Origin of the sequence: Flavobacterium sp. LMO8, assembly GCF_009495755.1 — a bacterium.
In the GTDB taxonomy this organism is placed as follows: domain Bacteria; phylum Bacteroidota; class Bacteroidia; order Flavobacteriales; family Flavobacteriaceae; genus Flavobacterium.
This window is the reverse complement of the sequence record NZ_WIBJ01000015.1, coordinates 57672-115342: the sequence shown is the minus strand read 5'-3', so window position 1 is coordinate 115342 and position 57671 is coordinate 57672. Positions and strand designations below refer to the sequence as shown.

Genomic DNA, 57671 nt, shown 5'->3' with positions numbered 1-57671 from the left:
AAAAAAGCTTCTGGATATTGGTTTTATTCAGCTTTTTTCAATTTTAAAACACAAATGGATACTGGTTTAGATCCTGCAACTCAAACTGTGAAAATTTCGCATTTCTTTTCACCTGCATTTTTTCAATTTGGACCAGGTATGTTGTGGAAAAAAAGCGATAATTTAAAAGTGAATATTGCTCCAGCGACTTCAAAATTAATTATGGTACACGAACATTTTACAGAATTTGGTTCATCATTTGGTGTTGAACAAGGTGATACTTCAAGATACGAATTAGGAGCTGCTGTAAATGGTTACTATAAATTCAATATCATGGAAAATGTTTCTGTTGAGAACATATTGAATTTATACTCTAATTATTTAGAAGATCCTCAAAATGTTGATATTGATTACCAATTGAATATTGTGATGAAAATCAATAAATACCTTTCTACAAACTTTGCGTTTCAAACGATTTATGACGATAACGCTTTTAGAGGTTTTCAAACGAAACAAATTATTGGTTTAGGTGTGAATTATGGTTTCTAATCTAAAATAGCTTAAATAAAGCAAAAAGACCTCAATTGAGGTCTTTTTTTATTCGTTTTCAACGGCATCTTTATAATCTGGGTATAAAAATTTGTTGTATGGAAATCGTGTAATGTGAATTTCTCTGACTGCTTCATATACTTTTTCTCTGAATTCTTCAAAGTTAGCTTTTTCAGTTGCCGAAATAAATAAAGTATTGTTTTCACCTAATTTACTCATCCAAGTTTGTTTCCAATCTTCTAAAGTATAATGTTTGGTTGTTTTTTCAACACTTAAATCGTTTTCATCAAAATAAACGGATTTATAAGCATCAATTTTATTGAAAACCATGATGTTTGGTTTATCAGCGCTTTTTATGTCTAATAAAATTTTATTTACAGAAGCAATATGATCTTCAAACTCAGGATGAGAAATATCAACCACATGAAGTAACAAATCAGCCTCTCTAACTTCATCTAAGGTGCTTTTAAACGACTCAACTAATTGTGTTGGCAGTTTTCTAATAAAACCAACCGTATCACTTAAAAGAAAAGGTAAATTCTTAATAACGGTTTTACGAACAGTAGTGTCAAGTGTAGCAAATAGTTTATTTTCTACAAATACATCGCTTTTTCCAACCGCGTTCATCAAAGTTGATTTTCCTACATTCGTATAACCTACTAAAGCTACACGAACCATAGCGCCACGATTACTTCGTTGGGTTGCCATTTGTTTGTCAATTACTTTGATTTTATCTTTCAGTAACGATATTCTATCGCGTACAATACGACGGTCGGTTTCAATTTCAGTTTCACCAGGACCGCGCATTCCAATTCCTCCTTTTTGACGCTCTAAGTGTGTCCACATTCCGGTTAAGCGAGGTAATAAATATTGACATTGTGCTAATTCTACTTGTGTTCTTGCATAAGAAGTTTCAGCACGTTGTGCAAAGATATCTAAGATAAGATTGGTTCGGTCTAATACTTTACAATCTAATTCTTTGGTAATATTTTTGGATTGTGACGGCGTTAATTCGTCATCAAAGATTACAGTTGTGATATTGTTGTCTTTGATGTAATATTTAATTTCTTCTAATTTACCCGTTCCAACAAATGTTTTTGGATTAGGCTTATCCATTTTTTGGGAAAAACGTTTTACAACGGTTCCTCCAGCAGTGAAAGTAAGAAACTCCAATTCGTCAAGATATTCGTTTAGTTTCTCTTCACTTTGGTTTTGGGTTACAATTCCTACTACAATTGATTTTTCAAAGTCAATAACTTCTTTCTCTAACATAATCGTTCTTTAATGTTTACAAATGTACAAAATAGCGGGTATAAAAAAAGCGACTCTTAAATGAGTCGCTTTTGATTTTAAAGAAATTGTAATTAGTTGATTACAATATCGTCAATTTGCATTGTTGTTGTAGCTCCACCAGAACCATTTCCAACATACTCAAAAACGAAGAATCCATTACCAGTTACACCAACAGGGATATTATAAGTACCACTATTTGTAAAGTTTGTAGCATATCCAGATGTAGTACCAGAAGCAATTGTGAAACTTGAGGTTATATCTACCAATGTTGCTGTAGTAATTTGCGAACCTGGAACATAATCTGTGGTATAATAAACTTTTAAAACATTTCCATTATTAAAACCATCTTTAGTTTTAAAAGAAAGACCATTTGCGGCTGTCATATCAACAGGTACAATAAATAAAGATCTATTAGCTTCAGGAGTTCCACCAAATGAAGACATTTGAATGTAAGTATTTCCACTGAAGGTTTTTCTTTGCCAATATCTACTTCCTACAGCTGCATCATTGATGTATTTTGGAAATACTTGTTGATTAGTTGTTGTATATGATGTGAAAGGCTCGTTTAAAGTTGCATCGTATACAATTGCCGAACCTCCGATTGGTGGATATAAATCAATATCTAACCTTGAATCTGTTAAATTTACATCATTTAAAGTTCTAATCATGAATTGATAATCACTATTGTATTTAGTCATTACTCCTCTAATTTTTCCATTAAATGAAGGAACTGCATTTGAAGCAAATGTTGCATACTCACTTACTCTAACAATAACTTTGTTTCCAAATTCATCTGTAATTTCATGATTAGTTGCACCACCAAAACTATTTAAAGAAGCATCATAGTAAGTTTTTCCTAAAGAAGCATCAGTAAATTGTACTGCATCAAATTCGATTAACATATTTAAATATTGATCGTTTTTAGCAGCAGATATCGTTAAATTTTTTACAATATCATTTTCGTTAACATCTTCACAAGATCTTAAAATCACATCTTTATATTCTACGCCTGAAATTCTTCCAACACCACCTTCATAAGATGATCCAATAACTGTTGAACCATGTTGTTTATTGAAATATCTATTACTATCTAATTTGATAGTAACTTTTCTTCCAGGTTCAAATTCGGTATACAAGTTATAATTATCAACAGGCATACTAAAACCTTTTAACCCATCTAATGACATCAATGAGATAGATTTGTAGAAGTTCCCACCTTCATCACTTGAAGTAACATAAGCTTCAATGTAGTCAGTTAAAGTTTCGTCAGTTGTATATTGAACTGTTGTAGCAGTTGCAATATCAGTTATTTCGAAAACTTCTTTCGTTGTTGCAATGGTTACACATTCTTTTGATAAATCAGGTGTGCCATAATCATCGCCATTTACACAACTTGTTAAAGTTGCTAAAATTGCTGTTGTTAATACTAATTTTAAATTTTTCATAGCTATTAATTTTTAGTGATCTTAACATTGTCTAGTTGCAAAGTGGTGGTTACACCTGCTTTGCTTCCTGTGTACTTGAATGCAATTCTTACATTATCACTTTCATAAGAACTGATGTCAATATTTCCACTACTAACAAAAACATCATCAGTAGAAGGTGTTGCAAATGTTAGTTGTGTCCATGTTGCAGTAGCGATTCCAGCAGTTGTACCATCATAATCTGTTGAAATAAAAGCTGTTAATGGATATCCGTTTGCAAACCTTGTTTTTGTAGAAAAAGAGAAAACTTCTCCTGTTGTTCCAGTTAAATCAATTACCGGAGTTATCAACCAAGCTACATCATTTGTTCCTGTTGCAGAATAAAATGAAGAAAATTCAGCATAGATATTGTCATCAAAAGTTCTTGCATGCCACAAGCGAGATGATGTAGGTGTTGATGTTGATGCATTATGGTTTACCCATCCTTCTAAAGCGATAGGCACTTCAACAGAACCACTTCCTGTAGTAGAAGTTTCAAAACCTTCATTAAAGGCATAACTAAAAACGGTAGGAATTGCGTAATCATCGTCACCTACACAACTTGTTAAAACACTTGCACTAAGCGCTAACAAGAACATTGTTTTTAAAAATTTTATTTTCATAGTATATTTTTTTAGAAGTTAATGTAGAAGTTAACAAAGAATGTTCTTCCGTATCCATAAAAATATTTTGAACCAAAAGAAGGAGTGTTATTTGCCTGATCCGCTTGTAAATCTGGGAAAGTTGCCTTTCTTGATTGCTCAAAACCACCAGTTTTATAAGTAACATCAAAAACGTTATTTACAGAGGCAAAGAAACCCACTGTATTACGATTTGCTTTGCTTATTCTCCAAGATTTTCCTCCTGTTAAGTTTACTAATGTAAAGTTATCAAATTTTTCTTGTTCTAAAATATCTTTAACAGTTTCTGGTGTTGCTCCACTATAGTTGTCGCCTGTAGAACCATCAATACTAAAATTGTCTGTTCTTAAAATACTTGCAACGTCGATGTAACTGTCTGCTAAATAATTTACATTAGCTCCAATCCACCAAAAATGAGGATCTCTATATTCTAAACCAAATGACGCTGCCTTTTGTGGCATACCTGGTTGGTGATAATTTTTAATATAAGCAGTTCCAAAATCAGTTAATGAACTATTTCCCGCAGCAGCTAATGCATCATCGTTAGTTTTTAACTTCGCGTTGTCTGAATAAATGTACTGACCATAAGAAGCGGCAGCAGTAGCTTTAATGGTTGAAGTAATTTGGTATTCTAAACCAAGTTCTGCACCCATATTTTGTTTTTCAATTCCTGTTACGATTTCACTTACAAAAGTATCTTCGTCACCACCTGTATCACTTCCAATTCCTTCCCCGTAGAAGAAAGAAATTTCTGTTGCATCTTGAATTTTAGAGTAGAAACCTGTTAAACGAGCTTTGAATTTTGGTGCTCTTAAGATATAACTTGCATCAGCACTTGTAATGCTTTCACTTTGTAAATCTGGAGTAATTACATTGTTCATTCTAGCGTTAGAGAAAGAGTTTCTCAAACTTGGCGCTTTTGTTTGGTATAAACCATTGAAATCTAAATAATTTCTTCCGTTTAATTTGTATGTTAAACCTCCTTTGAATCCGAAGTTTTCAAAAGTGATGCTTTGTCCTTTTCCAAAAGAATTATCAGCGTAAATACCATTTCTGTAAATACCTTCTCTTTGATATTCTGTTCTAGAAAAAGATTGTGCTAAATAAAAGTCAGCTTTGTCATAAGTAAATTTGAATTGTGTAAAACCATCAAATGTTAAAGCGTGTAATAAATAGTTGTATCCGTAAGAATCACCTTCAACAACTTGTCTGTTAGGGTTGTTCAAGTCAGATTGTGAAGAATTTCCTGTGTAAAAAGGATCAATATCTAAGAAATATTGTCCACCCATTAAATCAACTAAGTTTTGGTAATTTTGAGAGCGTAACTTTCTGAAATTTGCACCAGCAGTTAAGCTAAGATTTTCAGATATACTTGAATTCAAAATAGTATTAGCACTTAACTGGTTGTCATCTGTTCTGTCTTGATATAAAACATAAACACTTCTTCCAGCAAAAGCACTATTTTGATTTGCAACATACATAGCGTTCCAATCAATTTGTGAATTGTTTCTAAACTGATTTCCAATTCCAATCAATTGCTCTTGAGTATAACCACCTAAATTACTAAAATAGCTTGGTAAGTTTTTATAGTAAGTTGGATCAGGATTATTTCCTAATTGAAAATCTAATCTTGAGTTACCAATAGAACCTGTTTGAAAAGCAACATTAGTATTTAAAGATGTTTTTTCTGTTATTCTCCAGTAATGAGAAAGCATTACAATTGGTTCTTCAACATCTTTATCTCTAGAGTTACGTTTTTTTCCATCTTGCCATCCCCAATATGAATTGTATTCAGTACCCATTAAATCGTTAACTTCTTTTGTGTTTGGGGAATTTTTACCTCTACTGTTTTGAGCGTAAATAGCAGTTAAGTTTAAGCTATGCTTATCGTTAATTCTTTTTTCTACACTTGCAAATAATGAATTTGCAGCATAGTCAGTACCTTCAAAATAACCTTCATCTGCCCATCTTCTTGATGCAGAAACCACAAATGCCCATCCGTCTTTGTTCATTCCAGAGGCGTGAGTTCCCATCATTCTCCAACTATAGTTAGTGTTTGTTCCCGACATCGAAATTCTTGAACCTGGACGGTAGAATGAAGCTCTAGTGTTGATTTCTTGAGTTCCTAATGCACTACCAAACGTGTAGTCAGAAGGAGCAGAACCCATTGTAAATTCTTGATTTCTTGTTGCATCATTTAAACCACCCCAGTTACTCCATTGCGGTCTTCCATCATACAATTTATTCATAGAAATACCATTAATCATGGTAACTCCATATTCATTATCTAAACCTCTAATTCTAAAACGAGCTAATCCCCAGTTAAACGCAGCAGCTTGTTGGTAAGTATCTCTTGTTGCTTGTAATAAGCCCGAAGTACTTTCTGATCCACTGTTGTCGTCACCTAAGTCATTTTCTGTAATAGTTACTAAACTTAATTGTTGCTCAGAAGTAATGTCTTCTTCTAAAACAACTACGCCTAAATCTAATGGTTCCCCATTGTTTGGCTCTAATACGAATGTCTGTTGGTTGTATCCTGTAGACTTAACTACCAATACTTGTTCGCCAGCAGGAAGTGATTGAAACACAAAATTTCCGTCAAAATCAGTCAAGGCAGATTGATTCGTGCTTTGAATTGTTGCAACTACATTTTGTAATGGTTTTTGACTTTTAGCATCGATAACCTTACCTTTTAAGGCTGGATTTTGCTGTGCAAAAACAAAAACAGCTTGCAGCACTAGTAAAGTGCTTAATACAAGTTTTTTCATAAAGAATATTATAATTAATACTTATTTAACGTTAAGTAGTTTAAAACTTAACAGCCTGCAAATGTATAACTTTTAATAATATTATTTACCTTTGGCACCCAATTTGTAATAAACTTGATATTAATATAACATTTAATTTATGAAAATTAAACACCTTTTGGCTGTATTTACCGTGATTTTGTCTATCAATAGCGCTTTTTCTCAGGATAAAAAATTTAAGGTGCATACGGTTGCATTTTACAATTTTGAAAATTTGTTTGACACAATTAATGACCCAGACACTTATGATGAAGAATATACGCCTGTAAATGGTTGGACAAAAAAAAACTATCACAAGAAATTAGATAATTTAAGTAGAGTGCTTATTGAATTAGGAACTAGCGAAAGTCAAAAAAATTCTCCTGTGATTATTGGTGCTTGTGAAATTGAAAACAGAAGAGTATTAGAAGACTTAGTAAAACATCCTACTTTAATAAATAAAGGATATAAGGTAGTTCACTTTGATTCACCAGACAAACGTGGAATTGATGTTGGATTTTTATATCAAGAAAAACATTTTCAACCTACAAGTTATATAAATGTTCCTCTTTATGTTTATGAAACAGAATCTAAGGATACTAAAAAAAGTAAAGAGGAATCGGAAGAAACAGAAGAAAATGTAAACTACGATAAAAAAACAAAAAGAATTTACACTCGTGACCAACTTTTAGTTACTGGTTTATTAGATGGGGAAGAAATCAATGTAATTGTAAACCACTGGCCTTCTCGTTCTGGTGGCGAAAAAAGAAGTAGCCCTTACCGTGAAGCAGCTGGTAGATTAAACAGAAAAATCATGGATTCTATCATCAAAATCAACCCAAATGCTAAGTTTATTACTATGGGAGATTTAAATGACGGAGCTTACAACAAAAGTGTTAAGCAAGGAATTGGTGCTAAACTGAAGAAAACAGAACTAAAAGAACCAAGAGATGTCTATAATCCGTTTGAGCAAATGGCTAAAGACGGACATTCTTCTTTGTTTTACAGAGATTCAGGAGATATTTTCGACCAAATTATGGTAAGCCAACAATTAGTTCCGGCTGACAACAACGATTATGGTTCATTCAAATATTGGAAGGCAGGTATTTATAATAAACCTTTCTTAATCCAAAAAACTGGACAATATAAAGGGTACCCATTAAGAAATCAAAATGGAGTTCCTGGATTCTCGGATCACTTTCCAGTTTACATTTATTTAGTAAAAGAAGTGAAGTAATTCCAATGGTAATAATTTAATAAGGTTAGTTTGCAATAAAATGTAGCTAACCTTTTTCTTTTTCTGTAACTTTACGTTTTAAAATTAAAAAAGATGGCAATAGGAAAACCGTTTAATTTACAAAAATGGGTTGAGGACAATAAAGAGTTATTAAAACCACCTGTTAGTAATAAGAATTTATATGTAGAATCAGACGATTACATTGTAATGATTGTGGGTGGACCCAATGCACGAAAAGACTACCACTACAATGAAACCGAAGAATTATTCTATCAGTTAGAAGGTGAAATCACAGTTTACATTCAAGAAGATGGCGAAAAGAAAGCTATGAAACTTTCAGCAGGCGACATGTATTTACATCCTGCTAAAGTGCCGCATTCTCCAGCTAGAACCGCTAGTTCTGTCGGATTGGTGATTGAAAGAAAACGCGCAGGAAAAGGATTTAACGATGGTTTACTTTGGTTTTGCGATAATTGCAATCATAAATTACACGAAGTTTATTTCGAATTACAGGACATTGAAAAAGACTTTCTACCGCATTTTAGTACGTTCTACAATTCGGAAGAAAAAAGAACGTGTAAAAAATGTGGTACTGTAATGGAAACCAATCCTAAGTTTACAAAAAAGTAACACAGAGTCACGCAATGGTTTTCACAAAGTTTCACAAAAAATAATCCGTGAGAATTTGTGAAATCTGTGACTAAAAATAACATTAAGATTGAACTCTTGTGTTCCTTGTGGTTAAAAAATATATTTTCTATCTTTGTAAAAATTTAACAAAAACCGAATAAAAAGTTATAAAAATGATATCTGAAGCAGCAATTCAATTTGGTATGCAAGAAGCTTTGCAACAATTAGGCATTAAAGAAATTAACGAAGGAACTTCAACAGGTTCTAAGTGGTTTTCTAACGGAAAAATTATCGAATCATATTCACCTGCAACAGGAGATTTGATTGGAAAAGTAAAATCTTCAACAAAAGAAGATTACGAAACAACTATGAGTGCTGCAGAAGAAGCTTTCAAAACATGGCGTTTGGTTCCGGCTCCAAAAAGAGGGGAAATCGTACGTCAAATGGGAGAAGAATTGCGTAAACATAAAGAAGCATTAGGGAAATTAGTGTCTTTTGAAATGGGTAAATCATATCAAGAAGGTCTTGGAGAAGTTCAGGAAATGATTGACATCTGTGATTTCGCAGTAGGTTTATCTCGTCAATTACACGGATTAACAATGCACTCTGAGCGTCCAATGCACAGAATGTATGAGCAATGGCATCCATTTGGAATTGTTGGAATCATTTCGGCTTTCAACTTCCCAGTAGCGGTTTGGTCTTGGAACACAATGTTAGCTTGGATTTGTGGCGATGTTTGTATTTGGAAACCAAGTTCAAAAACGCCTTTATGTGGTGTAGCATGTCAAAACATCATTCAAACGGTATTAGAAAGAAACAATTTACCAGAAGGAATCAGCTGTTTAGTGGTTGGTAACGAGTCTGGTGATTTAATCAATAACGACAAACGTATTCCATTAGTATCGTTTACAGGTTCTACAAGAATTGGTCGTCACGTATCAAAAACAGTGGCTGAGCGTTTTGGAAACACTATCTTAGAATTAGGTGGAAACAACGCGATTATCGTTTCTAAAGAAGCAGATTTATCAATGGTATTGGTAGGAGCAGTTTTCGGAGCGGTAGGAACAGCAGGTCAACGTTGTACGTCAACTCGTAGATTAATTGTTCACGAAAGTGTTTACGACAAAACCTTAGACGTTTTAGCAAAAGCGTATGCGCAGTTAAAAATTGGAAATCCATTAGATGCTAACAATCACGTGGGACCACTTATCGATAAAGGTGCGGTGCAAGATTACTTAAACGCTATCGAAAAAGCAAAAGTTGAAGGCGGAAGAGTAATTGTAGAAGGTGGTGTTTTAGAAGGAAAAGGATACGAAAGTGGTTGTTATGTAAAACCATGTATTATTGAAGCGAAGAACGAGTTCGAAATCGTGCAACACGAAACATTCGCACCTGTTTTATACGTTATGAAATACAGCACAATTGAAGAAGCGATTGCGATGCAAAATGCAGTTCCTCAAGGATTATCTTCTTCTATCTTTACCAACAACATGCGAGAAATGGAATTATTCCTTTCGGCTGCAGGTTCTGATTGTGGTATTGCTAACGTAAACATTGGAACTTCAGGTGCTGAAATTGGCGGTGCTTTTGGTGGTGAAAAAGAAACCGGTGGTGGCCGTGAATCAGGTTCTGATGCATGGAAAGCTTACATGAGAAGACAAACCAACACCATTAACTACGGAACAGCATTACCATTAGCTCAAGGTATTAAGTTTGATTTTTAATTAAGTGATTAGTGAAAAGTAATTAGTGATTAGTTGCTTTTTGGATATAGAAAACCCTGCAATTGCAGGGTTTTCTGTTGGTGTTGAGTTAATTTATTCTTGTGTATTCAATGAGAATTTCATCATTATCTAACAAACTTAAGCTACCGTTTTTTCCAAGCTTATAAATCCAACCAAATGGTTCTCCTTCAATTTGGTAAAATTTAAATTCGTCTTTTTTAGAAATTAAATTAATTTTCTGTAAAATCCCGTAATTAGTTCTTCTATACCATTTTCCGTCTGACATTTTTACAAATTCAAAAAAACCTTCCTCTTTTTTATCCTTAAATGGTTGATACTGCCATTTATATATTGATTTTCTCAATTTTAATGAATGAGTTGTTTTAAAATTATTGTGAGATTCTATTAATTTGAGAACTAAATCTTCGTTTGAATAAGTACTTTGCAATTTATAAATAAGTCTATCATAAATTTTATCTTGATCCAACAATGAATATCCGTAATATATTAAACTTATGCTTTCTAGAGGATATGCAGGATAGTTTTTCATTATTTGATTAATTACAACTTTATATTTTTCAATAATTGGCCAAAAAAGCTTTGCTGAATTTGAATTATTACAATGAGCCATATTCATAACAGGTGCAATTTTATATAATTTGAAAGTGTGTTCATTTTGATACTCAAACATTAAAATTGTTCTTATCATTAAACTTGTTGAGATAGAATCCTTTTTTATTAACTCTTTTTCATTCAATAAAACATTTTGATCAATATCTAAAAGTTTATCCCAATAAATACTTACCTCATCAATAGATTTTAAACTTGATATTTCATTCCTATAGGACTCAACGGGTATTTGTGAAAAACATATTTGTGTAAAGAATAATAAGTATAAGTAAAATGTTTTTTTCATAAATTTTTTCATAAATGTAAGATTTTATTATAAAACCAAAAACCCCACAAATCAAATTTGCAGGGTTTTATATTGTCATTCTGTCAAGCTGAACTTGTTTCAGCTTCTCTTTTTAGATTCTGACCCGAGCTTGCGAACTGACGAAGTAAACGAGTTCAGAATGACAAAAAGGTTACTTCGTTTTCTTCACGTATTGTGTTAAAATGTAGATATTTTGGTTTTCAACTCTACCTTCAATAAGGTTTGCGTCGTCCCAAACTAATTTAATGTTATGTACGGCAGCGCCACGTTTTGCAGTAAAAGTAGCACCTTTTACATCTAAATCTTTAATCAATACAACCGAGTCACCATCTAATAAGGTTACTCCGTTACTGTCTTTATGTACAATTTTGTTTTCGTCTTCTTCTGCGCCTTCGCCTGTTGCTTTTGCCCATTCTAACGCTTCTTCATCCAGATACATCATCTCTAATAAATCGGTATTTTTTAAACGCGCTAACATACGCCAAGATAAAATTTGAACCGGTAAATGCTCACTCCACATGCTATCTGATAAACCTCTCCAATCGTTTTCATTCATGGTTTCTGGGTTTTCAATTTGGTCTTTTAAATGTTTCGCAACTAAAACCGAATGTTCTAAGCTTTCTGCAGTGTGAGGTGGCAACGTGTACACAACTAAATCATGTTCGGCACCACTAATTTCGCAAACTGAACCACTGCGGTCTTTCAGTTTTTTTTCTATTACACTCATTTTGAATGGATTTTACGTAAATAAATAATTTGGAGCAAAGTTATAAATTGTAATAAGATAACATAAAAAAAAGCAATTAATTTCTACCTTTTTCATTTGGGTATAAATCAGGTAAGGCATCACTTTGCCAAAATTCTTTGGTGTCCACATCCATAATAGATAATTTCCCTTTAAAGGCGGCTCCAGTATCCACATTCCACACACAAGCTCTATTTACAGGAACAGATTCATCAATTTTGGTAACAGGAGTATGACCGATATAGATTTCATTGTAAATTTTTAATCTATTTGGATAAGTAATGGCATCTTTTGAAAGTTGATTATCCAATGCTAAAGCGGTTTCCCAAAGTGTTCTGTCCCAATAGAATAAAGGCTTAAAAAATTCGTGCTCTACACCTTTCATATTGGTAAAACCAGCATGAATAAACAATCGATTTTCATCATCTAAATAATAATCTTGTAATGACTTTAAAAATTGTATGTGTTTTTCCTTAGTTGAAGCTTCAATTTTTTGATAGGATAAAACAGTTGCTTCGCCACCATGTGTAAACCATAATTTTTCATCAATATTTTCGGTATTACCTAATAACCAATCTAATAGAAGTTCGTCGTGATTACCTCGAATGAAATAGCATTTTTGCTTTTTTTGCAATTCGATTAAAAAATCCAAAACATTAGGAGATTCACTCCAGCCGTCTACATAATCCCCTAAAAAGATTAAAATATCTTTATCAGTAACGTTGGCTCTTTTTAAAACTTGTTGAACTGCTTTTAAACCTCCGTGTATATCTCCAATAACTAATTTTCTACTCATTCTTTTTGTCGTATTTCATTTTTCTTAAAATTCGCATTACTTCTTTAAAAGACACGTAAATTAAAGGATTTTCAAGTGATTTTAAATAAGGTTTTGAATCAATTAATTTTTGTTTTGCTTCATCAAAACTATTCAAATAACAAATCATCATAATGTGAGGTAAATTCTCCAAATCTCTCTTTTCAGATTCATTCAAAGGTAATCCTTTTTGAAGTTTTCCTAATAGTATCAAATTAGAATTGTAAATGTGATACAGCATTTTCCGATTGTATTGAGGCGGTTCGAACAATATTTCTGAGTTCATTTTATAATAACCATTATCAAAAAAGGTAAGAGTAACCTTTTCAAATGGGTAATAACTGGTTTTATCATTCAATCCTAAAGAAATATATTCTGTTATTGAAAAAGTGTTTTCGTCAAATTCAATACTAACTTCATCAAGCGCCGAATAGAAAAGTTTTACTTGTTCGTTTATTAGCTCAATATCAACTCTTGAATAATAGACTTTATCTCTAATTTTTTTCTTATTTCCCGCCCAGCAAACTACAAATAATTCTTTAAAAACATGATAACCAGATGCTATATCTTTATGCCTATTGTTGATGAAATCCAAAACACTTTCTAATGTATGTGCAATGCTATTTCGAGAACTGTTTTCAATACTAATTACGGTTTCTATGTTTTGTTTTGAATAGGGTATTTTTTCAGTGGTTGGAGTTGTATTACTCCCTTTGCGAACAAAAGTACTTTTGGCTTCAATCGTATGAATTCCTTTTTTAAAATAGGAGTTTTTTGACTTTGGTTTTATGGTGACTAAGCCTACTACTTTGTCTTTTGGAAGATTGGGAAAAGGTACATTCTCGTACTGAATTTTAGGTGGATTTTCCAAAAAAGCATTCACTAAATTTTGAATCCTACTATCATCAAAAAAGTCATCGCCTACAATTTCATTCGATTCGTCTTCAACTCCAACAATGATATAAGAATTATTGCTCGGATTAGAATTTGAAAGCGCACAAATGTGTTTTAAAAATTTTGCTTTTCCTTCTTTAGTATGTAAATTCAACTGGCGCTTCTTATCATAAAAACTGTTCTCATCGTGGTGAGATAAAATGTTTTTGATAAGAAGACGCTTGTTTATCATTTTTTAACTGAATATTCTGAATACTATTAACTGAACACTGAATACTCGTTTAAGGCACTTTATTTCCCATACTTTCTGACCAAATAGCGAACCAATCTTGTTTTTCTAATTGCAACGAACACGCTTTCGATAATTGTTGAATTCTTGCCACATTTACAGTTCCGGCAACAGGTAAAATATTCGCAGGATGTTGTAAAATCCAAGCTAATAAAATTAAGTCAGCACCCACATGATACTTATCTACTAATTTAGAAAAGAGTAATTTTAAACGTTGTGTTTGTTCGGTATTTTCTCTAAAAACAACCCCTAACGGATTCCAAGCCATTGGTGTAATTTTATGCAATTGCATATAATCTAAACTTCCATCTAACATGGCTTCATGGTTGGTTGCAGAAAACTGAATTTGGTTAAACGAGACTTCTGTTTTTTGACGTAATAATTCGGTTTGTGAAGATGTAAAGTTAGAAACCCCAAAAGAAAGAATTTTTCCTGCTGCTTTTAATTTTTCAACCGCCTCAGCAACTTCATCAGCTTGCATTAATGGGCTTGGTCTATGCAGTAAAAAAACATCTAAATAATCGGTTTGTAAATTTTTCAGTGAATTTTCTGCCGACCAAATGATGTATTCCTTAGAATAATCGTAATGTTTAATTACATTTTCAGGTCTATTTTCAGAAACATATTGAATACCGCATTTAGTTATCAATTGAATATTTTTTCGGTCTATTTTACTTGTAGCTAAAGCTTTTCCAAAAGCTGCTTCAGTGGTATAACCCCCATATAAATCGGCATGATCAAAAGTAGTTATTCCGTTTTCTAAAAAGAGATGAATTAAATGATTCATTTCGTTTGCATTCAGGTTTTTATCCCAAACACCCCAATTCATAACTCCTGCAATAATAGGTGATAATTTTACTGACATATTGTATCTGATTTCTAAATTTTTCTTAAAATTATAAAATTGAATCATAAAACACTCACAAAACCTACTTTTTTTATTGTTTTTTAACGCAATGTTAACAACTAAAATCTAAAAAAAATTACAATTTGCAGCGTTAAAATATGTTGTTAGTTTCACAGACCCAAATTAAAACCAAAATGGAAGAAAATACATCGACTTTAGACATTAGAGCTATTAATGAAAAGATAGAAAGAGAAAGTGCTTTTATTGATCTACTTACCATGGAAATGAACAAGGTAATTGTAGGACAAAAGCAAATGGTAGAACGATTACTAATTGGATTACTAGGACAAGGACATATTTTATTAGAAGGTGTTCCTGGATTAGCAAAAACCTTAGCAATTAACACGCTATCACAAGCCGTTCATGGTTCTTTTAGTAGAATTCAGTTTACGCCCGATTTATTGCCTGCCGATGTGGTGGGAACCATGATTTATAACATCAAACAAAACGATTTTACGATTCGTAAAGGCCCTATTTTTGCCAACTTCGTATTAGCGGATGAAATTAACCGTGCTCCTGCAAAAGTGCAATCGGCCTTGTTAGAAGCCATGCAGGAAAAGCAAGTTACAATTGGAGACGAAACGTTTAAATTAGATAAACCATTCTTAGTAATGGCAACTCAAAATCCGGTTGATCAAGAAGGAACCTATCCGTTACCAGAAGCACAAGTAGACCGTTTCATGTTGAAAGTGGTTATTGATTATCCTAAAATGGAAGACGAGCGTTTGGTTATCCGTCAAAATTTAAAAGGTGCATTCGAAAAAGTGAATGAGGTGGTTTCGTTAGATCAAATTCTAAAAGCGCAACAAGCCGTTCGAGAAGTGTACATGGACGAAAAAATCGAAAAATACATTTTAGATATTATTTTTGCTACTCGTTATCCTGAAAAATACAAATTAGAAAGTTTAAAAGGCTTAATTAGTTTTGGGGCTTCGCCTCGTGGAAGTATCAACTTAGCTACTGCTGCTAAATGTTATGCTTTCATCAAACGTAGAGGTTATGTAATTCCAGAAGATGTTCGTGCCGTAGTGTACGATGTATTACGTCACAGAATAGGAATTACCTATGAAGCCGAAGCTGAAAATGTAACTACAGAAGACATTATTAGCAAAATCGTTAACGAAATTGAAGTGCCTTAATTTAGTTATCAGTGTTCAGTCTCAGTTTTCAGATACTACTGCTTTAATACTGCGACTGTCAACTGCGACTGCCAACTAATAAAAAATGGATACTAAAGAAATTCTAAAAAAAGTTCGAAAAATTGAAATCAAAACCCGAAGATTGAGTGATCATATCTTTTCGGGAGAATATCATACGTCTTTTAAAGGACGCGGGATGACGTTTTCAGAAGTGCGCCAATACCAATACGGTGATGACGTTAGAGCTATCGATTGGAATGTAACGGCACGCTACAACGAACCTTTCGTAAAAGTATTTGAAGAAGAACGCGAATTAACCATGATGTTAATGGTGGATATTTCGGGTTCGGAGAGTTTTGGTACAAAAAATCAGTTAAAACGCGATATGGTTACTGAAATCGCAGCCACATTAGCGTTTTCGGCTACTCAAAATAATGACAAAATTGGATTGCTTTTGTTTTCCGATCAAATCGAATTATTTATTCCGCCTAAAAAAGGAAAATCACACGTTTTACGAATCATTCGCGAGTTAATCGAATTCGAATCGAAAAGCAAAAAAACCGATTTATCGCAAGCTTTGAAATATTTATCAAGCGTTTTGAAAAAGAAAGCCATTGTGTTTTTAATTTCCGATTTCATGGTGAAAGATTATGAGCACACGCTAAAAATCGCTTCAAAACGACATGATGTAACTGGAATTCGAGTTTTTGACCAACGCGAAGAAAATATTCCAAATATCGGAGTTGTAAATATGATTGATGCTGAAACAGGAGAAACACTTTTGGTTGATACTACTTCTAAAAAAGTGCGAATGGATTACGAAAAATACTATCGTGAAAACATAAATTATTTCAAAGATATTTTTTCAAAATGTGGAGCTGGAACAATTAGTTCAAGAGTGGATGAAAGCTATGTAACCAAATTATTAGGTTATTTTAAAGCGCGTAATTAAGAAAAATGAAAAAGAAAATTTACTTATATATTGCTTTGCTGTTCGGGTTTTTGGGTTTTGCCCAACAAATCTCTACTTCTATTGATTCTAACCAAATTAAAATTGGATCGCAATTCAATTTAACCATCAAAGCAAAAGTAAACGCAAAAGATAAAGTGGTTTTTCCTGCTGGAAAGTTTTTTGGTGCGTTGGAAATATTAGAATCGTATCCAATAGACACAGTAAAAAACGATAACCAATACGAATTAATCAAAAAATACGGGTTAACCCAATTTGATTCGGGTCGCTATGTGATTCCGAAATTATTAGTAAAAATCAATCAAAAAGAATTTCGTACCGATTCGCTTTCGATTTTGGTAAACGATGTAAAAGTTGACACGACCAAACAACAAATGTACGATATCAAAGACATCATCGCTACCGAAGAAAAACCGATGAGCGAATGGTGGAAGCTATTAATTTTATTGGTGTTGATTATCGCTTCTGGTTTTGCCTCATATTTCATTATCAAAAGATTACAAAAAGAGAAAGAGCAAAAAGAAGAATTTTTCGCTTCCCCAATTGAAAAAGCAATTGCCTATCTTCAAAACTTAGATAAAAAACAATTGGTGCAACGCGGTGATGTCAAAGAATATTATTCTGAAATGACCGATATTACCAGAACGTACATCGAGGAATCGGTTCATATTCCAGCAATGGAAAGTACTTCGAGCGAGTTAATAGAATCACTAAAAAAAGCGATTAAAGACAAGAAAATGTTTGTAAATCGTGAAGATTTGGAAAAATTCAGTCGCGTTTTAGAAAATTCGGATTTAGTAAAATTCGCTAAATCGCAACCTATGTTGTTTGAAATTGAAACTGATAAAAAAATCATTGATAAGTTTTTGTTAATCATCGATAAAGCCTTACCAAGAACCGAAGACCAAGCGGCAATCCTTTTTGCAGAAGAAGTTCGCAAGAAAGAAATGCAAAAGCAAAAGTTCAAACGTTTGGTGATGTCAATTGGAATCTCGATGTTTTTATTGGTAGCTTCAGTTGTAATTTTCGCTTACACAGTTGGATTCGATTTCATCAAAGACAATTACATTGGACATTCTACCGAAGAATTGTTAGAGAAAGAATGGATAACGTCAGAATATGGAGAACCTGCTATTATTATTTCAACACCAAGAATTTTAAAACGGAATAGCGACGATAAAATTCAAAACAATCTTCCCGAAAACGTAAAATCGAACAGCCGATTTATGTATGGAAGTATTATTGATAATTTCTCTATCGTCTTAATTACAACCGCTTTTAAAGATACTACTCGATTGGATTTAGATTTAGCTCTTGAAGTTGATTTAAAAGAATTAGAAAAATTTGGAGCTAAAAATATTATCGTAAAAACTAGCGAATTCGAAAACGTAAAAGGACTTTCTGGCAAAAAAGCTTATGGAACATTTACCGCTTTTGACCCAGTGAGAGAAGAAGATGTGAAAATGGAATACGAAATCATGGTATTGTCTCAGCCTGGAGGCGCTCAAGAGTTTTTCTTAATTTATAAAGAAGAAGACGAACACGCGAAACAGATTATAGAGAAAATTCAGAATTCAATCGAACTAAGAAAAGCCAAGAAATAATGGGAAAAGTAACCTTTTTAAATCCGGAATTCTTATGGTTGTTTTTGGTTTTACCACTAGCAATAGGTTGGCTATTTTATAAAAGAAACCAACTTTCAGCAACGGTAAAAATGAGTTCGTTGGAACCTTTCAAACAAAATAGAACTTTCTTGGCTAAAGCAAAACCATTTTTATACGTGTTGCGAATTTTAGCATTAAGTTCAATAATCATCGCATTAGCAAGACCAAGAAGCGTAGACGTAACTTCAAAATCGAAAACAACAAAAGGAATCGATATTGTAATGGCAATCGACGTTTCGAGTAGTATGTTGGCTAATGATTTAAAACCAAATCGTCTAGAAGCATTGAAAAAAGTAGCTTCAACGTTTGTGCAAGATAGAATTAACGACAGAATTGGTTTAGTAGTTTATGCTGGTGAAAGTTATACGAGAACTCCTGTAACTTCGGATAAAACTATCATTTTACAATCGCTAAAAACCATCGAATATGATGATTCTATTATTGCCGATGGAACTGGAATTGGCGTTGGTTTAGCTACGGCTATTAACCGAATCAAAGACAGCAAAGCTAAAAGTAGAATTATCATTTTATTGACAGATGGTGTGAATAATTCTGGAACCATTGATCCTAGAACCGCTTCTGAAATTGCAAAAGAATACGGAATTAAAGTATATACCATCGGAATTGGAACAAACGGACAAGCCATGTTTCCTGTAGCAAAAGATGCTAATGGAAAATTAGTTTTCAGAATGATGCCAGTAGAAATTGATGAAAAACTGATGAAAGAAATTGCAAAAGCAACCGATGCAAAATATTTTAGAGCTACATCAAATAAGAAATTACAAGCCATTTACGACGAAATTAATAAGTTAGAAACTACAGAAATTCAAGAGAAAAAATTCTACAATTACGATGAGAAATACAAACCTTTCGTTTTAATTGCTTTTATGTTGTTAGGTGTTGAGGTATTATTGAGAAATTCAGTTTTTAGAGGAATCGTTTAGAAAAAGAAAAAATGTTTGAATTAGAAAGTCCAATATATTTTTATTTGTTAGCACTATTACCAGTAATAGTAGCACTTTTTCTATTCAATTTGTTTTGGAAAAGAAAAAGACAAGCCGTTTTTGCCGATTTGGAATTATTCAATCAATTAGCTCCAGAAAAATCAAGGTTTAAACCAGTTTTAAAATTAGGAGTTTTGTTGTTGGCATTGGCTTGTATTATTATTGCTTTGGTAAATCCAAAAATGGGAACCAAAATGGAAACCGTAAAACGTCAAGGAATTGATATTGTGTTTGCGGTCGACATTTCAAAAAGTATGCTAGCCGAAGACGTAGCACCAAACCGATTAGAAAAAACCAAGCAAATCGTTTCGCAAATCATCAACCAATTAGGAAGCGACCGTGTGGGAATTGTAGGTTATGCCGGAAGTGCATATCCAGTGCTACCAATGACAACCGATTATAGCATTGCTAAAATGTATTTGCAAAGCATGAATACCAATATGGTTTCTTCGCAAGGAACTGCTTTTAATGATGCCATTCAATTAGCGGTTGATTTCTTTGATGTGAAAGATACTAGCAAGTTAATTATCCTGATTTCTGATGGTGAAGACCATGGCGAAGGCGCAGAAGATGCTATTGAAATGGCTAAAGAAAAAGGCGTTCGTATTTTGACTATTGGAGTGGGAACTGTAAAAGGCGGTCCAATTCCATTACGAGATGATAAAGGAACCATAGCTTCTTATAAAAAAGACCAGGAAGGACAAACGGTTACAACAAAATTATATCCTGAAGTTTTAAAAAATATTGCTGATAAAACCAAGTCGAAATATATTGTTGGCACGTCAACAAAAGAAGTAGTTGAAGAACTTAAAAAATCATTAGATAAAATAGAAAAATCAGAATTTGAATCGCAACAAATAGCTGATTTTGAATCACAATATCAATGGTTTTTAGCGTTAGGTTTTTTGTTATTATTGGTAGATATTTTCCTTTTGGAGAAAAAAACAGAATGGGTGCAAAAGTTGAACTTATTTAATGAAAAGAAACATGCGTAAGATAGTTTACATATTAATATTGTTGAATTCCTTCGTGGTTTTCAGTCAAGAAAAAGATAAAAATCTATACAACGGAAATCAATCGTTTACCGAAAAGAAATACGTGGATGCCGAAGCCGATTATCGGGTAACGGAATCGAAAAAATCGCCAAAAAAAGCCGTTGCAGGATATAATTTAGGAAATAGTATTTATAGACAAAACCAACAAGGCGAGGCGCAAATTAAATATATTCAAGCATTAGAAGTTGCTAAAACTAAAGAAGAAAAACACCGAATTTATCATAATTTGGGGAATACGTTTATGTTGGATAAAAATTATAAAGCTGCGGAAGAAGCCTATAAAAACGCACTTCGAAACAATTCAAAGGATGAAGAAACGCGTTATAATTATGCTTTAGCCAAAAGAAAAAACAAAGATAATCCACCTCCAAAAGATGACAAAAAAGATAACAAAGGAGGCGGAGGTCAAGATAATAAGCCACAACCCGAAAATAACAAAAAAGATAAAGGAGACGAGAAAAAAGACCAAGATAAAAACAAAGGCGAAGACAAAAAAGAAGACAAAGGCGACGGAGATAAAAAAGAAGACAAAAACGAAAATCCAAAACCAAGCGGCGCCGACAAACAACGCATCGACAATATTTTAGATGCAGTGAATAATGCGGAGAAGAAAGTGCAGGACAAAGTGAATGCGAAGAAAGTAAAAGCGCGTCCGGTTTCAAATGAAAAAGATTGGTAACAAATGAAAAAGATACTTTTAGTTTTATTCTTGTCGTTTTTTTATAATTCTGTTTCCGCTCAAGTAAAATTTGAAGCGCAAACAGAAAGAAGTTCTTATGGTTTAAATGAGCGAATTCAATTGGTTTTTTCCATCAATAACGAAGGGGATAATTTTGTACCACCAAAGTTTCCTGGTTTTAAAGCTGAAGGTCCATTTATTAATAAGGGAAATCAAACTTCGATTACGATTGTAAATGGCAAGGTTACCCAAAAAAGAGAAATTTCAACCCAAGTTATTTATTATTTAACGCCAACAAAAAAAGGAACTTTTACTATTGGTTCTGCAAGTATCGAATACAACGAAACAAAATATAAATCGGCGCCAATAAAAATCACGATTACTGATCCTATCCAAATGCCAACCTATCCCGGTCAGCAACCGACAAATGTAAATTATGGAGAAGGAATTCATTTGGTAGCCGAAATGTCAACCAAAAATCCGTATGTGAATGAACCTGTTACCGTAATTTATAAATTGTATTTTGAACCTCGTTCAACGGTTGGAAATTTCAGAAATTTCAAAGCGCCAAAATACAATGATTTTTGGAGTCAATATATCGACATGAAGCAACTAAAAGCTGAACGTGGAAAATATAATGGCAAAGATTACAGCATGGTAGTTTTACGAAAGGTGATATTATATCCATTAGAAGCTGGTGCAAAAACGATTGAACCTTTTAAATTAGAGTTGGATGCCGAAGTGCCAACAGGTCGTCGCGATTGGTTTGGAGAATATGAAATGCGCGTCATTGAAAAATCACTTTCAACAGGAACGCAAACCATAAATGTAAAATCACTTCCTGAAAATGGAAAACCAGCAAGTTTTACTGGTGCAGTTGGAAATTTCGATTTTGAAGTAAAACCTTCAAAAACTTCTTTAAAAGCAGGTGAATCTTTAGATTTAGAAGTAAGTGTTTCAGGAAAAGGAAATTTAAAATTATTTACATTACCAAAACCAATAGTTCCAAGCGCTTTGGAAATGTACGAACCAGCGCACACCGAAAATGTACAAACACCAGTTACAGGAATGACCGGAAAAATTTCGGATAAATACACAATAATTCCTCAATTTAAAGGAAAATATACGATTAAACCAATGGAGTTTTCGTACTACGATTTGGCAAGTAAATCATACAAAACCATCACTTCAAAAGAAATCACTATTGATGTAGCAGAAGGTGATGCAACGTTTGTAGCCAATACTCCAAGTACGAATAAACAAGCCATTCAGAAAAAAGAAGTATTCCAATTCAATAAGTTGAAAACAGAATTTGTATCTGCTTCTAGAGAAGATTTCTTAGGTTCAGGATTGTTTTATAGTTTGTTATTTGCACCATTATTATTGATTCCGATTGTGATGATTGCCAGAAAACAAAAAGAAGCAAAAGATGCCGATGTTGTTGGAAACAGAAGAAAACAAAACAACCGATTAGTGAAGAAATATTTGTCCGAAGCTAAAAAACAAATGGGAGACAAAGTTCCGTTTTATATGGCAATGGAAAAAGCCTTACACAATTTCTTAAAAGCTAAATTACATATCGAAACGGTTGAAATGAGCAAAGACAACATCATTGAATTGTTACAACAAAGAAATGCTTCAGAAATCAGTATTTCTCAATTTATGGAATTAATGAACGATTGCGAATTTGCAAGATATGCACCAGCAACAGATATCGCAATGACTAATGATTTTGAACGAGCTGTGGAACGAATTTCAGAACTTGAAAAACAATTGAAATAATGAAAAATAAGATTATACTATTCCTTTTGTTTTTAGTTTCATTTGCCAATGCAAGCGAATCAATCGATGCTACGTTCAAAAAAGCAAACGATTTATATAACAAAGGAAATTACGAACAAGCGGTTCAATCTTTCGAAAGCATTGTAAACCAAGGCAACGAATCGGCTGATTTGTATTTTAATATTGCCAATTGCTATTACAAATTAGGAAAAGTAGCGCCATCCATTTACAATTATGAAAAAGCATTGCTTTTAAACCCAGATGATGAAGCGATTCAAACCAACTTGTCTTTTGCACAAAAAACAGCAATAGACGATATTAAAACCCTTCCTGAAGTCGGTTTTAAGAAAATGGTAAAAGAATTTACAAGCACATTTCATTACGATACATGGGCTTGGATTGCCGTTTTTATCGCTTTCCTGAGTTTGCTTTCGTTTTTGGGGTATTATTTTGGAAATACAGTGTTTCTAAAACGCACTTTTTTCAGTTTGTTTCTTTTGTTTTTAATCGGAATTGGCGTAACTGTTTTCTCCGCTTTTTTACAGAAAAAATTTGATACAAATTACAATCCAGCCATAGTTTTTGCAGAAGCAACCACTTTAAAAGCCGAACCGAAAAACAGTTCGGAAGATGTAGTAACGCTTCACGAAGGAACAAAAGTTTTCGTTTTAGAAGAATTAGGCAACTGGAAACAAGTAGAACTAACCGACAAAACCAAAGCTTGGATTGACAAAGAAGCGATTAAGGAAGTGAAAAAATAATTTCATCATGTCAAAAAAAGTCACTTTTATAATTTTATTAATCATAGCGTCAATTTCTGTTGGGTTTTATCAATTAGGTAAGCCTTTAACTGAAGATGAAAGATTTGTAAGTTATATTGTGAATCCAAAAAAGCAGAACTTAGATTTTTTTTGGAAAAATGAAAGAGGTGAGCATTTTAAAAATGCTGAAAATTTAATTTCTTGGCTCAAAAGTAAAAACAAAAAACTCCTGTTTTCAACTAATGGCGGAATGTATAAAAAAGACAATTCACCTCAAGGGCTATTTATCGAGAATAAAATCGTTAAATCAGAAATTGATGCTTCAAATGGAAATGGCAATTTTTATTTAAAGCCTAATGGTGTTTTCTATCTTACAACCGAAAAGAACCCAATAATTTGCAAAACAGAAGATTTTGTAAATAATGGAAAGATAAAATATGCAACTCAATCGGGACCAATGTTGGTAATTAATGGCGAAATTCATACTGCATTTAAAAAGAATTCAACCAATTTGAACATTCGTAATGGTGTTGGAATTTTACCAAACAATCAAATCGTATTTGCTATTTCAAAAAAAGAAATAAATTTTTATGATTTTGCCGAATATTTTAAAAATCTTGGTTGTAAAAATGCCTTATACTTAGATGGATTTGTGTCAAGAACCTATCTTCCAGAAAAGAATTGGAAACAAATCGATGGGAATTTTGGTGTAATAATCGGAGTTACAGAATAATCATTACTCCTCACTCGCAACTTCCGACTTCAAACTGTCATACCAACCTTCAATCGTAGGATAAATCGCTTTTGAAATATTCTGAATTGGATTATAAAAAATCGAATTCTCTTGTGTTTCTTTCGAAAGCAACATGTTATTGATGTTGATTTTCTCAAAAATAAAAAGCACGACACTCAACGCTAAAATCGTTTTCAAGAGGCTAAAAATCACACCTGCCAATTTATTAATCCAACCTAGAAAAGCAAAATCAGCTAACTTGGTTACAATTTTTGCACTCAAGTGTATGCCAATCACTACCAACAAAAAAGTGATGATAAAAGCGGTAATTTCAATATATTTCGGATTCCAACTTGGGACAATTCCGGTAAAAATCGCACCTACTAAACTCGAAAATTTAATCGCTAAGTAAATTCCTAAAATCAAAGCCACAAACGAAGCAACTTCTACAAAAAGCCCGTTTTTCAAGCCTTTATAAACCGCAAAACCCAATAAAACCGCAAAAACAATATCAATAAAACTCATTTGAAAGAAAATAGATGAAAGAATAAAGAACAAAGACGATAGATTGCTTAAAAAACAAAACCATCGATTATCTTTGCAAAACTAATATAGAAAGTTGGGAATAGTCTTTTTTCTTTTCTCTTTTTTCTTTCATCTATAAAAAATGTCAAGAGACGAACAATTAAAACAGCGTTGGGAAAGCGTTGTCAATATATTATCAGAAAAATTTTCAGGCGGAGAAGACCTTGATTTAGAAGGAATTATTTACTTAATCGGTGTACAAGAATTAGGAAAAATTCATGCTACTTTCAAAAAAGATGAAAAAGTAAACCTGATGCACATCGCTATTTGTCGTTTGTTAGAGCCTTATGGTTACTACGAATTTGAGTATTTTGATAACGAAGGTTGGCCGCATTACAAAGTAAAAGAAGAATTACCACCATTAAAAGCAGGTGAACAAGCCGTGCTAATGAAAGAAGCGATTGTGAGTTACTTTTTAGAGAAAGAATTGATTGATTAAAACTAATTACTAATCACTTTTCACTAATCACTAAAAATAACTAAATTTGCACCTTTATACAACGAGCGATGACAGAAACGATTAAAGCCCATATTGAAGAAGTAAAATCTTTTCAAACCGATAACAAAGAACAATTAGAAGCCTTCCGAATCAAGTATTTGGGAAGCAAAGGTTTGTTGAAAGACTTTTTTGCTGAATTCAAAAATGTTCCAAACGAACAAAAGAAAGAATTTGGTCAAGTAATCAACGAATTGAAAACTTCGGCAGAAGAAAAGGTAAAAACCATTCAAGACGCTTTAGAAAATAAAGAAGAAGCAAAAGGAATTTACGGCGATACAACGCGTCCGGGAGAAGCGATGAACATCGGTTCGCGCCACCCAATTTCTATTGTAAAAAACCAAATGATTGATATTTTTTCAACCATTGGTTTCAACGTGTCCGAAGGTCCAGAAATCGAAGACGATTGGCACAATTTTACCGCATTAAACTTACCAGAATACCATCCAGCAAGAGATATGCAGGATACGTTTTTCATTCAAACCAATCCTGATGTTTTGTTGAGAACACACACTTCATCGGTACAAGTGCGTTATATGGAAAATAACAAACCGCCTATTCGTACGATTTCACCGGGAAGAGTGTTTCGTAACGAGGCTGTTTCTTCGCGTTCGCACTGTATTTTCCATCAAGTGGAAGGTTTATATATTGACAAAGACGTTTCGTTTGCCGATTTAAAACAGACGTTGTTGTATTTCACCAAAGAAATGTTCGGAAAATCGAAAATTCGTTTGCGTCCGTCCTATTTTCCATTTACAGAACCAAGTGCTGAAATCGATATTTATTGGGGCTTAAAAACTGAAACTGATTATAGAATTACCAAAGGAACGGGTTGGTTAGAAATTGGTGGTTGTGGAATGGTAGATCCAAACGTATTGAAAAACTGCGGTATCAATCCAGACGAACACACCGGTTTTGCTTTCGGAATGGGAGTTGAACGTATTGCGATGTTATTATACCAAATTGGCGATATCCGTATGTTTTATGAAAACGATGTAAGATTTTTGGAACAATTCAAATCGAGTATTTAATACAAAGTCTTAATTCTTAATACTTTTATCTTAATACTATTTCAATGAAAAAAGACATTATCATCCCAAAAGTAGCAAACGTTCACATTGTAGCTTTTCAAGAATGGAACGACGATTTTATGGAGAATTCTTGGTACGCTTATTTAATAAACGACACCGATGATTTGCTAGAAATGGCTATGGTAGTTTCACGCGCTTATGGTTTAATCAATGGTGAAGAACGCAAAACAGGAACATTCCGTCATGCATTTGCTAAAGTAGAACCAAGAACCGCCGTTAAAGTTGAATTGTTAGAAAATAACGTGTTGCAATTGAATAACGAATTCATGCTGTCGTATTTTGCAAACGGACAATTATACGATAAAACCTTCGTATTTCGAGTAAACACCATCAACGAAAAAGCCACTGCCGACTTACCAATCATCAACAAAAGAGGCGTTTTCGCAAATTAGATTTTTGTAAATTATAATATTTAAACCACGAATGCACTGATTTTGTACTCGTGGTTTTTTATTTTTCAATAAATTTATTTCCCAAAAAATCATAATTCTATCTCATTTTAAATAGTAAGATTGCTTTCCTTAATTTTTTTCCTCAATTTTATACTTTGAAAAAAAATTAAAATGAAGAAAATCCTTTTTTCCGTATTATTTGTAACCGCTTTTGGTTTTGCACAAGATTACGCCAAACATGTTAATCCATTTATTGGAACTGGTGGACATGGACACACTTTTCCAGGTGCTACTTTGCCTTACGGAATGGTGCAATTGTCCCCAGATACACGAATCGATGGCAGTTGGGATGGCTGTGGAGGTTATCATTATTCTGACAATTTGATTTACGGATTTTCGCACACGCATTTGAATGGAACCGGTGTTTCGGATTATGGCGATATCATGTTGATGCCAACTATGGGAAAACATACAATTAGTAGTAAAGATTATTCTTCTACTTTTTCACACTCTAACGAAAAAGCTTCCGCAGGGTTTTATTCCGTCAAATTAGACAAACATAATATCGATGTGCGTTTAACTGCATCAACTCGAGTTGGTTTTCATGAATATACGTTTAATCAAAGTGGACAAGGCAATATTATCTTAGACTTGAATCATCGCGATAAGTTATTGGAAGGAAGAATTCGAGTTGTAGACAATAAAACCATTGAAGTATTACGAAGAAGTGAAGCTTGGGCAAGAGATCAATATGTGTATGCCCGAATTGAGTTTAATGTAGCGTTTACTGATATATATTTTACTAGAAAATCTAATCAAGATAAAAAAGGGGATGATATTGAATTAAGCGCAGCTACTTTTACTAAACAAGTCAAAAAAGGTGAAAAAATTCTTGTAAAAGTATCGCTTTCGCCAACAAGTTACGAAGGTGCCAAACTAAACAGTTCCGAAATCAAACATTGGGATTTTAATAAAGCGCACAAAGCCGCGATTGCACTTTGGAACAAAGAATTATCAAAAATTGAAGTCACTTCTAATGATAAAGACAAGTTAGCGATTTTTTACACGGCGTTATATCACACCATGATGCAACCAAATATTGCACAAGATTTAGACGGAAAATACCGCGGTAGAGACAACCAAATTCATGTTGCAGAAGGATTTGATTATTATACGGTATTCTCGCTTTGGGATACTTTTAGAGGCGCACATCCGTTGTATACTTTGATTGATAAAAAACGAACTGCCGATTACATTAACACCTTCATCAAACAATACGAACAAGGTGGTAGATTACCGGTTTGGGAATTAGCATCTAATGAAACCGATTGTATGATTGGCTATCATTCGGTTTCTGTAATTGCCGATGCGATGGTAAAAGGCATTACAGGTTTTGATTACGAAAAAGCCTTTGAAGCGAGTAAAGCTTCAGCCATGCGTGATGTTTTAGGTTTGGATGCTTATAAGAAAAACGGTTTTATTTCGATAGATGACGAACACGAAAGTGTTTCCAAAACCTTAGAATATGCTTATGACGATTGGTGTATTGCTCAAATGGCGCAAATTTTAAACAAGCAAGAAGATTACCAATATTTCATGAAACGTTCTCAAAATTGGAAAAACATTTTTGATTGGGAAACGGGTTTCATGCGTCCAAAGAAAAACGGCGGTTGGGATAAACCTTTTGATCCAAGAGAAGTCAACAATAATTTCACTGAAGGTAATTCTTGGCAATATTCGTTTTTCGTACCACAGGATGTTTACGGCATGATTCAAGCGTATGGCGGACCTGAAAAATTTGAAGCCAAGTTAGACGAAATGTTCAACAGCGAAAGCAAAACTACAGGAAGAGAACAAGTCGATGTTACAGGTTTAATTGGGCAATATGCACACGGAAACGAACCAAGTCACCACATGGCGTATTTGTACAATTATGTGGGGAAACCAGAAAAAACAAATGAAAAAGTCAAGTATATTTTAGATAATTTTTACACCAATACGCCAGATGGTTTAATTGGAAACGAAGATTGCGGTCAAATGAGCGCTTGGTATGTGTTGAGTGTTTTAGGAGAATATCCAGTTTGTCCTGGAAGTATTATTAATCATTATGAAAACGATTTATATTTTGATAAAATAGTATTAAATCTTGAAGGTTTTGAAAAGGTTGAAATTTCAGAAGAACAAAGAATAATCGACAAACAAAAAGCGATTCAACAAGAGAAAGAAATCGTATCTTCTGAAGAAATTAATTGGGATTTAGTTTATGTTGTTGAAGATATTATTGAAGTTCCTGTAATTGAAGCGAAAACTAAATCATTTAAGGATAAATTATTAATTAGCTTCAATTCTTATCCAAATTACAGAGGTGAAAAAATTAAATATCGAATAATTGATAGTTCTAAAACAGACGTTTTTAATGAGTATAAAAAACCTTTTTATATTAATTCAAGTTGTAAAATCGAATTTTATAAAGAAGTAATTTTTAAAAACAATCTTTCTAAAAGCAACACCATTTCTGCAACCTTTTTCAAAAAACCAAACAATTACAGCATCAACATCAAATCAGTTTACAATCCGCAATATCATGCCGGTGGTCCAGAAGGGTTGTTAGACGGTATTTTAGGGACTGAAAATTGGAGAAAAGGCGATTGGCAAGGCTACCAAAGTCAGGATTTTGAAGCGGTTGTCGATTTACAAGAAGTGAAAAACATCAATGAAATTTCAGCGCGTTTTTTACAAGACCAACGTTCGTGGATTTTAATGCCAATGAAAGTCGATTATTATATTTCGGATGATAATGTGAATTTTACGTATTTCGGTTCGGTAAACAATACATTAGATCCAAAATTAGAGGAAAACACGATTTTAAATTTCACTTCTAATGAAACCAAAGCAAAAAAAGCACGTTACGTAAAAGTAATCGCCAAAAACTTTGGTAAACTACCCGATTGGCATCAAGGCGCTGGTGGTGATGCGTTTATTTTTGTCGATGAGATTACAATTAAATAGAAAATAAAAAGATGCTTTTGTCATGCTGAACTTGTTTCAGCATCTTTTTTATATTAAGTATGGAGAATCTGAAACGAGTTCAGATTGACAGAAATTAATTCTTTCTAAATAAAATTAATCCTTATCAGGAAATAACAAAGAAGCGATTACAGACAATAAAAGCGCACAACCTACCACCATTAAAGAAAATGATGTTTCAATATGATAAAAAGGCGCTACAATCATTTTTATTCCTATAAAAGCCAATATAAAAGCCAATCCGTATTTCAATTTGCTGAACATGTACATAAAGTTCGCCAACAAGAAATACAACGAACGCAATCCTAAAATAGCAAAAATATTAGAGGTGTATAAAATAAATGGATCATCTGGTGCGATTGCAAAAATGGCCGGAATACTGTCTACCGCAAATAATAAATCGGTAAGTTCTACAATTGCTACAACAACAAACAAAGGCGTTGCCATTTTAATTCCGTTCTGAATGGTGAAAAATTTATCACCATCAAAATTCGGACTTACTTTAAAAAAGCGGTGTACTAATTTGGAACCCGCACTTTTGCTAAAATCTGTATTTCCGTCATCTTCTTCACTGCTAAAACCCGATTTTATTCCGGCAACAATTAGAATAATTCCGAAAATAAATAACAAATAGTTGATTTTAACGACTTGTCCAAAAAGCTCCATTTCAGGTAAATAGGTGTAATTTAGCAACCAAACACCTGTAAAAATAAAAATGGCTCTAAATACCAAAGCACCAATTACACCCCAAAACAATACTTTGTGTTGGGCTTCTTTAGCCACATTGAAATAGCCAAAAACCAATATAAAAACAAATAAATTATCAACAGAAAGCGCCTTTTCAATCCAATAAGCGCCTTGAAATTGCATGAATTTCTCGGCTCCCATGTAGTGATAAATAATTCCACTGAATCCCATGGAAAGTGAAATCCAAATTATGGACCAAATAGTCGCCTCACGATTAGAAACCACATGACTTTTTTTATTTAAAACCCCTAAATCAAGAATTAGCATTGCTAAAATTACGATAGTAAAAGCAGCAATAATTCCTGGGTGATTTATTAAGTTGTCCATTGTTTTATCCTAATATTCTAATAATGTGACGAGTAAAATGAATTAGTTATAAAAAAAATGTAAACAAATAAAAAGCAATTGTTTACATTTTTAAGCAACCTAAAAAGGTAATTTAATTTAATTTATCTGTTAAAGCTTTAAAAACAGTTTTAGCGTCTTTATTTTCGTATAATATTTTATAAACAGCATCAATAATTGGTGTATCGGCACCATATTCTTGGTTTAATTTATAAGCACTTTTTACTGCATAATATCCTTCTGCAATCATACTCATTTCCATTTGAGCCGATTTTACGGTATAGCCTTTTCCAATCATGTTTCCAAACATTCTATTTCTAGAAAAAACCGAATATCCAGTTACTAATAAATCGCCTAAATAAGCCGAATTATTAATATTTCGCTTCATTTTGTGCACTTTTCGAATGAATTTCTTCATTTCGCGAATTCCATTACTCATTAAAACCGCTTGGAAGTTATCACCATAGCCTAACCCATGCGCAATTCCTGCTGCAATAGCATAAATATTTTTTAAAACAGCTGCATATTCGGTTCCGATGATATCATCCGTAGTTTTTGCTTTGATATAGTGTGAGCTTAGATTTTTAGCCACATATTTGGCTTTTTTTCTATCGCTACATGCAATTGTAAGATACGACAAACGTTCCATAGCAACTTCTTCCGCGTGACAAGGCCCTGTAATTACGCCAATATTTTCAAACGGAATATCGTATTTGGTATGAAAATGTTCACCAACAATTAAGCTCGATTCTGGAACAATTCCTTTAATCGCAGAGAAAATGATTTTTCCTTCTAAACTTTCGGTTAAACTTTCTAATTCTTTGCTTAAAAAAGCAGAAGGAACCACAAAAATCACATAATCAGCATAAGCAACGGCTTCGTTGATATCGTTTGTAAGTTTTAATTTATTGGTGTCAAACGCAACCGAACTTAAATAATTTGGGTTGTGTTTTTGATGTTTCAAATGCTCAATAGCATAAGTACTTCGCATATACCAAGCGATTTCGTCTTGATTTTCACAAAGCATTTTTGCAATTGCAGTTGCCCAACTTCCTCCTCCAATGACTGCAAATTTCGGCTTCTTTTCCATTATGTGTTTCTATTTAGAAAATCAAAAATAATCATTTTAAAAGGATTTACAAAAAACGTTTGCGTGAAACGGGTTTTAAACACATAGTCACACAAATTTTTAAGAATCATTGCCAAAAAATATGATTAATTTTAACGCAAAGTTCTCAGAGTTTCACGCAAAGTTTGGTAAGCTTTAACAAGAAGCTTCGCTTTGAAAAGCAAAAAATATGTGTTTATTCTTAGTAACTCATTTCTACGATTGCTTTTACCTTTTCGATGGTGATATTTTGTTTTTCTCCTAACACTTTCCAACCTCTTTCTTCAAATCGATTGGCGATGAAATCAGCCGTTTTTTCGAAATTTTCTGTGTTTTCCGATAATTTGGTTTTCATGCCCATTTTATGGAAGAATTTAACTGTTTTTTCAATCGCTTTTTCTGCAATTTCTTCAGTTGAATTGCCTTGAATGTTCCAAACACGTTGGCCGTATTGTGCTAGTTTTTCTTTTTTTGTGTCGAACATGACACGATATAAATTTGGACCAATGATTGCCAATGTTCTCGCATGGTCAATTTCGTATAAAGCGGTTAATTCGTGACCAATCATATGCGTTGCCCAATCTGATGGAACACCTTTTTGAATCAAGCCATTCAATGCCATTGTTGCACTCCAAACAAAGTTGGAAGCCAATTTATAATCGCTCGGATTTTCCACTACATCTGGACCAATTTCAATTAACGTTTGTAAAATACTTTCTGAAATTCGGTCTTGTAGCAAAGCATCGTGTGTATAGGTCAAATATTGTTCCATTACGTGCGTGAACGCATCCACAACTCCGTTTTGCAATTGTCTTTTTGGTAACGAAGTTATGACTGTTGGATCTACAATGGAGAATACTGGAAACAAAGCGCTTCCGCCTAAAGTTAATTTCTCTTGCGTAGCTTCAATTGTAACCACAGCACCTGAATTCATCTCAGAACCTGTAGCAGGTAAGGTTAAAACTGTTCCAAAAGGAATTACTTTAGAAACATCTTTGAATAAAATACGTTTTTTCAAAATATCCGCTGCATCGCCTTCAAAATTAACGGCAGCAGAAATAAATTTCACACCATCAATCACGCTTCCGCCACCAACAGCTAAGATAAAACCAATTTTTTCAGCACGAATAATTTCAACCGCTTTCATTAAAGTTTCAAAACGAGGATTTGGTTCGATGCCACCAAATTCCACAACATCGTGATTGGGTAAAGCTGCTTTTACTTGGTCGTAAACGCTATTTTTAAAGATACTTCCACCACCATAAGCGATAAGAATTTTAGTATTTGAAGGAACTAAATCAGTTAGTTTTTCAATTTGTCCTTTTCCAAAGACATAGTTTACAGGATTGTATAATTCGAAGTTTAGCATAATAGTTGTCTTGCTGAATTTAGTTCAGCATCTTGACAAAGTTACACAATGCGATTGGAAACGAATGGTAAAGGAATGTTAAGATAGTTTGCTTTCTTTTTTCATTTTTTCTATAAAAAACAAATAATCAGTCGTGTTTTTATATTTCTTGTCTACAAGATTTAGATATTGTTTTTTGAAAATGATAAGTTCATTAGTAATTATAAAAAACAGATCTTTTTTAATTGCTTCGAGTTGTTCAGATGAATACAATTGAAAATATGTTATAATTAATTTACCATTATGGTAAAAAGAAATACTATTTTTTAAACCTTGTGATAAAAAGGCGCCATTTGATTTTCCAGTTTTGCTGCCATATTTATCTGAAAATTCTATTTTGAAATCATTGATTTGATTATATTCAAAGAGTTGATGATTGATTTTTATTCCATCTTTTTGAAAAGAAATTTCTCCTTCGAGTTTTCCATTTAATTTTTCATATTCACCAAATCTCATAATAACTGAGATTAGAAATAATCCCAAACAGACATAAATAATATTTTTTAGAATGCTTTCAAATGTGTTTTCAATATTATTTTCTGCGTTTGATAAAATAAGTAAAAGTATTAATGCAAATGATATTGAAATCAATTGTAGTTGTTCAGAATTATCCCATCTTTTATAAAATGGTAAAGATTTATCTTTGATATAAATTTTAGCTTTAAAATTCATTACTTCTTATAAAACATATTATGCTCCATATATTCCCAAACTTTATTCGGTAACATCGGAACCACATTTTTACCCTTTTTAATGCTTTCTCGGATGAAAGTTGAGGATAATTCTATTACAGGCGCGCCCACTCGATGAATTTTTGCATGATTCACAAATTGCTCGTCAATTTCACCAGAATTTAGTCGTGGATAGACATAAATATTATGGTTTTGCAAAATAACTTCGTAGTTTTTCCATTTGTGAAGCGAGTTCAAATTGTCTTCGCCCATAATCAAAGAAAATTCGTGTTTTGGAAACTTTTCTTGTAAATGCACTAAGGTATTTACGGTATAATTCGGTTGCGGTAATTTGAATTCAATATCCGAAGGTTGGATTTTTGGGTAATCTTCCGTTGCTAAATGCACCATGTGTAAACGATGGTAATCATCTAACAACGTACTTTTCTGCTTGTGCGGATTGTGAGGCGTAACCACCATCCAAATTTGATCCAAATCAGAATGCTCTGCCATGTGATTAGCAATAATTAAATGCCCAATGTGAATGGGATTAAACGTTCCGAAATACAGACCTATTTTCATTTTTGTTACACAGAGTTTCACGAAGTTTTACACAGAGTTTCACGAAGTTTTTTGTACTACTTGGTGCAAAACTTAGTGAGACTTTGTGTTATACTTTTTATTTACTAATAAAATCCTTTACCAATTTGTATGCGTCTTCTTTTGCCACATCTAAATCATAATTTTTGATGATGGTGTCAAACTGTGGAGCTGTTGCTAATTCTACCGATGCTTTTGCAATACGCATGTTGATTTTGTCTTCGCTTTCTGTAGAACGTTGTTTTAGGCGACGTTTTAATTCGTCGACACTTGGTGGTTTTACAAAAACAGCTAAAGTTTCATTCGGAAATTTGCTTTTAATACGCAATCCGCCCGCAACATCAATATCAAAAATTACGTGCTTTCCTAAAGCCCAAATTCGTTCTACTTCGGCTTTCAAAGTGCCGTAGAAATTATCGGTATATACTTCTTCCCATTCCACGAAATCTTCCGCTTTAATATGCTTTTTGAATTCGTCCCAAGAAATAAAATAATAATCTTTTCCATGTACTTCTTCACCACGTGGTTCACGCGTTGTACACGAAATCGAAAATTCTAAATTCAAATCGGGTTGGGCTAATAAATGTCTTACTATAGTGGTTTTTCCAGAACCTGATGGCGCAGAGAATACTAATAATTTTCCGTTGTTCATTGTGTTGTTATTTTCAAGTGATAAGTAATTAGTGATAAGTGAAAAGCTTATTTAAGTGATTTAGAAAAAGCATTTATCATTTTAGATTCTTCAATAATAAGTTCTAAAATTTCATTATATAATTCAAAATCAACAACAAATCCTAATTCTTTTGCTATGATTAATTGAGTTTCTAATTCACATAAAGAACCTCTTGAAATATCAATAAAATGGCTAAAAGATTTGTCGGTATTTCTTCCATAACCTTCTGCTATGTTAGAAGGAATTGAAATGGAAGCTCTTTTAATTTGACTTGTTAGAGCGTATAATTCTTCCGATGGAAATGCTTTAGTTAATTGATAAACTTTTACCACTATAACTATACCTTTTTTCCAAATTAATAAATCTTTACATGAACTTATACTACTCATTTTTTGGCTTTTTACTATTCACTTGTCACTTTTCACTAAAATTAAAGAACATTCAAAACTTGCTCCTTAATCTTTTCCAATTCATCTTTCATCATCACTACCAATTTTTGCATTTCGGTATGATTCGATTTCGAACCCATGGTGTTGATTTCTCTTCCCATTTCTTGTGTGATGAAACCTAATTTTCTTCCGTTGGCTTCCGTTCCATTTAAAGTTTCTAAGAAATAGTTCAAATGGTTACCCAATCGCACTTTTTCTTCGGTAATATCGTATTTTTCTAGATAAAAAATCAATTCTTGTTCAAAACGATTTTCATCAACATTTACTTTTAATTCATCTAAAGCAGTACGTAAACGAGTTTTCACTGTTTCAACGCGTTCAGCATCGTAAGAAACAGCTTCGTTCATTAAATTATTGATGTTGGCAATGCGCAATTGGAATTCTTTTTCCAACGAAGCACCTTCATCTTTTCTGAAATTAGCGATGTTATCCAACGCTTCATCAATCACGGTTTGGATTTGTTTCCATTCGTTTTCATCGATTTCGTCGCGCTCTGTTTTTAAAGCATCGGGCATACGAACAGCCATTTTCATTAATTCCGTTTCATCTGCAGTTGGAATAACGGCTTTCATTTGGTTGATATACCCTTTTATAATTGGCACATTGATTTTTGAAGTCGTTTCTTCGCCAGTTACTTCTACATAAAGTGAAAAATCAACTTTTCCACGCTCTAAACGTTGCGAAATTTGATTGCGTAAGCCCAATTCCATTTCACGAAAAACGGATGGCATACGAGTATTTAAGTCTAAACCTTTACTGTTTAGCGATTTGATTTCTACGGTAATTTTTTTGGTTGGTAATTGCAAAGAAGCTTTCCCAAAACCCGTCATGGAGTGTATCATACGTTATAAAAATGTCTTCAAAGATAAGAAAAAGTGTTCAGTGTTCAGTTTTTAGTGTTCAGTTTTGAAATTCTAATTAGGAAGTAGATTTTTTTTGGGTAACCAGATAAACTCCGACAAATATCAACACCGCTGAAATTAATTTTACTAAACTCAAATCGTCTTTTCCTAAACTTACGGCGAAAATAGTCGCAAAAAGTGGTTGTAAATAGATGAAAACGGCTACGGTTGTTGGTTTTAGTTCGCGCATGGAAACTAAATTTAGCAAATAGGTTAAGAAAGTTGAAAACACCACTACAAAACCAATTTTCCAGATAATATCCGTTGGTAAATTAGCAAAATCTACCGCTTGAAATTCGCCCCAACCAAAAGGTAAGACCATCAAGAAACCAAAAGTATATATCCATTTTACGAATGTAAAGGCGTTGTATTTATCCATTAATTTCTTTACGATGATGAGGTAAAATCCGTAAGAAACGGCATTTACAAAAACCAATAAATTTCCTAAACTCGCATTTGTCGCATTAACCAATGATTTTCCGTAGAGAATTAACGTTATGGTACCAGCTAAGCCTAAAATGATTCCCAATACTTTTCGATTTTCCATGCGTTCTTTCATAATGAATGCTGATAAAACGAGGACAATCATTGGAGTTGTTACCATCAAAACGGCTCCCATAATAGGTGATGTGTAACTCAAACCTTTGAAAAAAGTCAACATATTAAAAGCTACTCCGAAGAACGCTGCAGCAATAATTCTAGGAAAATCTTCTTTTGCAATTTTTTCTTTGGGTCCAAAAAATGAAATCAACCAAAATAGCAAAACCGAACCACCAACACGCATCACAATAAATCCGAATGCGTCAACATATTTTGGCATTACGTCTTTGGCAATCGTAAAGGTTACGCCATAAATGATGGAAACTAAGGTGGCGGCAAATAACGCCCAACTTCTTTTAGACACTTTGAAGAGCTTTCGTTAATTTAAGAACATTGGGTTGTGTGTTCCCGATAAAAATTTCATTATTGAAAAGGACAACTGGGCGACTCAAAAATGTGTAATGTTCTAAAAGATATTTTTTGTAATCGGCTTCGGTTAGATTTTTATCTTTTAAACCTAACGATTTATATAATTGTGCTTTTTTACTAAACAGCGCTTCGTAACTTCCTGAAAGTTGGTACATTTCTTCCAAATCACTTTCCGAAATTGGATTTTGGCGAATATCAAAAAACGTTAATTTATTTGAATTTGGTAATGATTTGATGATTTTTCGGCACGTATCACACGAAGCCAAATAGTATATTTTGTTCATTTTATTGTTTTTCAATTTCTGATGCAAAAATACAGCCTTTTGAATTCTAAAAATCAGTAATTTTATAAAAAATTAAGTAATGGAAGCAACTTTTAGAATTTGGCAAACCAGTCGAGGTTTATATCAAAATTTTTTAGACAACTATTCCTTAGAGCAATTGAATACAATTCCAGCAGGAATGAGTAATAATTTGATTTGGAACATTGGTCACGTTATTGTTTCCCAACAGAAATTGGTTTATGCGTTATCGGGTTTGACAATGCATATTCCAGATTCACTTTTTGAGAAATACCAAAACGGTTCACGCCCAGATGGAAAAACTACTCAAGCAGAAGTAGATGAAATCAAGAAATTACTATCCGAAATGGTTGAAAAAACGAAAGCTGATTTTGAAGCCGGAATTTTTAAAGAATTTCATCCCTATCAAACGAAAACAGGATTTCATTTGGAAACTTTAAAAGAAGCGATGGAATTTAACAATTATCATGAAGGCATTCATTTGGGAATTATGTTACAAATCAAAAAATTCCTTTAATCTTATTACCTTTGTAAAAAATTAATACAAATGAAATCTCCACGAACAACAAGTTTGTTGTAAACAAACACCAATTAAGATTAAGGAGATACCATATGACCTTTAAAAAAATTAAAATTCACATATGAAATTCAATACAAAAACGATACATGGTGGACAACATCATGAAAAAGTAACAGGAGCAGTAATACCTCCGGTATTTCAAACTTCGACTTATGTACAATCAAGTCCAGGAAAACCAATTGGCGATTACGAATATAGTAGAGCAGCAAACCCAACAAGAACTGCGTTAGAAGACGCTTTAGCAAGTATCGAAAACGGAGCAAGAGGTTTGGCTTTTTCTTCTGGATTAGCAGCAACAGATTGTTTGTTAAGAATGTTTAAAGCAGGTGACGAAATCATCGCTATGGACGATTTATACGGTGGAACTTACAGATTATTTACAAGATTATATAAAGATAGTGGTATCAAATTTCATTTTGTAGATATGAATGATTTGGAGAAATTCCAATCGTTAATCAATGAAAATACGAAATTGGTTTGGGTGGAAACACCAACAAATCCTTTAATGAAATTAGCGGATATTGCTGCTATTGCACAAATTACTAAAAAGCATAATATTTTATTTGCAGTTGATAATACTTTCGCAACTCCTTATTTGCAAAAACCATTAGATTTGGGTGCTGATATTGTAATGCATTCGGCAACCAAATATTTAGGAGGTCATTCTGATGTTATTGCAGGTGCTTTAATTATTAAAGATAAAGCATTAGGGGAAGAATTACATTTCAAACAATTTGCAACAGGAGCTACATTAGGACCAATGGATTCTTTCTTGGTTTTAAGAGGAATCAAAACTTTGCATTTACGCGTACAACGTCATTGCGAAAACGGTGAAAAAGTAGCGGCATATTTAGATAATCATCCATTAGTGGAAAGAGTATATTATCCAGGATTGGCTTCTCATCCATTTCATGAAATTGCTAAAAAGCAAATGAGTGGTTTTGGAGGAATGGTAACGTTTACTTTCAAATCGGGTAAAAAAGAAGATGCGATTAAATTCTTAGAAAATTTAAAAGTATTCACTTTAGCAGAATCTTTAGGTGGAGTTGAATCTTTAGCAAATCATCCAGCTTTAATGACGCACGCTTCTATTCCTGAAGATAAAAGAAATGAAGTGGGTATTTCAGATGATTTAGTCCGTTTGAGTGTAGGAATTGAAGATATCGAAGATTTATTAGCTGATTTAGAACAGGCTTTTAAATAATAGAAATAACTAAAAATAAAAAATCCCAATTCACTCGAATTGGGATTTTTTTATGTTGTAATTTTGATTAATCTAAATAATAAATGTATCCGAAGTGAAACCATAAGTTCCAATCGTTAGCTTTATTTTCTTTCCAAAGGTCTGGGTTTTTATTTAAACCATCAACCCAGTCAGAAAAGTAATATTGCCATCTTAATTCGAAGAATAAATCCGAAAGTTCAGTAAGTTTATAACGAGTACCTACAGAAGAAACTACTGACCAGGTACTTCCTGTTCCAGACATATAACCATCTGGTAAATATCTAGGATATACATTATTTGGATTTCCTAGTCCACCCGGTAGTGTTGAATAGGTATTGTTTTGGAAAAATGAATAGTGTGCTCCTAAACCTAAGAATGGTGCAAAAGCGCCATTAGTTGCGGTAAATTCTCTAATACTAAGCGGAAAATATTCCAATTGCATACCAATATCTGTTACTTTAGCCTCCCCTTTCATTGCTCTAAGTTGAGCACCAGCAAGAGTTTGTTTTTCAGCAAATTCACCAAAATGTTCTAATTTAGTGCTATTGTAAGATAACTCAGAACGTACTTTAAAGTGATCATTAAAATAGGTTTCCGGAGTATAACAATTACACTCTGCACGATATGCAAAATTCATATAATGAACCAATCCAACGCCAAATCCAGTGTTTCCAGCATTAGTTTTGAAGTCATGTCTTACACCGAAATCAGATTGAAATGCGACTCCTCCAACAAAAGCACCCACCTCATGTGAGAACCCAAATTGTGCATTTATTGAAAAATTTGCTCCTAAAAGCAAAATCAGTAGGTATTTAATTTTTTTAGTCATTACTAAAATTTTTCCATTATCGGACAAATATATAAAAACTAACTTCATTGCAAAAAAAAAAAATGTTTTTCTTTGATAAAACCTTAACTTTTTTTTATGAATTACATACTAAGATTCCGTTTTACATAAATTTTACTTAATTTTTTACCAAGTAATTTTTTAAAATGTATATTTGTCGACTTAAATTTACCATATTAATAATTTAAGAAAAAAAATATTTATTTAACGAATTAGTTTAGCTAAAAGTTTTATACTATAATGGAACAAAAAATCAATGATTTTATGGCTCTTGTTGAAGCCAAAAATCCAAGCGAACCAGAATTTTTACAAGCAGTTAGAGAATTTGCTGAAACAGTAATGCCTTTTATTGCAAATAACAAAAAGTATGATGGAAAGAATGTGCTATTAAGAATGGCAGAACCTGAACGTTCAGTTATTTTTAGAGTACCATGGGTAGATGATAAAGGAGAAATTCAAGTAAATAGAGGATTTCGTATTCAAATGAACTCGGCTATTGGTCCTTATAAAGGTGGGATTCGTTTTCATCCAACCGTAAATTTATCTGTGCTTAAGTTTTTAGCTTTTGAGCAGGTATTTAAGAATAGTTTAACCACACTTCCAATGGGTGGTGGAAAAGGAGGTTCTGATTTTGATCCACAAGGGAAATCAGATGCTGAAATTATGCGTTTTTGTCAATCTTTTATGACAGAATTATGTCGTCATATTGGTCCTGATTTAGATGTTCCTGCCGGAGATATTGGTGTTGGAGCTAGAGAAATTGGATATATGTTCGGTCAATATAAGAGAATTAGAAACGAATTTACTGGAGTTTTAACTGGAAAAGGGTTGGCTTATGGAGGTTCATTAATTCGTCCAGAAGCAACAGGTTATGGAGTTGTTTACTTTACTCAACAAATGTTAAGTACTATAGGACAATCAATCTCTGGAAAAACAGTTGCTATTTCAGGTTTTGGAAACGTGGCTTGGGGCGTGGCTTTAAAAGTAAATGAATTAGGGGGTAAATTGGTTACTATCTCTGGTCCTGATGGTTACATATATGATGCAGACGGAATTTCAGGTGAAAAAATCGAGTTCATGTTAGAAATGAGAGCAAGTGGAGACAACAGAGCAGAAGCTTATGCTGAAAAATTCCCAAATGCAGTTTTCCACAAAGGAAAAAGCCCATGGGAAGCAAAAGTGGATATTGCAATCCCTTGTGCTACTCAAAATGAATTAAATGAAGAGGATGCTAAAAAATTAATTGCAAATGGTGTTTTGTGTGTAACAGAAGCAGCCAACATGCCTTGTACATTAGAAGCTATTAAACAATTCTTAGACGCAAAAGTATTATTTGCTCCTGGAAAAGCCGCTAATGCAGGTGGAGTAGCCGCATCTGGTTTAGAAATGACACAGAACTCTATACGTTTAAATTGGACTAGTGAAGAAGTAGATGCACGTTTAAAAGACATCATGACAGGTATTCACGGTCAGTGTAAAAAATACGGAACAGAAGAAGATGGTTATGTAAACTATGTTAAAGGAGCCAACATTGCTGGTTTCGTTAAAGTAGCTGACGCTATGTTAGCTCAAGGAGTAGTTTAAGAAATAATACTATACAATATGAAAAGCTCTTTTAGGAAACTAAAAGAGCTTTTTTCTTTTTAAAATATATCAAAATTAAAATTAATACGTTTGTAGTATATTTGTATTAAATACTTGTAATGAAAAAGGTAATTTTTATTTTATTTATTTCTCAATTCGTTTTTGCACAACAAAACAATCAGTTGTGGAAGGGTTACTTTTCTTATAATGAAATTGTTGATGTGGAATCAGCAACTGATGCGGTTTATGCGGCAACTCAAAATGCAGTTTTTTCTAAAGCAATTGCCTCAACTGATTTAAATATATTTAATTCTATCAACGGATTAAAACCAGAATCAATAACAACAATTCATCATTCACAAGCTGCTAATAAAACTTTTGCAGGTAATACAAATGGGTTGTTGTTAATTATTAATTCAGATGGCTCTGTTTCTACAAAAGTTGATATTATAAACGAAGTCCCGGTGCCTCCTAATAAAAAGAAAATTAATGATTTTTTTGAACACGAAGGAAAATTATATATTGCTACTGACTATGGAATTTCTGTAATGGATGTAGCAACTTCTGAATTTATTATTACTTATTTTATCGGTACTGCTGGAGAAGAAACAGAAGTATTACAAACTACAGTCTTAAATAATCAAATTTATGCTGTAACTCGTAGTTTTGGAATTAGAAAAGGCGATTTAAGTAATCCTAATTTATATGATTTTAACCAATGGCAAACATTTGATGCTGGTTTTTGGGTTGGAATTGTGACTTTTAATAATGAATTAGTTGCCATGGGTACGGATTCAAGAACCTATCGACACAATGGGACATCATTTCAACAAGTTTTAAATCAAAATCAAGCCGGACTTAAAATTAAAACTAACGGGACAGAATTAATTGTAACTACGCAAAACCATATTTTTGTTTTAAATCAATCCTACACGGTTTTAGTAGATATTACCCAAATTCCAGATTATAACGCTATTTTTAAGGCAGCAACAGTGGTAAGTGGGATTGTTTATATTGGTACAGAAAAAGATGGTCTCTTTTCAACAACTTTAGCTAATCCAACGATTTTTCTGGCTATGTCACCTAATGGACCAGTCAGAAATTACATTTTTAGAGTAAAAAAAGCACCAAATTATTTATGGGCAGTATATGGCGATTATACACGTCAATATAATCCGTATGCCTTGGATGAATTTGGAATTAGTAAATATTCAAATGACAATGGGTGGGAATTAATTCCTTACGATGATTTGTTTCAAGCTAAATCCATCTGTGATATTGTAATCAATCCAAATAATCAAAATCAAGTTTTTGCAACTTCTTATTTTTCAGGATTACTTAAAATAGAAGGCGATAACATTGAACTTTTTAACAATACGAATACGGGTCCAAATGGTTTAGAATCTCTAGTTGTGCCAGGTAGCCCAAGTTATGTTGATATACGAATTAATAGTCCTGCTTTTGATAAAGATGCAAATTTATGGGTAACCAATGCTTTTGTTGATAAAGCAATAAAAGTTTTGCGCTCAAATGGGCAATGGCAATCCTATAGTTTAGCAGGTATTGCGCCAACAGTTGCAACAGGGAGATATGGACCAATGGCGATAGATAAAAATAGAACTAAATGGGTGCCATCTATTAATGATGGATTAATTGCGTTTAACGAGAACTACAATAATAAATTCATCGTAATAAATTCAACAAATGGTAATTTACCAGATAACGATGTGCGATGTGTAGCAGTTGATAATAGAAATCAATTGTGGATTGGAACATTCGCTGGTTTGAGAACAATTTCAGTTGATCAATTTATTTCATCTGATGAGCTTACTACTAATTCCATCATAATTCAAGAAGGGGATTTGGCTCAAGAATTGTTTTACCAACAAACCATTTTAGATATCGCTGTTGATGGAGCCAATAGAAAGTGGGTTTCTATTGCAGACGGTGGTGTTTTCTTAGTTTCTCAAGATGGTCAACAAACTATTTATCGATTTACGAAAAATAACTCACCACTGCCAAGTGATAATATCAACGATATTGAAATTGACGGAGCCTCTGGAGAAGTTTTTTTTGCTACCGATAAAGGAATGGTTTCCTTCTTAGGAACTTCAACTAAGCCAAGTGATAGTTTATCAGATGTTTATGTCTATCCAAACCCAGTGCGACCTGAATTTTTAGGAACAGTTAAAATTAGTGGATTAACCGATAAAGCCAATATTAAAATAACCGATATAGAAGGAAATTTAGTTTACGAAACTACTTCATCAGGAGGAACTATTGAATGGGACACTAAAGTTTTCGGAAAAAACAAAGTAGCATCCGGAGTTTATATGATTTTTGTAGCAAGTCAAGACGGAACCGATTCTACTGTGAAAAAAGTCATGATTATCAGATAATCCAATGTTAGTCAAAACTAAAGCCATCGTTCTTTCTTCATTAAAGTTTCAAGAAAAAAGCTTGATTGTGAAATGCTTCACCGAATCTAACGGTTTAAAAAGTTATTTTGTACAAAGCGCCTATTCTAACAAAAAAGCCAATCAAAAAATCGCTTATTTTCAACCGTTAACGATTATTGAAATCGAAGCCAATCACAAAAACAAAGGCACACTCGAACATTTTAAAGAAATCCGATTAGCGCACAGTTATTATACCATAAATACCGACATTGTTAAAAGTACGATTGTAATTTTTCTTTCCGAAATTTTGCATCACGCCATCAAAGAAGAAGAAAAAAATCAAAACTTATTTTCTTTTTTAGAAACCGCTTTGCTTTGGTTAGATACGCATGATGAAATGGCAAATTTTCACCTCATTTTAATGATGGAAGCTACAAAATACTTAGGTTTTTACCCCGATGTAACCGAAATAGATTTTCCTTTTTTTGATACTAAAGAAGGTTATTTTACGCCTTTCCAAAGTGTAAATTCGTTAACCGAACACGAAACGCATTTGTTTAAAAAACTATTGGATTTAAAATTTGATGCCGACCAAAAAGTATTTGCCGGAATTGAACGCCAAATTTTGCTGAAAATCCTCTTAGATTTCTACACGTTACATTTAGATGGCTTTAAAAAGCCAAAATCATTAGAAGTTTTAAAAGTAGTTTTTTCTTAATTTTTAACGCAAAGCACGCAATGTGTTTTCGCAAAGTATTCAAAGCATCTTGCTCTTTGTGGTTTTTACTTTGTGGTTAAATTTCTTTAAAAAAGAGGGAAAAACTCCAAACTCATTACTCAAAACTCATAACTATTTATTACTTTCGCAAATTGATTTAAGAAAGCGACAAAATGAGCACAAAATTTACTGAATACAAAGGACTTGACTTGCCAACAGTAGCATCAGAAGTTCTTGATTTTTGGAAGAAAAATAACGTCTTTGAACAATCGGTAACTTCTCGCGAAGGAGCTACACCTTACGTGTTTTTTGAAGGACCACCATCTGCAAATGGTTTGCCTGGAATTCACCACGTAATGGCGCGTGCGATTAAAGATATTTTTTGTCGTTATAAAACTCAAAAAGGCTACCAAGTTAAACGTAAAGCGGGTTGGGATACGCACGGTTTACCTGTAGAATTAGGTACCGAAAAAGAATTAGGTATCACTAAAGAAGATATCGGAAAAACCATTTCAGTTACCGAATACAACGAAGCGTGTAAAAAAACCGTTATGCGTTATACCGACGTATGGAACGATTTGACTGAAAAAATGGGCTATTGGGTAGATATGGAAGATCCGTATGTGACGTACAAATCCAAATACATGGAAACCGTTTGGTGGTTGCTAAAACAAATTTACAACAAAGATTTACTATACAAAGGCTACACCATTCAGCCGTATTCTCCAAAAGCAGGAACTGGTTTATCATCGCACGAAGTTAACCAACCAGGTTCATACCGTGATGTTACCGATACTACGATTGTAGCACAATTCAAAGCAAAAGACGAAACATTACCAAGCTTTTTACAAGGTTTTGGAACAGTTCATTTCTTAGCTTGGACGACTACACCTTGGACGTTGCCATCAAACACAGCATTGACAGTTGGTCCAAAAATCGATTATGTTTTAGTTAAAACGTTCAATCAATATACTTTTGAACCAGTAAATGTTGTTTTAGCTAAGAATTTAGTCGGAAAACAATTCGGTGGAAAGTATTTTGTTGCTGAATCAGAATCAGATTTTGCAAATTATAAATCGGACGATAAAAAGATTCCATATCAAATTTTAGCGGAAGCAAAAGGAGCTGATTTAGTAGGAATTCGTTACGAACAATTATTACCATTAGCGTTACCGTACCAAAATCCAGAAAATGCGTTTAGAGTAATTTCAGGAGATTTCGTAACAACAGAAGATGGAACTGGAATTGTTCACACTGCACCAACATTTGGAGCAGACGATGCTAAAGTGGCGAAAGAAGCAACTCCAGAAGTTCCGCCAATGTTAGTCTTAGACGAAAACGAAAATCCGGTGCCATTGGTAGATTTACAAGGAAGATTCATCCAAGGTTTAGGCGATTATTCTGGGAAATACGTTAAAAACGAATATTACAACGATGGTGAAGCGCCAGAACGCTCTGCTGACGTAGAAATCGCAATTCAATTAAAAGAAGAAAACAAAGCCTTTAAGGTTGAAAAATACGTTCACAGTTATCCACATTGTTGGAGAACAGACAAACCAATTTTATACTATCCATTAGATTCTTGGTTCATCAAAGTAACCGAAATCAAAGATAGAATGTTCGATTTAAACGAAACCATCAACTGGAAACCAAAAGCTACAGGAGAAGGTCGTTTTGGAAATTGGTTAAAAAATGCGAATGATTGGAACTTGTCTCGTTCAAGATATTGGGGAATTCCATTACCAATTTGGAGAAGTGAAGATGGAACCGAAGAAATGTTGGTTGGTTCTGTTGAAGAATTGTACAACGAAATCGAGAAATCAATCGCGGCTGGTTTCCAAGCAGAAAATCCATACAAAGGATTCAAAATTGGCGACATGAGCGAAGCCAACTACGATTTAGTGGATTTACACAAAAATGTAGTCGACGGAATTGTTTTAGTTTCTCCATCAGGAAAACCAATGAAACGTGAAACGGATTTAATTGACGTTTGGTTTGATTCAGGTGCGATGCCTTATGCACAATGGCATTATCCATTTGAAAATAAAGAATTAATCGACGAAAATAAAGCTTTTCCAGCTGATTTTATTGCGGAAGGTGTTGACCAAACACGTGGTTGGTTCTATACATTACACGCTATCGGAACATTAGTTTTCGATAAAATCGCTTATAAAAACGTAGTTTCAAACGGTTTGGTTTTAGACAAAAACGGACAAAAAATGTCGAAACGTTTAGGAAATGCGGTGGATCCATTTACTACTTTGGCAGAATATGGTCCAGATGCTACACGTTGGTACATGATTTCGAATGCAAATCCTTGGGATAACTTAAAATTTGATATCGAAGGCGTTGCTGAGGTTAGAAGAAAATTCTTCGGAACACTATATAATACGTATTCGTTCTTCTCGTTATATGCTAATATTGATGGATTTACTTATGCTGAAGCGGAAGTTCCATTAGAAGAAAGACCAGAAATCGACCGTTGGATTTTATCCGAATTACATACTTTAATTCAAGTGGTGGATGAAGCTTATGCGGATTATGAACCAACAAAAGCAGCAAGAGCTATTTCTGATTTCGTTCAGGAAAACCTAAGTAACTGGTACGTTCGTTTGTGTAGAAGAAGATTCTGGAAAGGCGATTATGCGCAAGATAAAATCGCAGCTTATCAAACACTATATACTTGTTTGGTAACGGTTGCGAAGCTTTCTGCTCCAATTGCACCGTTCTTTATGGACAAACTTTACAGAGATTTAACACAAGCTACAGGTTCTGAGTCATTTGAAAGTGTACATTTGGCGAAATTTCCAGTTTCAGTTGAAAACTTTGTTGATAAGTCGTTAGAGAGCAAAATGTTGAAAGCACAAACAGTCTCTTCATTAGTTTTATCACTTCGTAAGAAGGAAATGATTAAAGTGCGTCAACCGTTGCAAAAGGTAATGATTCCAGTACTTGACGAGAATCAGCGTGCTGAAATTGAGGCAGTTTCTGACTTAATTATGGCTGAGGTAAACGTAAAAGAAATTGAATTATTAGACGATGCTTCAGGTGTTTTAGTGAAGCAAATTAAGCCTAATTTTAAGACATTGGGACCGCGTTTTGGTAAGGATATGGGTTTGATTTCCAAAGAGATACAAGGTTTTGGACAAGAAGAAATAGCTAAATTAGAGCGTGATGGTGAGCTGGTTATGGATATTTCAGGAAAAAGTATAACTTTATCATTAGAAGATGTTGAGATTTCTTCGCAAGATATACCAGGCTTGTTAGTTGCTAATTCAAATGGAATTACGGTAGCGTTAGACATTACGATTTCCGATGAATTAAGAAAAGAAGGGATTGCGAGAGAATTGATTAACAGAATCCAAAATATCAGAAAAGACTCTGGTTTTGAAGTAACTGACAAGATTACCGTTAAAATGGAAAAAAATCCGCAAGTTGAGGAAGCCGTTTTAGCTAATGAATCGTATATTAAGTCAGAAACCCTAACCGAATCGTTAATTTTTGTAGAAAACCTGCAAAATGGTACGGAAATTGAGTTTGATGATATAAAAACAAGTATATTAATTTCAAAATAAGAACCGAAAGGTTTTTAATCGACGTATAACTATAAAAAAAATTGAAATTATGGTAGATGAGCAAATTAGATATTCAGACGCTGATTTGGCTGAATTCAAAGCGTTAATTCAAGCTAAATTAGAAAAAGCTAAAGGTGATTTAGAGCTTATTAAGAGTGCTTACATGAATGACTTAAATAACGGAACAGACGATACATCGCCAACGTTTAAAGCATTTGAAGAAGGCAGTGAAACAATGAGTAAAGAAGCCAATTCACAACTAGCTATTCGTCAAGAAAAATTCATTAGAGATTTAAAAAATGCCTTAATTCGTATCGAAAACAAAACCTATGGTTTGTGTAAAGTTACCGGCAAATTAATAAGTAAAGAGCGTTTAAAAATCGTTCCTCATGCAACTATGAGTATCGAAGCAAAAAACTTGCAACGTTAATCTTTTTACAAAATTATACTAACGCTCCGTTTGGAGCGTTTTTTATTTAATAAAAACACTATTTTTGCAAAAAAATTGAACATGTCGTTAAAGAAAGCCTATTTATTAATCCTTGCTATTTTATTAATTGATCAGATTTCGAAAATCTATATCAAGACGCATTTTTTTATTGGAGAATCCATAAAAGTAATGGGTTTAGAATGGTTTCAAATTCATTTTATAGAGAATGAAGGCATGGCTTGGGGTGCTGAAATTCCTGGCGAACATGGGAAATTAATCTTAACCTTATTCCGAATCGTAGCCGTAGGTGGAATTGCTTGGTGGTTGTGGGATTCGGTAAAAAAGAAAGCTTCTAATTATTTAATCGTAGCCATTGCTTTGATTTTTACAGGCGCTTTAGGTAATATTATTGATTCTGTTTTTTACGGTGTAATTTTTAACGATAGTTATCATCAAGTAGCAACTGCTTTTGCTGACCAACCTTACGGTACTTGGTTTCACGGAGAAGTGGTAGATATGTTCTATTTTCCAATGTGGGAAGGAAACTTACCTTCTTGGTTGCCAATTTGGGGCGGCAAACACTTCACTTTCTTCAACGCCATTTTTAACGTTGCCGATGTTGCAATTTCTACTGGTGTTGGGATTTTAATCGTCTTCAACAAAAGAGCTTTTGCTCATACGGATAAAGAGGAAGATTCGGCTGAGTTGTAGTCTAATTTACTTTTACCCAATCTTTTTTATCGATTCCTAAAGTGTCGATATCATATTCGATAAAGTATCGAAATGGTCCAAAATCATAAACTCTATTGTTTGTTGGGATAGGTTTATTTGTTTTCCAATTCACATAATATTGAGAAATAATTTTGTCATTATTTTGACTTTTATTTCTGTAAATAATAGCAATGTCAAAGAATTGAGTTTGAGGATCAATTTTGTTTGAGTAAATATAAAAGTTAAGTAGCATTCCTAGCAGAAAAATAAAATTCAAAACACCACAAATAATAGTCATCCATTTGTTTTTGATTGTTCTGATTTTTAAAAAGAGTAGAATAGAAAAAAGGATACAAAAAATATTAATAAAAGTTCCAAATGCTCTATTAAATTCAGGTTTGCAAAATTCAAGTTTCGGTAATACAAAATAGAAGAGAGTAACTACCAAAAAAAACGTCGCTGAAATTCTGAAAAATATTTTAAAATTGAAATTCATTTTCTTTGATTTAAAATTCAAAAATTCCATCAGGCGTCACACAAAAATCCAATTTCACATCAGTTTCAGAAACATCTTCAATTTTTTCTTCAGGAGGAAAGAAGGATAACCCAATTTTAATCGTTTCAGGCTTACATTTACTCAAAAAGTTATCATAGAAACCCTTTCCGTAACCCACACGATTTCCTTGCTTGTCGTAAGCTAAAAGTGGCACAAAAACCACATCAATTTTTGCATCAGGAACTTCTAAACCATCAACAGGTTCTGGAACGTTGTAACTGTTTTTTTTGATTTTGGTATTATCAGTCAATAAAAAATGCGTCATTCCTAAAGTGGCAAAGTCGCACTTCGAAATAACGATTTCTTTATCTTTTCCCGCTAAAATTTGCAGTATATATTCGGTATTGATTTCTTTTTGTTCTTCAATCGTTAAAAACAAATGATAATACAATTTGTCCCAAACCAGCCTGCCGCTAGGCACGGTGTCCATAGGCAACAATTGGTTCGCAATCGCTAAACTTTTGTCTTCGATTTCCTCTTGAGTTAACTTTTGCCTTTCAGCTTTTGCCTTTTGCCTTAACGATTTTTTATCCATTTACAGACGCTTTCAATTTGTTTATAAAAATAGTTAATTCCGTTAAATTTTCATTATCTTAAATTAGGAAACATTTCATGTTGATTTTAGTTTAGTTATATAATTAAATGTTAATATTTTTAACAAAAACACATTTTGTTTAATATTTTTATACATTTGTTAAACAAATTATTAATTTCTTATTTATGAAATCTATCTTATTTAAATGTATTTCTTTCTTCTGTATTATTTTTTTGTCGTTTACACCATCTGTACAAGAATTTCAAGGGAAAGCTTATTATTTTTCAAAATCTACTATGGATCTTGGATCTTGGGGCGCTAGAATGAGTGAAGCTCAGAAAAAAGAAGCGCAAGAACGCCTTAAAAACAGATTAGAAAAAACCTATATTTTGAGTTTTAATAAAGAAGAATCTGTTTTCAAAGAAGAGGATAAAGTAGATGCAATTTCTGGTGCAACAGATTCTTGGGGAAGTAATTTTTCTCGTGGAGAACAATATAAAAATGTAAAAGAAAATATTTTAGTGCAAAATCAGGAGTTTTATGGCAAACGTTTTTTAGTTAAAGATAAATTACAACCTATAAGCTGGGTTACTGGTAAAGAGACAAAAAAAATAGGACAATATTTGTGTTTTAAAGCTACTGCTTCTATTCCTACAAATGAATTGGCTTGGTACGACTTTTCTTGGAGCGATTTAAGTGAATCTGAACAAAAAGAAAAAGCGGCTGAAGTAAAAATGACTAACGTAGAAGCGTGGTATACTTTGCAAATTCCGGTTAGCAATGGACCGGCTGAGTATTGGGGTTTGCCAGGACTTATTTTAGAAGTTAGTGCTGGAAATACAACTATGTTATGCTCTAAAATTATTTTAAATCCGAAAGAAAAAATAACGATTATTGCACCAGATAAAGGTAAAGAAATTACTAAATCGGAATACAAAAAAACCATTCAAGAAAAAATGCTTGAAATGAGAAATAACAGAGGTAGAAGAAATTAATTTTTTTAATTTATAACAGTTATTAAAGAACATGAAAAAAATTATTTCTTTATTGTTACTATTACTTGCTAATTTTTCTAATGGGCAAATTAAGTTAGAAGGTGTTGTTCGAGACAGTCTTAATAACCCTTTAGAACTCTCAAACATTGTTGCTTTAAACCAAGTAACAAAAGGGCTAGAGTCTTATGCGATAGCAGATCAGAAAGGTAATTATAAATTAGAATTAGGAAAAAATGGCACTTACATCATTCAAGTAAGTTACATTGGTATGAAAACATTTGAAGAAATTTTAATTACAAAAGAAATTAATATTCAAAAAAATTATACTTTATCTCCTGATAATGTTTTAGATGAAGTGGAAATTATTTATGAAATGCCAATTTCTATTAAAGGCGACACACTTACTTACAAGGCAGATGCATATAATACAGGAACTGAAAGAAAACTTGGGGATGTATTAAAAAATTTACCAGGTGTTGAGATTAATGAAAATGGCCAAATTGAAGTTGAAGGAAAAGTGGTTAACAAATTAATGGTAAATGGAAAAGATTTTTTTGATGGAGATACCAAATTAGGAACAAAAAATATACCCTCTAACGCGGTTGATAAAATTCAAGTACTAAGAAATTACTCCGAAGTTGGACAGTTAAGTAGCGTAAGAAATAACCAAGATAACGTTGCAATTAATATTAAGTTAAAAGAAGGAAAAGAAAACTTTTGGTTTGGTGATGTTACAGCAAGTGCAGGAGCCTCGCCAGACAAAGGTTTATATGTATTTCAACCTAAATTATTTTATTACAGCCCTAATTATAGCATTAACTTTATTGGCGATATTAATAATACAGGAGAATTAGCACTAACCCAACGTGATATTAGAGGTTTTGGAGGTGGTTTCAGAGCACCTAGTAATAACAGTGGAACAAGTATTAATTTAGGCGACAACGGTCTTAATTTTTTAACTAGTCAAGCTAATGCACTAGAAATTGAAAATAAGCTAGCTACAGGTAACTTTAGCTATGCAGTATCTAAAGCTTTAGACTTAAGTGGTTTTATTATTTTGAATGATAGCCGAATTCTATCTAAAGAAACCAGCTTTGTACAATATACTAATCCCGAACTAGGTATTCCGGATGAGGCTACAGAGCAAACTAGTAACGAGCGTTCTAATCAAGGATTAATAAAGTTAAGTGCATCGTATAAACCTAACACAATTAACCAAATGGAATATGATGTTTTGGCTCGTATTTCTAATGATAGGCAAAACCAAAATGTTTTCTCATCTGTAATTGGAAACACAAAACAATTAGACGAAGTAACGCCATACAGTATCAATCAGAATCTAAATTATTATTATACTCTAGATGAAGATAATATTTTTGCTTTTGAAGCCCAGCATTTATTTAAAAACGAAAATCCTTTTTATAATGCCATATTAATTAATAATCCTTTTGGTTTTGATGCTTTCGATACTACAGCGGCCGCATTAAACTTAGACACTTCATTAAATAATTACGATTTAAATCAAAACAAACGCATCAAGTCCAATCAACTAGACGCAAAATTAGATTACTATCACATCATTAATCAAAAGAGCAATGTTAATATAACGGCAGGAACTATTTTAAGTCATCAAAATTTTAGTTCTAGTATTTTCCAGTTTTTAGATAATGGCAACACTTTAGAACCAATACCAACTTTTAATGATGGAAGAGCCACAAACGATACCGAATATTTTTTTAGAGATGTATATTTAAGTTTTCGTTATCGTTTTAAAAGTGGAAAATTTACTGTAACTCCGGGTTTATCAGCTCATTCTTACGGAAATAAAAACACGCAATTTGGTAAAACTTTTGAAGACAATTTTTTTAGAATATTACCCGATTTCGAAACCCGAATCCAATTTAAAAAAAGCGAAACGTTAACCTTTCGTTACAACATACAAAATCAATTTACAGATGTAACTCGCTTAGCAGAAGGTTTGGTGCTTAATAACTTTAATAATATACAGTTTGGAGATTCTAACCTTCAAAATGCTTTATCACATAACGTAAGTTTACTTTATAGCAGTTTTAACTTATTTAATTATACAAATGTATTTGCAAGAGCAGCGTATTCTAATAATATTGATCAAATTAGAGGTCTAACTAATTTTGAAAATGTAATACGAACCAGCACTTTTTTTAATTCTAATTTTGCCGATGAAAATGTTAATGTAGTAGGACAAATACAAAGAACCTTTGGCAAAGTAGTAGCCAGTTTAAATGGAAATTTTAATTATAGTAAAATTAATCAATTTATACAAGGGCAACAATCTGTAAATGAAGGTTATACTCAAACTTATACACCAGGCATTAGAACAAACTTTAAAACAGCGCCTAATATAAATATTAGATATCGCTATAGTGTAACGGAAAACAATCAAGGTAGCCGAAATACAAAGTTTATAACTAACGCTCCTTCTGTTTCATTTGATGCTTATATTTTAAAAAAAATAACCTTAAAAAGCAATTACAGCTATACGAATCAAAATGATGGAAGTAATGAATCACAATCTTTCCAAAATTGGGATGCATCTGTTTCTTACAGAAAAGATAAAGACGCAAAATGGGAATATGAGTTAAGAGCAAGTAATATTTTAAATATAGATTCTCAGGTACGAAATAGCGCTAATGCTGTTTCTGTTTTCTCTTCGGAAACGTTTATTCAACCACGTTTTATTACTTTTCGATTTACTTATACGCTATAATAAAAATTAATTAGTTTGTTTAACTACTTTCAATTCATCTATAAACTTAGTCAAATGTTCTACTTCTACGTGATCCATTAACACAATTTTGTACCATCTGTTGTGTTCATTGTGTTGTTGCGGCACCAAATCATACTTTTCAGCAATTTTTTCTGGAATGGATTCCGAATGAATGGTTACAATATTCATAAAAGGTTCGCGGAAATATTGGATATTCAATAGGTCTAATTCGTGACATAAAAATTGAGTACGCATTTGCAAAATACTTACTTTTTCAAACCAGCCAAAAGCACCATAAGTAAATAATATCATCCAAACACCAACGGCATTTGCCCCTGAACGACTTCCGCAAAGGGTTAAATCCATTCCTTCTACATATTCGGCTTCTTTGGTTAATACGTTTTCGATTAATCCTTTTCGGCAAACAAAAATTCCGGTTCCATAAGGAGCTTGCAACATTTTGTGTGCATCAATTGTAATGGAACTAATTTTTGGATTACTAAAGTTTATGTTTGAATTTTGATTACTAAACGGATACACAAATCCGCCATAAGCGCCATCAATATGCAAACGATACGTTACTTGATGTTTTTCTAATGCAGAAGTGTAAACATCTGGATTATCGACTGAACCAAACATAGTAGTTCCCATATTAGACACAGCAATAAAGTATTTTTTACCTTTATTTTTAGCATCTGAAAGAATCGTATCTAAAGCTTCTTCATCAATTTCACGGCTTTCAAAACCAACCGGAATTTTCAACCAATCAATTTGCAATAAATTAGAAGCTTTTGGAATTGAATAATGTGTGTCTTCCGATGCTAAAATGGCAATTTCGTCTAATTTCGCATCAAAATTGTGCAAGAATTCATTTCTAAAAACCCAAATCGCTTGAATATTCGCTTCGGTTCCACCAGGAGCGATGTAGCCATCAAATTCGTTTTCTTTTGCTTTGAAAATATCAACTGCAATCACATTTAAAACTTCGCGCTCAATTTCTTGTGTACCATAAAACGCTTTTTCAGAAGTGCCAAAAGTGTGACATCCAATGTTATTTGGATTGGCAACATAGGTTTGAAGCGTAGGTGCATCTTTCAAAAATGGCGCATCATCATAAAAAACGCGACTATCTAATTTAGAAGCTGGATAGCCTAAAGAAGCGTCTTTTGAGAAGTTAACATTATCGTGTAAAGCCTTTTCAATTCGGGCTTTTCTTTCTTCTTGTGATAGTTTTTTCCAGAAATTCATACCTTAAAGTTTTGGCGAATTTACAGTTGAAAAACTAATAAAAACATGATAATTGTTAGCTTTCCGATTCTAAATGCGTTGAAACATGAAAAATAGCATCACCTTGATACACAATCGGTGCTTCGTTTACATTGATAACATAACCATCATGAGGGGCTTTCATTTTGTGTTCGACTTTTCCGTATGGATCTGAAATAGTAGCAATTAATTCCCCTTTTTTAATGAAACTGCCAATGGTTACCATTCCATGAAACATACCTGAATATTTGGCTCTTACCCAATTGGATTTTTCGATGTATATTGGTTTTTTGGTTTTTATTAGTGCTTTTTTCTTAGGATTTAACATGTCTAAATGATCCAAAAAGTGCTTGGTGCCTTCTATTGCATCTTTAGTAACTTCTTCATTGATATCCAACGATTTTCCGCCTTCAAAAAGTAACATTTTAACGCCTAATTTATCACAAGAATTTCGAAACGAACCCGAAATATTCTTCGAATACAAGGTAAAAGGCGCATTGAAAACATCGGAAAGTTCTTTTAATTCTGGATTTTCAGGTACTATTCTAATTTGCGGTGCATTAAATCGACTCGCACCACCCGCATGAAAATCAATTGCATAATCCACATGCGGAATTATGTCTTTTAAAATATAATACGCAAAACGACTTGCCAAAGAACCTGTTTTACTACCAGGAAAAACCCGATTCAAATCGCGACCATCTGGAAATTCTCTAGTTTGATTTACAAATCCAAAAATATTGATAATCGGAATGCAAATAATAGTTCCACGTTTTGGTTTATTGATTTTTTGAATGATTAACTGACGCACAATTTCGGTTCCGTTGATTTCGTCGCCATGCAAACAAGCGGTGAATAAAACTGTTGGACCATCAATTTTTGAACGCTCCACAATTATTGGAATCTTCAATTTGTTCATGGTGTGCAACTTGGCAATTTCCATGTTAATGGTTTTGCTTTCACCAGCTAAAATGGTTTCTTTAAGGATTACAAGTGGTTTTGAGGCTGTCATTTGGTTGATTCTAAGGTGTTAAAAATACGAAAAGTTCAAGAACAAGGACAAT

The 57671-nt window shown here is 33.1% G+C and carries 52 protein-coding genes (1 of these 52 only partly in view); 27 read left to right on the top strand and 25 right to left on the bottom strand.

What is annotated here, in order from left to right; genetic code table 11:
- Positions 1-528: the 3' portion of a DUF3078 domain-containing protein gene (locus tag GFJ94_RS02435; protein ID WP_153200005.1), read on the top strand. Its footprint begins 315 nt before the window's first position; only the last 528 of its 843 coding nucleotides appear in the window; the start codon falls outside the window, past its left edge; the stop codon is at positions 526-528.
- Positions 529-576: 48 nt separating this feature from the next.
- Here GFJ94_RS02435 and hflX read toward each other — a convergent pair whose 3' ends face one another.
- The 4 genes from hflX to GFJ94_RS02415 all read right to left on the bottom strand — a co-directional run bounded on the left by hflX (position 577) and on the right by GFJ94_RS02415 (position 6693).
- On the bottom strand, positions 577-1800 hold the full coding sequence (gene hflX, locus GFJ94_RS02430) for a GTPase HflX (RefSeq protein ID WP_153200004.1): 1224 nt from the start codon (positions 1798-1800) through the stop codon (positions 577-579).
- Positions 1801-1892: 92 nt separating this feature from the next.
- The gene (locus GFJ94_RS02425; RefSeq protein WP_153200003.1) at positions 1893-3266 is read right to left on the bottom strand and encodes a DUF5689 domain-containing protein; all 1374 of its coding nucleotides are present in this window, start codon (positions 3264-3266) and stop codon (positions 1893-1895) included.
- Between the two features lie 5 nt (positions 3267-3271).
- The gene (locus GFJ94_RS02420) at positions 3272-3907 is read right to left on the bottom strand and encodes a choice-of-anchor J domain-containing protein (RefSeq protein ID WP_153200002.1); all 636 of its coding nucleotides are present in this window, start codon (positions 3905-3907) and stop codon (positions 3272-3274) included.
- Positions 3908-3918: 11 nt separating this feature from the next.
- A complete protein-coding gene (locus tag GFJ94_RS02415) occupies positions 3919-6693 on the bottom strand; it encodes a TonB-dependent receptor (protein WP_153200001.1) in 2775 nt (924 codons plus the stop codon).
- 139 nt (positions 6694-6832) lie between these two features.
- Between GFJ94_RS02415 and GFJ94_RS02410 the strand changes: the two genes are divergently transcribed.
- The 3 genes from GFJ94_RS02410 (at position 6833) to GFJ94_RS02400 (ending at position 10302) form a co-directional block, all read left to right on the top strand.
- Positions 6833-7948, top strand: coding sequence for an endonuclease/exonuclease/phosphatase family protein (locus GFJ94_RS02410; RefSeq protein ID WP_153200000.1), 1116 nt, complete (start codon positions 6833-6835; stop codon positions 7946-7948).
- Between the two features lie 93 nt (positions 7949-8041).
- Positions 8042-8578, top strand: a complete 537-nt coding sequence (locus GFJ94_RS02405; protein ID WP_153199999.1) for a 3-hydroxyanthranilate 3,4-dioxygenase — start codon at positions 8042-8044, stop codon at positions 8576-8578.
- A gap of 173 nt (positions 8579-8751) precedes the next feature.
- The gene (locus GFJ94_RS02400; RefSeq protein WP_153199998.1) at positions 8752-10302 is read left to right on the top strand and encodes an aldehyde dehydrogenase family protein; all 1551 of its coding nucleotides are present in this window, start codon (positions 8752-8754) and stop codon (positions 10300-10302) included.
- A gap of 88 nt (positions 10303-10390) precedes the next feature.
- Here the strand turns inward: GFJ94_RS02400 and GFJ94_RS02395 are convergent, their stop codons facing one another.
- From GFJ94_RS02395 to GFJ94_RS02375, 5 genes are all read right to left on the bottom strand, one after another.
- Positions 10391-11230, bottom strand: coding sequence for a hypothetical protein (locus tag GFJ94_RS02395; protein ID WP_153199997.1), 840 nt, complete (start codon positions 11228-11230; stop codon positions 10391-10393).
- Between the two features lie 160 nt (positions 11231-11390).
- On the bottom strand, positions 11391-11966 hold the full coding sequence (locus tag GFJ94_RS02390; protein ID WP_153199996.1) for an alkylphosphonate utilization protein: 576 nt from the start codon (positions 11964-11966) through the stop codon (positions 11391-11393).
- A 76-nt stretch (positions 11967-12042) separates the two neighbouring features.
- A complete protein-coding gene (locus GFJ94_RS02385; RefSeq protein ID WP_153199995.1) occupies positions 12043-12780 on the bottom strand; it encodes a metallophosphoesterase family protein in 738 nt (245 codons plus the stop codon).
- The gene (locus GFJ94_RS02380; protein ID WP_153199994.1) at positions 12773-13924 is read right to left on the bottom strand and encodes an ATP-binding protein; all 1152 of its coding nucleotides are present in this window, start codon (positions 13922-13924) and stop codon (positions 12773-12775) included. Before GFJ94_RS02380 ends, GFJ94_RS02385 begins: the two co-directional genes overlap by 8 nt.
- A 49-nt stretch (positions 13925-13973) precedes the next feature.
- Positions 13974-14846, bottom strand: a complete 873-nt coding sequence (locus GFJ94_RS02375) for an aldo/keto reductase family oxidoreductase (RefSeq protein WP_153199993.1) — start codon at positions 14844-14846, stop codon at positions 13974-13976.
- Positions 14847-15022: 176 nt separating this feature from the next.
- On the opposite strand from GFJ94_RS02375, the gene GFJ94_RS02370 reads away from it, so the two are divergent.
- The 9 genes from GFJ94_RS02370 (at position 15023) to GFJ94_RS02330 (ending at position 24675) form a co-directional block, all read left to right on the top strand.
- Entirely contained in the window at positions 15023-16027 is a 1005-nt protein-coding gene (locus GFJ94_RS02370; protein WP_153199992.1) for a MoxR family ATPase, read from the top strand.
- Positions 16028-16112: 85 nt separating this feature from the next.
- The gene (locus GFJ94_RS02365; protein WP_153199991.1) at positions 16113-16979 is read left to right on the top strand and encodes a DUF58 domain-containing protein; all 867 of its coding nucleotides are present in this window, start codon (positions 16113-16115) and stop codon (positions 16977-16979) included.
- 5 nt (positions 16980-16984) lie between these two features.
- Positions 16985-18601 (top strand): BatD family protein, encoded by a 1617-nt coding sequence (locus GFJ94_RS02360; RefSeq protein ID WP_153199990.1) that lies wholly within the window; start codon positions 16985-16987, stop codon positions 18599-18601.
- A complete protein-coding gene (locus GFJ94_RS02355; protein WP_153199989.1) occupies positions 18601-19605 on the top strand; it encodes a VWA domain-containing protein in 1005 nt (334 codons plus the stop codon). Before GFJ94_RS02360 ends, GFJ94_RS02355 begins: the two co-directional genes overlap by 1 nt.
- Before the next feature lie 11 nt (positions 19606-19616).
- Positions 19617-20660: a VWA domain-containing protein gene (locus GFJ94_RS02350; protein ID WP_153199988.1), complete on the top strand. Its 1044-nt coding sequence runs from the start codon at positions 19617-19619 to the stop codon at positions 20658-20660.
- On the top strand, positions 20653-21399 hold the full coding sequence (locus GFJ94_RS02345) for a tetratricopeptide repeat protein (protein ID WP_238989425.1): 747 nt from the start codon (positions 20653-20655) through the stop codon (positions 21397-21399). Before GFJ94_RS02350 ends, GFJ94_RS02345 begins: the two co-directional genes overlap by 8 nt.
- A gap of 3 nt (positions 21400-21402) precedes the next feature.
- The gene (locus tag GFJ94_RS02340; protein WP_153199986.1) at positions 21403-23181 is read left to right on the top strand and encodes a BatD family protein; all 1779 of its coding nucleotides are present in this window, start codon (positions 21403-21405) and stop codon (positions 23179-23181) included.
- A complete protein-coding gene (locus GFJ94_RS02335; protein WP_153199985.1) occupies positions 23181-23942 on the top strand; it encodes a tetratricopeptide repeat protein in 762 nt (253 codons plus the stop codon). The genes GFJ94_RS02340 and GFJ94_RS02335 overlap by 1 nt, the downstream gene beginning before the upstream one ends.
- Positions 23943-23949: 7 nt before the next feature.
- Complete coding sequence (locus tag GFJ94_RS02330; protein WP_153199984.1) at positions 23950-24675, top strand: phosphodiester glycosidase family protein; 726 nt, start codon at positions 23950-23952, stop codon at positions 24673-24675.
- Between the two features lie 3 nt (positions 24676-24678).
- Here the strand turns inward: GFJ94_RS02330 and GFJ94_RS02325 are convergent, their stop codons facing one another.
- Positions 24679-25200, bottom strand: coding sequence for a CvpA family protein (locus GFJ94_RS02325; protein ID WP_153199983.1), 522 nt, complete (start codon positions 25198-25200; stop codon positions 24679-24681).
- A 142-nt stretch (positions 25201-25342) separates the two neighbouring features.
- Here GFJ94_RS02325 and GFJ94_RS02320 point away from each other — a divergent pair, with 142 nt between their 5' ends.
- The 4 genes from GFJ94_RS02320 to GFJ94_RS02305 all read left to right on the top strand — a co-directional run bounded on the left by GFJ94_RS02320 (position 25343) and on the right by GFJ94_RS02305 (position 30248).
- On the top strand, positions 25343-25699 hold the full coding sequence (locus GFJ94_RS02320; RefSeq protein WP_153199982.1) for a hypothetical protein: 357 nt from the start codon (positions 25343-25345) through the stop codon (positions 25697-25699).
- Positions 25700-25767: 68 nt separating this feature from the next.
- Complete coding sequence (gene pheS / locus GFJ94_RS02315; protein ID WP_133610264.1) at positions 25768-26787, top strand: phenylalanine--tRNA ligase subunit alpha; 1020 nt, start codon at positions 25768-25770, stop codon at positions 26785-26787.
- A 44-nt stretch (positions 26788-26831) separates the two neighbouring features.
- A complete protein-coding gene (locus tag GFJ94_RS02310) occupies positions 26832-27239 on the top strand; it encodes a hypothetical protein (RefSeq protein WP_153199981.1) in 408 nt (135 codons plus the stop codon).
- A gap of 171 nt (positions 27240-27410) precedes the next feature.
- Complete coding sequence (locus tag GFJ94_RS02305; RefSeq protein ID WP_153199980.1) at positions 27411-30248, top strand: GH92 family glycosyl hydrolase; 2838 nt, start codon at positions 27411-27413, stop codon at positions 30246-30248.
- Between the two features lie 114 nt (positions 30249-30362).
- Here GFJ94_RS02305 and GFJ94_RS02300 read toward each other — a convergent pair whose 3' ends face one another.
- From GFJ94_RS02300 to GFJ94_RS02255, 10 genes are all read right to left on the bottom strand, one after another.
- Complete coding sequence (locus GFJ94_RS02300; protein WP_153199979.1) at positions 30363-31340, bottom strand: TerC family protein; 978 nt, start codon at positions 31338-31340, stop codon at positions 30363-30365.
- Between the two features lie 112 nt (positions 31341-31452).
- Positions 31453-32448 carry an NAD(P)H-dependent glycerol-3-phosphate dehydrogenase gene (locus GFJ94_RS02295; protein ID WP_153199978.1) on the bottom strand — a complete coding sequence of 332 codons (996 nt, stop codon included), beginning with the start codon at positions 32446-32448 and terminating at the stop codon, positions 31453-31455.
- Between the two features lie 220 nt (positions 32449-32668).
- Positions 32669-33835, bottom strand: a complete 1167-nt coding sequence (locus tag GFJ94_RS02290; protein ID WP_153199977.1) for an iron-containing alcohol dehydrogenase — start codon at positions 33833-33835, stop codon at positions 32669-32671.
- 78 nt (positions 33836-33913) lie between these two features.
- Complete coding sequence (locus GFJ94_RS02285; RefSeq protein ID WP_153199976.1) at positions 33914-34546, bottom strand: hypothetical protein; 633 nt, start codon at positions 34544-34546, stop codon at positions 33914-33916.
- Complete coding sequence (nadD, locus tag GFJ94_RS02280; RefSeq protein ID WP_153199975.1) at positions 34546-35127, bottom strand: nicotinate (nicotinamide) nucleotide adenylyltransferase; 582 nt, start codon at positions 35125-35127, stop codon at positions 34546-34548. The genes GFJ94_RS02285 and nadD overlap by 1 nt, the downstream gene beginning before the upstream one ends.
- A 97-nt stretch (positions 35128-35224) precedes the next feature.
- The gene (gene gmk, locus GFJ94_RS02275) at positions 35225-35797 is read right to left on the bottom strand and encodes a guanylate kinase (protein WP_153199974.1); all 573 of its coding nucleotides are present in this window, start codon (positions 35795-35797) and stop codon (positions 35225-35227) included.
- A gap of 47 nt (positions 35798-35844) precedes the next feature.
- Positions 35845-36207, bottom strand: a complete 363-nt coding sequence (locus tag GFJ94_RS02270) for a four helix bundle protein (RefSeq protein WP_153199973.1) — start codon at positions 36205-36207, stop codon at positions 35845-35847.
- A gap of 41 nt (positions 36208-36248) precedes the next feature.
- Positions 36249-37109, bottom strand: a complete 861-nt coding sequence (locus GFJ94_RS02265; protein WP_153199972.1) for a YicC/YloC family endoribonuclease — start codon at positions 37107-37109, stop codon at positions 36249-36251.
- Positions 37110-37185: 76 nt separating this feature from the next.
- Positions 37186-38073 carry an EamA family transporter gene (locus GFJ94_RS02260; protein WP_162523776.1) on the bottom strand — a complete coding sequence of 296 codons (888 nt, stop codon included), beginning with the start codon at positions 38071-38073 and terminating at the stop codon, positions 37186-37188.
- Positions 38066-38422, bottom strand: a complete 357-nt coding sequence (locus GFJ94_RS02255; RefSeq protein WP_153199971.1) for an arsenate reductase family protein — start codon at positions 38420-38422, stop codon at positions 38066-38068. The genes GFJ94_RS02260 and GFJ94_RS02255 overlap by 8 nt, the downstream gene beginning before the upstream one ends.
- Before the next feature lie 79 nt (positions 38423-38501).
- Here GFJ94_RS02255 and GFJ94_RS02250 point away from each other — a divergent pair, with 79 nt between their 5' ends.
- Both GFJ94_RS02250 and GFJ94_RS02245 read left to right on the top strand, forming a co-directional pair.
- The gene (locus GFJ94_RS02250) at positions 38502-38957 is read left to right on the top strand and encodes a DinB family protein (protein ID WP_153199970.1); all 456 of its coding nucleotides are present in this window, start codon (positions 38502-38504) and stop codon (positions 38955-38957) included.
- 124 nt (positions 38958-39081) lie between these two features.
- Positions 39082-40224, top strand: a complete 1143-nt coding sequence (locus GFJ94_RS02245; protein ID WP_153199969.1) for a cystathionine gamma-synthase — start codon at positions 39082-39084, stop codon at positions 40222-40224.
- Positions 40225-40291: 67 nt separating this feature from the next.
- On the opposite strand, the gene GFJ94_RS02240 is transcribed toward GFJ94_RS02245, so the two are convergent.
- On the bottom strand, positions 40292-41074 hold the full coding sequence (locus GFJ94_RS02240) for a glutamate dehydrogenase (protein ID WP_153199968.1): 783 nt from the start codon (positions 41072-41074) through the stop codon (positions 40292-40294).
- Positions 41075-41332: 258 nt separating this feature from the next.
- On the opposite strand from GFJ94_RS02240, the gene gdhA reads away from it, so the two are divergent.
- The 6 genes from gdhA to GFJ94_RS02210 all read left to right on the top strand — a co-directional run bounded on the left by gdhA (position 41333) and on the right by GFJ94_RS02210 (position 50509).
- Positions 41333-42676, top strand: a complete 1344-nt coding sequence (gene gdhA, locus GFJ94_RS02235; RefSeq protein ID WP_153199967.1) for an NADP-specific glutamate dehydrogenase — start codon at positions 41333-41335, stop codon at positions 42674-42676.
- A gap of 119 nt (positions 42677-42795) precedes the next feature.
- On the top strand, positions 42796-45075 hold the full coding sequence (locus GFJ94_RS02230) for a two-component regulator propeller domain-containing protein (protein ID WP_153199966.1): 2280 nt from the start codon (positions 42796-42798) through the stop codon (positions 45073-45075).
- Positions 45076-45079: 4 nt separating this feature from the next.
- Positions 45080-45793, top strand: coding sequence for a DNA repair protein RecO (gene recO, locus GFJ94_RS02225; protein ID WP_153199965.1), 714 nt, complete (start codon positions 45080-45082; stop codon positions 45791-45793).
- A gap of 173 nt (positions 45794-45966) precedes the next feature.
- Positions 45967-49368: an isoleucine--tRNA ligase gene (ileS, locus tag GFJ94_RS02220; protein ID WP_153199964.1), complete on the top strand. Its 3402-nt coding sequence runs from the start codon at positions 45967-45969 to the stop codon at positions 49366-49368.
- 49 nt (positions 49369-49417) lie between these two features.
- The gene (locus GFJ94_RS02215) at positions 49418-49798 is read left to right on the top strand and encodes a TraR/DksA C4-type zinc finger protein (RefSeq protein WP_153199963.1); all 381 of its coding nucleotides are present in this window, start codon (positions 49418-49420) and stop codon (positions 49796-49798) included.
- A gap of 81 nt (positions 49799-49879) precedes the next feature.
- Positions 49880-50509, top strand: a complete 630-nt coding sequence (locus tag GFJ94_RS02210; protein ID WP_153199962.1) for a lipoprotein signal peptidase — start codon at positions 49880-49882, stop codon at positions 50507-50509.
- A 1-nt stretch (position 50510) separates the two neighbouring features.
- Here the strand turns inward: GFJ94_RS02210 and GFJ94_RS02205 are convergent, their stop codons facing one another.
- Together GFJ94_RS02205 and GFJ94_RS02200 are read right to left on the bottom strand one after the other, a co-directional pair.
- Complete coding sequence (locus tag GFJ94_RS02205) at positions 50511-50807, bottom strand: hypothetical protein (protein ID WP_153199961.1); 297 nt, start codon at positions 50805-50807, stop codon at positions 50511-50513.
- Between the two features lie 208 nt (positions 50808-51015).
- Positions 51016-51600, bottom strand: a complete 585-nt coding sequence (locus GFJ94_RS02200) for a 5-formyltetrahydrofolate cyclo-ligase (protein ID WP_153199959.1) — start codon at positions 51598-51600, stop codon at positions 51016-51018.
- A 185-nt stretch (positions 51601-51785) separates the two neighbouring features.
- On the opposite strand from GFJ94_RS02200, the gene GFJ94_RS02195 reads away from it, so the two are divergent.
- Both GFJ94_RS02195 and GFJ94_RS02190 read left to right on the top strand, forming a co-directional pair.
- Positions 51786-52595 carry a GLPGLI family protein gene (locus GFJ94_RS02195; protein WP_153199957.1) on the top strand — a complete coding sequence of 270 codons (810 nt, stop codon included), beginning with the start codon at positions 51786-51788 and terminating at the stop codon, positions 52593-52595.
- Positions 52596-52626: 31 nt separating this feature from the next.
- The gene (locus GFJ94_RS02190; RefSeq protein WP_153199955.1) at positions 52627-55341 is read left to right on the top strand and encodes a carboxypeptidase-like regulatory domain-containing protein; all 2715 of its coding nucleotides are present in this window, start codon (positions 52627-52629) and stop codon (positions 55339-55341) included.
- A 6-nt stretch (positions 55342-55347) separates the two neighbouring features.
- Here the strand turns inward: GFJ94_RS02190 and GFJ94_RS02185 are convergent, their stop codons facing one another.
- Together GFJ94_RS02185 and GFJ94_RS02180 are read right to left on the bottom strand one after the other, a co-directional pair.
- On the bottom strand, positions 55348-56589 hold the full coding sequence (locus GFJ94_RS02185) for a pyridoxal-dependent decarboxylase (RefSeq protein WP_153199953.1): 1242 nt from the start codon (positions 56587-56589) through the stop codon (positions 55348-55350).
- Between the two features lie 55 nt (positions 56590-56644).
- Positions 56645-57619 (bottom strand): succinylglutamate desuccinylase/aspartoacylase family protein, encoded by a 975-nt coding sequence (locus tag GFJ94_RS02180; RefSeq protein WP_153199950.1) that lies wholly within the window; start codon positions 57617-57619, stop codon positions 56645-56647.
- Positions 57620-57671: the final 52 nt, after the last annotated feature.

Bases quoted from the DNA above. Each gene is read 5' to 3' on its own strand.
- GFJ94_RS02250 (WP_153199970.1), top strand. From the start codon at position 38,502: ATGGAAGCAACTTTTAGAATTTGGCAAACCAGTCGAGGTTTATATCAA.
- GFJ94_RS02375 (WP_153199993.1), bottom strand. From the start codon at position 14,846: ATGTCAGTAAAATTATCACCTATTATTGCAGGAGTTATGAATTGGGGT.
- GFJ94_RS02400 (WP_153199998.1), top strand. From the start codon at position 8,752: ATGATATCTGAAGCAGCAATTCAATTTGGTATGCAAGAAGCTTTGCAA.
- GFJ94_RS02330 (WP_153199984.1), top strand. From the start codon at position 23,950: ATGTCAAAAAAAGTCACTTTTATAATTTTATTAATCATAGCGTCAATT.
- GFJ94_RS02310 (WP_153199981.1), top strand. From the start codon at position 26,832: ATGAAAAAAGACATTATCATCCCAAAAGTAGCAAACGTTCACATTGTA.
- GFJ94_RS02360 (WP_153199990.1), top strand. From the start codon at position 16,985: ATGAAAAAGAAAATTTACTTATATATTGCTTTGCTGTTCGGGTTTTTG.
- hflX (WP_153200004.1), bottom strand. From the start codon at position 1,800: ATGTTAGAGAAAGAAGTTATTGACTTTGAAAAATCAATTGTAGTAGGA.
- GFJ94_RS02300 (WP_153199979.1), bottom strand. From the start codon at position 31,340: ATGGACAACTTAATAAATCACCCAGGAATTATTGCTGCTTTTACTATC.
- gmk (WP_153199974.1), bottom strand. From the start codon at position 35,797: ATGAACAACGGAAAATTATTAGTATTCTCTGCGCCATCAGGTTCTGGA.
- GFJ94_RS02295 (WP_153199978.1), bottom strand. From the start codon at position 32,448: ATGGAAAAGAAGCCGAAATTTGCAGTCATTGGAGGAGGAAGTTGGGCA.
- GFJ94_RS02195 (WP_153199957.1), top strand. From the start codon at position 51,786: ATGAAATCTATCTTATTTAAATGTATTTCTTTCTTCTGTATTATTTTT.
- GFJ94_RS02425 (WP_153200003.1), bottom strand. From the start codon at position 3,266: ATGAAAAATTTAAAATTAGTATTAACAACAGCAATTTTAGCAACTTTA.
- GFJ94_RS02410 (WP_153200000.1), top strand. From the start codon at position 6,833: ATGAAAATTAAACACCTTTTGGCTGTATTTACCGTGATTTTGTCTATC.
- GFJ94_RS02420 (WP_153200002.1), bottom strand. From the start codon at position 3,907: ATGAAAATAAAATTTTTAAAAACAATGTTCTTGTTAGCGCTTAGTGCA.
- GFJ94_RS02200 (WP_153199959.1), bottom strand. From the start codon at position 51,600: ATGGATAAAAAATCGTTAAGGCAAAAGGCAAAAGCTGAAAGGCAAAAG.
- GFJ94_RS02245 (WP_153199969.1), top strand. From the start codon at position 39,082: ATGAAATTCAATACAAAAACGATACATGGTGGACAACATCATGAAAAA.
- GFJ94_RS02270 (WP_153199973.1), bottom strand. From the start codon at position 36,207: ATGAGTAGTATAAGTTCATGTAAAGATTTATTAATTTGGAAAAAAGGT.
- GFJ94_RS02350 (WP_153199988.1), top strand. From the start codon at position 19,617: ATGTTTGAATTAGAAAGTCCAATATATTTTTATTTGTTAGCACTATTA.
- GFJ94_RS02190 (WP_153199955.1), top strand. From the start codon at position 52,627: ATGAAAAAAATTATTTCTTTATTGTTACTATTACTTGCTAATTTTTCT.
- GFJ94_RS02265 (WP_153199972.1), bottom strand. From the start codon at position 37,109: ATGATACACTCCATGACGGGTTTTGGGAAAGCTTCTTTGCAATTACCA.
- GFJ94_RS02370 (WP_153199992.1), top strand. From the start codon at position 15,023: ATGGAAGAAAATACATCGACTTTAGACATTAGAGCTATTAATGAAAAG.
- GFJ94_RS02255 (WP_153199971.1), bottom strand. From the start codon at position 38,422: ATGAACAAAATATACTATTTGGCTTCGTGTGATACGTGCCGAAAAATC.
- GFJ94_RS02365 (WP_153199991.1), top strand. From the start codon at position 16,113: ATGGATACTAAAGAAATTCTAAAAAAAGTTCGAAAAATTGAAATCAAA.
- GFJ94_RS02380 (WP_153199994.1), bottom strand. From the start codon at position 13,924: ATGATAAACAAGCGTCTTCTTATCAAAAACATTTTATCTCACCACGAT.
- ileS (WP_153199964.1), top strand. From the start codon at position 45,967: ATGAGCACAAAATTTACTGAATACAAAGGACTTGACTTGCCAACAGTA.
- GFJ94_RS02405 (WP_153199999.1), top strand. From the start codon at position 8,042: ATGGCAATAGGAAAACCGTTTAATTTACAAAAATGGGTTGAGGACAAT.
- GFJ94_RS02180 (WP_153199950.1), bottom strand. From the start codon at position 57,619: ATGACAGCCTCAAAACCACTTGTAATCCTTAAAGAAACCATTTTAGCT.
- GFJ94_RS02285 (WP_153199976.1), bottom strand. From the start codon at position 34,546: ATGAATTTTAAAGCTAAAATTTATATCAAAGATAAATCTTTACCATTT.
- GFJ94_RS02185 (WP_153199953.1), bottom strand. From the start codon at position 56,589: ATGAATTTCTGGAAAAAACTATCACAAGAAGAAAGAAAAGCCCGAATT.
- GFJ94_RS02390 (WP_153199996.1), bottom strand. From the start codon at position 11,966: ATGAGTGTAATAGAAAAAAAACTGAAAGACCGCAGTGGTTCAGTTTGC.
- GFJ94_RS02305 (WP_153199980.1), top strand. From the start codon at position 27,411: ATGAAGAAAATCCTTTTTTCCGTATTATTTGTAACCGCTTTTGGTTTT.
- recO (WP_153199965.1), top strand. From the start codon at position 45,080: ATGTTAGTCAAAACTAAAGCCATCGTTCTTTCTTCATTAAAGTTTCAA.
- pheS (WP_133610264.1), top strand. From the start codon at position 25,768: ATGACAGAAACGATTAAAGCCCATATTGAAGAAGTAAAATCTTTTCAA.
- GFJ94_RS02320 (WP_153199982.1), top strand. From the start codon at position 25,343: ATGTCAAGAGACGAACAATTAAAACAGCGTTGGGAAAGCGTTGTCAAT.
- GFJ94_RS02395 (WP_153199997.1), bottom strand. From the start codon at position 11,230: ATGAAAAAATTTATGAAAAAAACATTTTACTTATACTTATTATTCTTT.
- GFJ94_RS02215 (WP_153199963.1), top strand. From the start codon at position 49,418: ATGGTAGATGAGCAAATTAGATATTCAGACGCTGATTTGGCTGAATTC.
- GFJ94_RS02230 (WP_153199966.1), top strand. From the start codon at position 42,796: ATGAAAAAGGTAATTTTTATTTTATTTATTTCTCAATTCGTTTTTGCA.
- GFJ94_RS02335 (WP_153199985.1), top strand. From the start codon at position 23,181: ATGAAAAATAAGATTATACTATTCCTTTTGTTTTTAGTTTCATTTGCC.
- GFJ94_RS02240 (WP_153199968.1), bottom strand. From the start codon at position 41,074: ATGACTAAAAAAATTAAATACCTACTGATTTTGCTTTTAGGAGCAAAT.
- GFJ94_RS02345 (WP_238989425.1), top strand. From the start codon at position 20,653: ATGCGTAAGATAGTTTACATATTAATATTGTTGAATTCCTTCGTGGTT.
- GFJ94_RS02355 (WP_153199989.1), top strand. From the start codon at position 18,601: ATGGGAAAAGTAACCTTTTTAAATCCGGAATTCTTATGGTTGTTTTTG.
- nadD (WP_153199975.1), bottom strand. From the start codon at position 35,127: ATGAAAATAGGTCTGTATTTCGGAACGTTTAATCCCATTCACATTGGG.
- GFJ94_RS02415 (WP_153200001.1), bottom strand. From the start codon at position 6,693: ATGAAAAAACTTGTATTAAGCACTTTACTAGTGCTGCAAGCTGTTTTT.
- GFJ94_RS02210 (WP_153199962.1), top strand. From the start codon at position 49,880: ATGTCGTTAAAGAAAGCCTATTTATTAATCCTTGCTATTTTATTAATT.
- gdhA (WP_153199967.1), top strand. From the start codon at position 41,333: ATGGAACAAAAAATCAATGATTTTATGGCTCTTGTTGAAGCCAAAAAT.
- GFJ94_RS02205 (WP_153199961.1), bottom strand. From the start codon at position 50,807: ATGACTATTATTTGTGGTGTTTTGAATTTTATTTTTCTGCTAGGAATG.
- GFJ94_RS02325 (WP_153199983.1), bottom strand. From the start codon at position 25,200: ATGAGTTTTATTGATATTGTTTTTGCGGTTTTATTGGGTTTTGCGGTT.
- GFJ94_RS02385 (WP_153199995.1), bottom strand. From the start codon at position 12,780: ATGAGTAGAAAATTAGTTATTGGAGATATACACGGAGGTTTAAAAGCA.
- GFJ94_RS02340 (WP_153199986.1), top strand. From the start codon at position 21,403: ATGAAAAAGATACTTTTAGTTTTATTCTTGTCGTTTTTTTATAATTCT.
- GFJ94_RS02290 (WP_153199977.1), bottom strand. From the start codon at position 33,835: ATGCTAAACTTCGAATTATACAATCCTGTAAACTATGTCTTTGGAAAA.